Here is a 47,222-nt window from a genome sequence, read left to right as displayed (position 1 = left end):
ATCTTGGCCGACACGCCGTAGACACGCGCCGCATGGGCTTTGGAGAAAGCGCCTTCTATCACCGACAGCGCCATCTCCTCTCGACGCAGCGGTGTGAGACGGGCATTCTTATGGATGTTCATTCGGACCCTCCGGTGAGTGCTGAAGCTTGGTAACTCCAGTCTCCCCGGTCCGGTCCGAATGGACAACCTCCCGAAAGCTCACAGCTAGTCGTGCGGTTATATAGTTTCCGAGGATGGCCCGCTTGCATACCTGCCTGCCGGTAATCTCTAACCCTTGACTTAGGGCGATGGCTATCGGTTATGCGGCTTGAAAGCGAAGAGGTGGACCCTTCGTCGAGCGCCGGTACGATATGGAGTGCTGCTCCGGGCTAATACCCATCCAGACAGAGCGGAACCTTCTATCACGTCAGACGCTCGGACAGTTGCCAAACCCCGATTTCCTGGGAACTGAATTGTGCTCGCCACCGGGTCCATTTTGCCGGCGCGTCTGTGGTGCAGGCCCCGATCAGCCTGACCAATGGCACAGGAACGCTTCTATGACCGAGCACTGCGAATTTGTCAGCTGGCGAACAATTCCTTGTAGCCGCTCGTCACCATCCAGTTCGCACGGTCGAGATGACTACGAAGCGCCTTCCTGGCGCGCTCCGGTTCAAGTGCCGGATCAATGCCGAGGATCAGTTGGGCCATTTCCTCTTCGGGCGCCTCATCGGCTGAGGCGTCCAGGAGCCTCATATAGATGGTAAAGTGCGCCCTGTCGTAGGCGGTAAGACGGTCAGACCAAGGGACTTCGTCGAGCAGTGTTGAGCTTTGAGTCCTATCTGTTCCCGTTGATTGATTCATGTCTGCCGCGAACCTCGCATGTTGATCGCTGGATCCAAGGCAGAATATCCCAAAATGGGATAATCCGAAACGGGGATTAGTCGCTGAGCCGGTCTCTACCTGCCGGTTCACCTAAATGCCCAAATCTCTTCGATCTCCCCGCCACCAGCGGTTTCTGGCCCAGTTGATCTCACTGCGCAATGTCAAAGGGCTGACGCAGGCGCAGGTGGCTGAGAAGCTTGGTCGTCCGCAATCTTTCGTGGCGAAATATGAGGGTGGCGAACGGCGTCTCGATGTCATTGAGTTTCTCGACGTAACTGCGGCCCTCGATGCTGATCCGTGTGAGATTCTGTTGAGCCTGCGCACGTAGTGGGCGCCCGCGCCCATCACCGCGCGTGCCGTGTGCCGGTGGGTCGAGCCCCGCTTTTCTTGGCTCTGGCGTCTCGACCATTCCGCTGCGCCTCCTAGCGCGTCGTTAGACTCTCGCAATTCGCTCTGTTTTGTGCCTTTCTCAGCAGGTGGCGCCGCATCCTTCTAGGCCCGCCGCGGCGTCCCGCAACCCTTAGCCAGCTGTGAGCTTTCAGTAGGTTGTCCATCCGGCCCTTCGGATGCGGTGCGGCTCAGACGGCGGACCCGTTCCTGTCATGATTCGCCGCCGCACCCATTCCTGGGAAGCAGCCATTGGCGAGCGGAGGACAAAATGATGAGACAGCGAAGCGCTGGGCCATCCGCGCTGTGGTGATACGTCGATGCATGGCGGTTGCGCGACTTCGTTGCTTGAAGCGAAGCGACCGCACCGCCCATTTCGTCAACTGGCGAACAAATCCTTGTAGCCGCTCGTCACCACCCAGTTTGCACGGTCGAGATGACTGCGAAGAACGTTGCGTGCGCGCTCAGGTTCGCGTGCCGGATCAATGCCGAGGATCACTTTGGCCATTTCCTCTTCAGTGGCGTTGTCGGCCGAGGCGTCCAGGAGCCTCATATAGGTTGTAAAGTGGTCCTTGTCGTAGGCTGTAATGCGGTCCGACCAGGGGACCTCGTCGGCGAACGGCGTGTTCGATCTGGGCTGCAACATCGCTAATTCTATCTCCGGCCAATGGACCCGCGAAGCCCTGTGCCTGCTAAATGTGGATTACATATTATAGTTGATAAACTCAAGCCGCCTGATCCGCTGGCTTGCGTGCATGGATATGCGCAAGTTGGTCGGACGGAATGTGCAGAGGATCAGGCAAAGGAAGCGCCTGACGCAGGAGCAGCTTGCGGAGATTTCCGGGTTCAGTCAGCAGTACATCAGCGGCTTGGAGAAAGGCCGAAGAAATCCGACAATTATCACGATCTATGAACTGGCATTGGCCCTCGGCGTCAGCCACATGGATCTGGTTCGGCCCGACAAACAGGCATGATACACCCGCCCTCCAAGTAGCTGGCCGCCTGATGGCGCGCGCCGGGTGCTCGTGAACCCAGGCTTTTCTTAGGGTCCCCCGGCAGCCCCTGCCATTTGGCTCGCCCTGGCCCGGCGCACCCTATTGGACAGTCGGCCGCTGCGGTTTTTGTCAGCCTTTCCTGGGGCGGTCGGCATTGCCTTTTAGGCCCGCCGCGGCCTCCCGCAACCTTCGCTCTCGCTTCAGGTCCTTCTCTTGGTTACGATCCTTCGGATGCGGTTCGCCTCTTTCAGCGGGCCTAATCGCTTTCTGCCGCCCACCCCACGGGGACAGCCACGCGAGACTAGTATGGAGCGTTGCGGTTAGCGCACGAACAGCAAAGGAACTGAAAAAACAGGCAACTGTCGAAGCATGGCTGAACCAGCCATCGTGTCGGCATCTTGGAGCCGCGTGTTCGCCTTGAGGCCCTGCCGGTAGGATCCCTGCAGTTGAAGTCATTGTCGGCATTCTGACAACAATGGACATGAACCGCCGAACTATCAAGGCGACCAGGTTGTTGTCTAGCAATGGTTTTCCGAATCGGCACGGCACTTGCGTTACCAAAAACAAGTACGCCGCGGCACGGATCGCCCAAGAGGCTGAACGACCTGATCTGTTTGACCCTCGCAGCAGGGGTGGATGGCTAACACAAAGGAAACTTTGAAGGTGGACGTTTTCGAAAGTTCTCCAATACCTGTCAGGAAAACACGGACGCCATCTTTCTCGGTGGATCTAGCCTTGCTGGGAGTCGCATTCGTTTGGGGGGCGAGCTATCCGGTCGGGAAAGGCGCACTGTTCTACGCGCCGGTTTCGATACTTGTTCTTTATCGCTTCCTGATTACTACGATCATTACGGCAGTGGCTGCAAGACATGAGATCGCATTGGTCTCCTGGGGCGATTTCATCCGCGGCTTCGCATTGGGAACAATACTTTTTTGCATCTTTATTGCTGAAACTTACGGCGTTGCATCGACAAGCGCAATGAACACGGCCTTGATCATATCGCTTTGTGTGATTTTCACGCCGAGCATCGACTATGGGCTATCACGGCGACTTCCACCTACGGGCATTTTGGCAAGTGCTGCCATAGCGTGCATCGGTGTCGGCATTCTCACTGGCGGGATCAGCAGGTTCAGCCCGGGTGACGCGCTTGTCTTGGGGGCCGCGATTCTGCGAGCGGTTATGGTCGTTTCCACCAAACGCCTTCTGGCCGGCCGGCAGATTTCATCTGCAGCCCTGACGGCCATCCAAGGATCGACGGTGGCAACACTTACTTTCGTTTTGGCCGTCGCTCAGTTCGGAATTTCAGGCCTTGTTGTGAGGGCCACCCTTCAGTTTTGGGGCGCTGTTGCCTTCCTTGCACTCTTCTGCACCCTCGCTGCATTCTACATTCAAAATGCCGCAGTGAGAAAATCCACACCGACACGGGTTGGCTTCTTGATGGGAACAGAACCTTTTTTTGGTTTCGTTCTAGCGCACCTTCTTCTGAATGAGCCTTTGACAGTACCGAGCTTGATAGGCGCAGGCCTCGTCCTCGCTGCGACGTTTGCTGGCATCTGGTTTGAGAGCAGGACATCCAAATGAACCCCATCTTGGCTTCCACCAAACCCGCCATCGGCGGCATTTCGAGTTTTGAAGATCTGGAGGCTTTTCCGGACCGAACCGCACCAGTTGCAACCATGTTCAGCGGCGGTCTCGACAGCACCTATCTTCTCTACAAGCTGCAAAGCCTTGGCTTTGCGAACATTGAAGCTGTCGCAGCGGATGTCGGAACGCGCATCGATCAGCCTTTGTTGGAACGGACGGCAGCCATGTTCGGCGCGCGCTTTGTCTGCCTCGAAGGGCGGGATGCCTTTGTCGAACAAGGCGTGAAATCAGCCATTCGAGCCCACGCCAAGTACCTTGGCATCTATCCGTTGAGCAGTTCGTTGAGCCGTCCCATAATCGCATCTTTGGTTGTTAATCATGCTAGGTCAATCAACTCACGGCTGGTTCTTCATACAGCAAACCTTTCTCAAAACAGTCTTCCGCGCCTTAACAATAGCATTAAGCGCTCAGGATTTTCCGGCAACTTCGGCAGTCCGTATGAATGCTCTGTGATATCCCGACAACAGAAGACCTCCGACCTGTCCAAGTGTGGAGCGACTTTTGTGGCGGACCGCACGTGGAGCGCGGACGAAAACCTCTGGTGTCGGGAATTCGAGTCGGGGCCTTTGGAAGATCCCGAGAACTTTTCCATCCCCGAGGAGGCATTTGCTTGGACGCGCCACATTCCCGCAGAGCAGCCGGTAGAGATCAAACTCGGGTTTGCAGACGGAAGTCTCGTGTCAATTGATGACCGTGATGTTGCATTGGTCGACGCAATCCCGTTCCTGAATAACACGGTCGGCAAATTCGGGCACGGCCGCTTTGTCGGGCTTGAACACATCACAACCGGCCAAAAGGTTCTCGAAGTCCGCGAGGCCCCTGCCGCGGCCATTATCTTCGACGCGCTGCGTCACCTCGAAACCGCTTCTCTTGACGTGGCATCAATCGTTTTGAAGCAAGGGCTTGAGCAAGCCTGGTCCCAAGAGGCGGTTTCAGGTGCATGGGGCAGTACTATTCACCAGATGTGCGAACGGGCCATTGCATCCGCCCTCGAGGGCGTTAGCGGGAGCGTCAGCTACATAGTCGATCACACACGCTTTTTACCTCGGTCGATCCGAGCCAGGACGCCGAGATACATTAGGGACCGCGACCTTTGGGAATACCAAGCCGCAACCCACATAGCGTTGTCCAAAGCGTTCCGTCCTCGCCAAGTCACCAAAAGGGAGACACCCGTGGAAAACAACGCACCCCAGGCGCCGGCCAACCTCAGTCAACAATGCACTGACGGTCTGGTGACAAATGGATGGTGGTTTTCAAAAGGCGAGCGCGCCGAAGCCTGCTTTGGCATCGAAATTGATGCAGCCTGGAAGAACTTTGCTGACCATTGGAATCGACTTCTTCTCGATGAATACATGCGTGACGGCGGAACATATCGTTACCGGCGCTATAGCGCTTTTGAATATGACGCGACTGACGGAATCTTTAGGCTCCTACCCCACGCCCCCTACGAACAATCAAAAAGTGTCAATCATCTGAATGGCGGCTTCAAGCGCCACTTCGAGCCCCTTGAAAACTCCTTTATAGACCATCCCGTCTTAGAAAAGATTCTGACAGGTTTCTGCAGAATTCTATGTGAAGCCGCCCGACATGATCGTTGGAATATCAAGATCCATCCCTACCGGATTGTCGCGCGCGATGGTGTAAATGGCAAACCGGCACCCGAGGGCCTTCACCAGGACGGGGTGGACTTCATTGCTTGCTATATGATTGGGCGGGTCAACGTCACCGGCGGCATGAGCATGATCACCGACGCCTCAAAGGAGTTCCTCGGCGAGGTCGAAATGAACTCCCCGAATGATTTTGTGATCTGCAACGACCGCGAAACCTTTCACGATGTATCGTCGATTGTGGCCGAAAACCTGAAAATGCCGTACGCTTATCGCGACGTCCTTGTGATCGCCTTCGAGAAATTATAACGCCCAGCGCGCCGAGAGCATTTTCAACAAGGTTCAATACTGCTTGGTATCCTCTCGGGTGTTCCTGGTGCGGGAACAATGCAGGATTAATTTCTTGCATCTAAACACCTAGATAGCAGTTTCGCCTCTCTGGTATGATGGTTTTTGGCCTCGCGGATCTCGCGTAATACGAATGACCGTGGACACCCCCGATCTTCGCAAGAAAGTGAGAAATTATCCTCATGCTGTCCGACGAGGTGGTCTGCGGCTTCGGAGGCACCGGGAACTGGTTTGGTAGCCAGACATTTGGGATGGAACCGGACATGCTCTCGATCGCCGGGGGGCTTTCATCCGGTCACCTGCCCATTGGCGGCGTCATTATCTCGACAAGATTTATCAATGCGCCGCTGACGAGGCCCACAAGGTCGGCGTGTTCGGTCACGGTTTCACCTACTCCGGTCATCCGGTGATAGCGGCCGTCGCCGCCGAGGCGATCAGGATCTACAGCGAGATCGATTTCGTGACCCAGGCGCGTCGTCTCGGCGATCACTTGCATGGAGCCCTCGCGGACGCGCTCGGCGACCATCCGCTTGTCGGTGAAGCCCGCGGCCGCGGCTTCATCGCGGGGGTTCAGATCGTCGAGGATCGTGCGCCCGTCGCGTCTTCGCGCCCGAGCTGAGGATCGGCGATGTCGAGCGGCGGTGCCGCGAGCACGGCGTCATGATCCGCAATATGGGAGACGTGCTTGGAATCTGTCCGCCCTATATAATCACCGAAAGCGAGATCGACCCCTTGGTTGACGGCATTCGTTCTGCACTCGACGGCGCCGCTGCTGCGAATTCCCGGGTCGGTCGGGTGGCATGAGTTCCAGCATTAAGACCGACTGCTTCACTTCAGTGGATATTATCGAGCAAACGCTCACCCGAGGGGTGCACTTCATCCGTGTCCGGTACAAAACGTCACCCATGTCTCAGGTCGGGCACGCCGCTCGCCAACGACACCGAGTTCGGCCTCGCGGCCTACTTCTACACCGGCGATCTCGGTCGCGCCTTCCGCGTGATGGAAGGACTGAAGTACCGGCGTCAATGAAGGCCTGATCACCACGCCGGAGGTGCCGTTCCGCGGCGTCAAGGAATCGGGCCTCGGCAAGGAAGGCGGCCTCCAGGGCATCGTGGATTATCTCGACACCAAACATGTCTGCATCGGCGGTCTCGGCGTCTAGTGGTTCCCGCCTGACATAGGAGTCCAATCAGAGATTCCCTTTCTGGCCTGCGCGTGCGAGTCTGGCGCATGCGCACAGGAAGATCGTTCACCGTTTCGTCGGCCGATCGCGTCCGTCTGACGGCGCTGATCAGGGATCGCAACGCCCCGCAAAAGCATGTCTGGCGCGCCGAGATAGTGCTTTTGCCCGCCGACGGCGTCGGCACCGGCGAGGTCATGCGCCGCATCGGCAAGTCGAAGACCGACGTCTGGCGCTGGCAGGAGCGCTTTGCCGCGGAAGGCTGTGACGGGCTGCTGCGCGACAAGACGCGACAGTGGCGCATTCCGCCGCTCGGTCCCGATGTCGGCGAGCGCGTCGTGGCACTGACGCTTGCCGATCCGCCGGGCGAGAGGACCCACTGGACCGCCGACATGATGGCGCAAGCCGCCGCAATCAGCGCCAGCGCCGTCAGGCGCATCTGGAAGGCGCATGGTCTCGCACCCCACCGCTGGCGCCAGGTTCAAGCTCTCCAATGATCCGAAGTTCGTCGACAAGTTGCGCGCCGTCGTCGGCCTCTATCTCGATGCGCCGGCCCATGCCATCGTTCTGTCGGTCGATGAAAAGAGCCAGATCCGGCGCTCGACCGCACCCACCCGGCCTGCCGATGAAGAAGGGGCGGCTCGGTACGATGAGGCACGACTACAAGCGCAACGGCACCACCACCCTGTTCGCCGCCCTCAACGTCCACTATTGTCCCGTTGACGAGAATATCATCTTAGTTGCTTGTAAAAATTTGTTCTCCACTTCCGTCTCCATCGTATCTCAGTCAACGCGATGGAGCAGGAAATGACTACAAACATTGTGAAACTGGAAGAAGGCAGGGCAATCGGCTCTAATCGTGACGTGCCGCTGTCAGATCATGAGGCGGAAGCCCTAGGGCATCTTGCGGTGGCGCTGAGTGGCATTTCGACGACCATTCGGTCCGCCGCCTACAAACACGCGCTAAACTCTAGTCACGCGATGAAGCCCCTAAAGGAGACGGAGGACGCGCTTACCGACTACGACGCCTTGGCGAGGGCGGCGGGCCGAAAGCAGCCGAAAGCGGCGGAGGAGGACGACAGGAAGGGGGACGCCCTAGCGAGAGAGGCCGCCGCACAGGTCAGCAGGGTCGATCAGACCCGATCTTCCCGCTGGAGCAGACCGCGAAGGGTACCGGTGGCATCAACGGACTACGTTCGGCAGGTGGTCATGGCAGATAGTCAGCTTGGAGCAGTGTCGGCACTGGTAAACGCGCGGCGAGTGGCTCCAGAACGCTTCCATGCTTCTGTTCCCAGTGTAGATAATAATCCGGATGCTCCGCTTCTGACCTCTTTTTCGGACTATCTGAGCAGGGTGTGCGGACTGGAGTCAAAGTCCCGCGAAGGCGTTCTCCTGGGCAGCCGCCGCTTTCTGGATTGGTTCCATCACCACCATTCCCGGCCAAGCCCTCGGCGCGTTGACGGCTGAGCATGTCCTTGCCGCTGTCGAACATCGGCTGTCACTATCGGCGACCTCCGGTACCCGCACCGGCAGCAACTTCTCACATCGTATTGGGCTGGCCACCACGACCAGAATCTCGCGCGCGTCGTCCCCAGGACGCCCCACTGGCGTTTGGCTCATCTAACCCTCGAACTCGGCTACGGCCCGTCGACGGTCTTCTTCACATGGGTCGGATTCGACGAAATGGACGAGGTCACAGGCGACGGCCATGCTGAACTGCTCGACGACGGCTCCATCGACATCACCTTCTATCACAACGGCGACGAGGCAATCCTCAAGGCCAAACGGGACACTTCTTCAACGGCCTGCTAGGAGATCCGTGTTCGCCTTGCGCTGACAAAGAAGCTCACACATGACGTCCGGGAGACGATGCTGGCAAATGGTCTGGCTGAAGCATTCCACCCACAATACCAAAGCCCGTCCCGATCCAAAGCGCTTCTAAGCACTCCACCTCAGGCGCAAGGCCGGTTGGCCAGTGCATCTTCTTGGTCCGCCGGAAGAGAACCCCGCCCGACAATAGCTTCATGAGGTCTTGCGCTGCAGTGTCGACCGTAAAAAAGGGCGCGCGAGGCGCCCTTCATTTAAACCGGCAGTCGGGAAGCAGACTTCACTCTGATATTCAAAAGCGGTAGGTGACACCTGCGCCTATCAGCCAGGGATCGAGCTCCGCCTTCCCCGTCAGCTTCGCGCCGGTCACCGTGACGTCGAAGTCCGGCTTCAGGAAAAGCTTCTTCACGTCGAAGTTGAGGCCCCAGTGCTGGTCCACCATGTAGTCGAATCCGACCTGCAGCGCCGTGCCGAACGTGTTCTTCACCTTGAGAGCATCAGCGCTGCCAGTGTCCTGGTTGTAGAAGATCGTGTAGTTCACGCCGGCGCCGACATAAGGCTTGAACGCGCCGAGATCGGTAAAATGGTACTGCAACGTGAGTGTCGGCGGCAGCAGCCAAACTTTGCCGATGTTGCCCAACCCTCCGATCGTCCCTTGGCCCGCGATGTTGGCATAAGTGGTACCGAGTATGAGTTCGGCGGCGATGTTGTCGGTGAAGAAATACGAGATATCGAGTTCCGGCGTCACCGTGTCCGAATACGAAAGACCGGAGCCGGGAAGCGTATCAACGTAGCCCAGATCTTTCGTAACGACGCCCAACGCCCGCAGGCGGACCTGCCAAGGGATTGGCGCTTCGGTGACCGAGGCTCCCGTCTCCGCCAGGACGGTCTCTGCTTGCGCAGGCTCCGCGGCGACGGCCTGCTGTCCCACCATGATCAGGGCCACCGCCGCTGCTGTTGCCCGCGCTACGCCCATTCGCGTTCTCGCCATGAGATTCACTCCTTGATGTTCAGAAAGGATGCACTGCACTATTTCGTCTCCTGCTCGAATGAATTGTTGATGGACCTCAAATGCCCCTCTTGCGTTGCAACGCGTTCCGCCGTCTCCGGAGGGTGATCGTTGAAGCCGATTGCGCTGCGGAGAAAATTGGTGCCTAGACTGATGAATGCGGCTTGCTCCCGATTGTCCTCGCCGCAGCCGTGCCCGCCTGCGCTGGCCTCGTAGAAGTAAGCGGGATAGCCAAGAGCCTGCAGTTTTGCGGCCATCTTGCGCGCATGGCCCGGATGGACGCGGTCGTCGCGTTTCGTGGTGGCGATCAGGATAGGCGGATAGGGCTGTCCCGGCGCTGCGGCGTGATAGGCGGAGATTTCCTTCAGGAAAGCCCAATCGTGAACCTTGTCCGGATCGCCATATTCGTCGATCCAGCTCGCGCCCGCCAAGAGCTTGGTGTAGCGACGCATGTCGATAAGCGGTGCTGTGCAGAACAGAGCCCCGAAATGCTCAGGATAGCGGGTCAGCATGTTTGCGATCAGCAGGCCCCTCGGCGGCAATCCGCCTCGGCAGGGTGATGCCCCTTCGCACGAGGTCGGAGGCAACGGCGGCGAAATCGTCGTGGGCGAGACGCTTGCCCTCCCTGCGCCCGGCTTCGTGCCAGCGGGTGCCGAACTCGCCGCCGCCGCGGATGTTCGCCTCGACACACGTGCCGCCGCGCTCGAGCCACAGCTTGCCCAGCGGGGAGTTGTAGTAGGGCAGGAATGATACGCCGAACCCGCCATAAGCGGAAAGGTGAATCGGAGCATCTCCGTTCCCGTTCGCCGGACCAACCTGCGTATAGGGGATCAGCTCATGATCGATAGAGACTGCCTCGTGGCGCGTGACCACCAGTCCGGATGCATCGAAATTCTCCGGGCTGCGCTTCAGGATTGCTGAAGCGCTGAGAGACGGCGCGGCATTCAGATCGAACAGCAAGAGCTGCGGCGGCGTGATCGGATCCTGAGCACAGATCAGGACCTCTCCATTGGTCTCGTGAACTGCCGCATCGAATGACCAGACGTCGACAGTACCTTCGGCGGGCAGGGTGTTCAGGACTCGGCGCGTCCATTCCTGGTGGCCGGGAGTGAACATCTCGAAACGCGGTGCGAGATTGACGAGGTAAGAGATAATGAGCTTCCCGTCATTCCAGAAGAATGACTGCATGGAGCGCCTTTCCCCTGGTTGAAACAGGGTCTCAAAAAGGCGTCCGCCGGCGAGGAAAGTGGAAAGCGAGATGACGATCAGCGCGTCGGCGGGATGGGTGGTGCCTCCCACCGTCCAGGGCTTGCGCGGCCTTACCGCCAGCCAGTCGCCGAAGACCCGCCACGACGCGTCGCGAGGAAGATCGATCTGCCTCCTCGGCCCGCTCCTATCGCCGATCCAGCTGATCTTCTCGAAGAAGGCCGGCTGCTCGATGAACCAAAGGCGCTCGCTGCGGCCGGTGCGGTCCGAATGACCAGACACTTGGAAGCTTTCGAACCCGGCCTCGAAGATTGCCGGCGTGGTGAGGGGATCCGCGTCACGCTTCCACAGTCGAACTGTGCGCGCATAGCCGGAGCGGGTGGCCATGCCATTACCAAGCGCACTGGAAAGCAGAAGCGTGTCAGGGTCCAGCCAATTAACGTAGCCTTTGGCCTCGGGGAGGTTGAAGCCGTCGGCGACAAAGCTCAGAGAAATCAGGTCGAATTCGCGATGCACGACCGCGTCGCTGCCGCCGCGCGACAGGCGCAGAACGGCTCTTTCCCGTCTCTCCGGCTCGATGGACGCGCCGTCCCAGATCCAGTCCTCTCCGTCGCTAGCCGCGAGAGCATCCAGATCGAGCAGTAGCTCCCATTGGGGATCCGCCTTCATGTAGGCGGCAAGGGTGGTCCGGCGCCACAGTCCGCGTGGATTACCGTCATCTCGCCAGTAATTGTAGAGGTACTGACTACGGCGCGCGATCAGGGGAAGATTGTCGCGATTGTCGAAAATGGCTGTCAGAGCCGCGCGGTCGCGCTCGAACTGCGTTCCACCGAAGTGCTTCAGAGTCCTTGCCGATTGGCCGGCGGCCCAGGCAAGTGCCCGCTCGCCCTCTACATCTTCAAGCCAGACATAGGGATCGTCGTCGGGAGCATCAAGCGTTGGACGGACATCAAATGCGTTCATGTCCGGACAGCCTTCAGAAAGAAGGGATAGAGGCTTCCGTCGGCTCGGGAACGCTCAGTGTCGGTAGCGGCGCCCACATGTTCGAAAAGCGTGATCATTGATGAGTTCTTCCAGTCGGTGCGGCATCGCAGTGCTTTTGCGCATAGGGCCGCAACCTTCGTGCCAACTGGGAAAATCGTTTCGGAACAATGCGATCGCTCTGGAAGCGTTGTGTCACATGTCCGACATCGTCGAGAATCCGACAACGAGTGCTCCTCCTAATCACCGGATCAACCTCCGGCGCCAGTCGTGGACACTGTGCAGAACTCGAGAAGTGAAGCTCATTGGAGTGAACCTGGTTGACGCCCAACATCTTCGCTCTGGAGCGCTTCACGCACACGGATTCATGGCAGACACCATGATGCGATCGATGCTGTTAGAGACCAAGCTGGCTGCGCCTGTGAGTTTCAGCCGCCAGCTGGAAGCAGCGGAGTTCTGAGGAGAAGGGTGGGGGGCCCAAGCCCTGCCGCAATCTTGGCCTGCACCGTCCCCTTGATTGTTGTGGGTCAACGTCTGCCTGCCCGCTGAATTTGGCACGCCTTACACCTACGTCACGACCAAGACCTTCCTGTTGCACTTCGGCCTCGACACACTGCGGGATTTGCCCGATTTCGAGGCGATTGAGGTTGCCGCGCTGCTCAGCAAGGAGAAGCTGCTGGCGGGCGATACTCCCATCGGGCTGGTGAGTGGTGGAGGAGGTGAGGAGCGACACTCCAAGGCCAGGACGGGCTAGCGCAGCAGATACATGGAAGTAATCGCTTGATATGAGCGGTTGAGAGTCGAATCAGGGAACTATGCGATCACTATCGATAAGAGGTGGCAATATCGATCGTGATTGTATCGGGCCACTCTACGGCGAAGGAGGCGGCAACTTGTGTCTCCGACCCGAAACGATTACCTTGCGGCCATTATGAGCAAGCATTTGGCATCCGTCTTGACGACGTGAACGCGCCCTGCAGCGTACAGCTGGACGACGCGGCGCTGGCCGATTGCTTTGCGGATCTCGATTTGGCCAAGCAGCATCCCGCTCATGTCAGCGCCTTTCTCGGCGAGGTCCCTCTCGCCCAGCAAGTCGAGTTCGCAACCGCGCACCACATTCGCGGTCGACGAGATGAAGGCTTTTGCCGCCAAGTTCTCTGCCTGGTCCGGCGAAAGCTATCCGCTCGCCGCATAATGGCTGGACATGATAGCCGACGCCCGTCCCGAATGGCGGCGGCTTTTTCGTATTATATCGACCTGATCGACAAGATGCGGCGGAACAGGGGTCCACGTGCGATGCGGCCAAAGCGGATCCAGCTCTCGAGCGCGACTACGGGGTAGGTGTGGTCGCTGGAGCCGCGGCCGACCTCGACCTCGCGCCAGCCGGTCTTGCCGCGCAGGGTGACCAGCAGCCCTTGCCGTCAAAAATCTCGATCCAGCTGGCGCCATCGCTGTTGTCGTCGCGCATGACGTCGAGACCGACGATCTCGGAGCGCCGCAGGCCGCCGCCACAGCCCAGGAGCAAAATAGCGCGGTCGCGCAGGCCCTGAGGTCGTGGCCGAGCGTGGCGATCATCGCCAGCAGATCGTCGCCAGGACCGCCTCTTTCTGCCGCGGTGGCTTTGCGTGCTTGCGGCGAATGCCGGCAAGAACCTTATAGATATGCCGCTCCGCGCGGTCCAACGGCCGGCCGCGCTGGGTAAAGTTCCAGGCGAGGCCGGAAAGCCGCCGCTCGATGGTCGCAAACTAAAGGGCAGGGGCGCCACGCTTCGGATCGCCGGCGGCGGTGCCCGAGGCACAGGCGCTGATATTGAGCCTGATCACCTTCGAGCCCGGAGGCAGGGGATCGAAGCCAGCGCGCCGGCACCAGGAGGAAAAATGCCGCCAATCCTTGGGGTAGGCGTCGCGCGTGTTCTCCGAGGTGGCGTTGTAGCCCCTCGCGGTCTCGACCAGTTCCTGGACATGCGCCGGGACTCTTTGAGCCGGGTCTCCATCTCCTTGTAGAGCTTGTCAAGCTCGCCATCGACTGGCTTCAGGTCGTCGATTGAACATTGCGTCATCATAGGCTTTGTGCCTTGTTGTAGCAGGCATCGTCCGTTCGCGCGGCGGACACAGACATCACCGTCGCTGAGCCGAGAACGACGGTAAAAGAAAATGCACTCACTGACTTCATAACCAATCTCTTTTGCGGGTGATTTAGAAACGGACGCCGAGCTTGGCGCTGAACCCGTGTGTCTGGGCATCCGAGGCGATCTGTCCCTGATAGGCGATGCCGAACGTCGCGTTCTCGGTGATGTTTACGTCAAGCCCAGCTTCGAGCAGAGCTGCGTTCTTTGCGATCGGCACGCCCTTGATGGCGAAGGAGGAACCGCCAGCAAAGGCAAGAGCGGTATCCGGCCTGACGTCGCCGAAGGCGTGGCGCCAGCCAAGACCGCCGCGCGCGGTAGCAGTCACGGTGCCGAGGGTCAGTACCGTCGACGCACGCAGACCTAGCGTGGTAAACGCCGTGTCGCTCGAGCGATCCCCGCTCGACAAGGCGGCTGCGCCGCCATTCTCGGTGAAGCCATCGGCGTCAAAATTCACATAAGCGAGATTAGCGTAGGGCTCGAAGGAAGCCGAAGCCGTATTGATACGGTAGCCGAGCTCGCCAAAGGCCTGGAACGTGCCGGCGTCGTAATCGGCCGAAAGGCTGTCGGCGAAGCCTGGAAAGACCACGGACCTGCCGGTCTCGATGCTGTGCCAGGTATAGGCAAGGCCGGAACGAAAACCGAGATTGCCGTTCTGCGTGCCGGCAAAAAGACCGAGATGGTAATTCTCGCTCGAGCCCGACGACGCGCGATCGTCCGCCTCCAAGGAGGTATGGCTGTAGCCGCTGATGAGGCCGAGCCGCCAGCTTTCGCCGACAGCCGCGTCACCGCCAGCCAGAAAGCCGCCTGTCGAGTGATCGAGACCGGCGGCATTGCCGTCGCTGTCGAGATGACCCCAGGCGCCGAAGCCACGGCCCCATACGGCGAAATTCTCACTCGTTGCCGGGGCCAGTTCCAGACCACCCAGCCCATAAGTCATCACCGGAACGCTGGAGGCACCGACGCCGTCGAACGCCGCACGGATCCGTTCGCTCGCGGCATCGCGTACAGAATGACTGTCCTCGATGAGGCCGCTATGAATGGAAGCATGAACCTCGCCTGATAGCATATCGAAAGCGTTGCGGGCTTCCGGCGCCGTCAGGAACAGGATGTTGTCCTGGATCGGATTACCGCTTCCAAGCGCCTGAGCCGCTGCGGCGACCGAGCGTTGATTGAAGGTGCTGGCTACATCGGCAAACGCCGTCGATGTGCGGCTGATATCGAGATAGACATTGTTGGCATCGTAGACGAGCTGGAAATCGACGAAGGGCGTCGCGTCTGTCGCCAGAGCCCCCGTCAGCCCGCCATAGGTGCCGCTTACGCCGCCTGCTGCGGAGAGCAGAGTATATCGGGCATCGACCGATAGCGTTCCCTGCCGCAGCAGCTCGATCTGCGCGCCGCTGTCGATCGCCGCTGCTCCGCCAACATCGATGAGATCGGACGACCTTGCGAGGTCGACCTGATAGATCGATCCGGACTGCTGCGCGAAATCGCCCGTGACAGTCAGTGTGGTGACGATCCTGCTCGGATCGGTCGCACTGCCAGGAGCGACCGTGCCGCCCTCGGAAATGGTGACCGCACCGTAGGTGCCGCCGCCTGCGACGACACCGCCGCTGTTTGCGATAGCCGTGCCCCCGATCTGCCCGTCATTCCCGAGAAAGCCGGACGTGGTCGCATCATGGGAAAGCACACCTGTATCGGCAAGCAGCAATCCCGCGCCGGAACCGACCGTCGTCATGCCGGAAAAATTGTTCTTTCCGCTCAGCGTTTGCACGCCACCGGCAACGAATAGTTTGCCGCCCATATTATTGTTATCAACGTCGAGGTCGTTGATGCTGCCGGCGAACGTGTCGTTCGAATCCGTTAGCACCAGGGTACGCTTGCCCAGTTCGACCGTTCCGCTGCCACTCAGGCTACGAATACGGGCATCGTTGTAGGCGTCGGAGATTCCCCAATAGTCGCTGCCATTTCCATGTTCGGAGATATCGAACGTGCCGTCTGCAACGACTTTCGCTGACCGTTGGATGTTGCCGAGCCCCGCAAGCGAGAGATAGGCATCCTGAGCAATATTCGTCTCGCCGGTGTAGGTGTTGACATTCGTCATCCGGACCACCGTCTTTGTATCAAGCGTCAGCGATCCGGAGCCGGAGACGACACCCGCTATGCCGAACCCGCCCTCATTCCCCATGCTCGTCGTGATCCTGCTCAGACCGGTCCCTTCGGGTGCGGATGAATCGGTAGAGAAGTTGCTGGCAGTGACGAAATGTGACGTATAAGCGGTATACTTCTTCTCCAGATCGAAAATGACCGATCTGTTTTTGAAGAAGTCAAGACCGGCAACAAAACTGGTCTGGTCATTGGGTTGTTCCGTCGTGCCGCTGGTGTAGGTGAAGTCGATATTGTCCAGCCTTACCGGATCGCCATCCGTTCCTGCGATTGTAACGCTCGGGATGTTGCCCGATGCGCTTACGATCTCGCGTTGCTCATTTCTCCGAACATTTTTAAGTTTGACGCCCGCATCCTGAAATTGCTTCAGCATCGCATCACTGATCTCCAGACTGCCACCGCCCGGTGTGCCGGTGTCGAGCAATACCGCGGTCTTGTTGGGGTCGGTGATTGGTGGGGCTCCATCCTTAACCGTGTACTGCAGATTGTAGCTGCCTTCGTATTCGGTCGAGGCATTGGCGCCAGAGCCAGGAAAATTCTGATAAGAATCCTGATCTTTTTCCTCGGGTTCTCCCCATGGCATGGCATTAGTATATTGGGCCCGGAGGCTTGGATTGAGGTTGACAATCGTGCAGGGGGAACAGCCAGGCGTTTGGTCGCTCTCGGAATCCGGATTCACATTGGCGGAGACCACGTAGCCAGACCTGGTGACACTGCCCATCATGCCCCAGACACTTGTCTTGCCAAGAAAATCGCCGGCCCCGAATGTACCTGCGAAATCGCCGCCTTCGTCTGCCATCTTGCCAGCGGTCATTTTCGCCCGCTGCTCCTTATCGGCGTGATAAGGTTCTTGGAGATCCTGACCATACATATCTTTAAGTCCATCCGTCACGGATCCCGGCGTGCACTTAAGATTGTTGTCCTTGCAATACGCATGGGTATAGACAAAATCGAGAATGCGAGCAGCCCGGTATTTCTTATCGCTTACAGACGGCCCGTCGATTGTTATCTTTTGATCTGGATCGACATATGTAAATTTATCAATTTCCACGTTCTGAAGCTTATTACCATACGTTCCGTCCCCGTACGTATATACGTAAGGCGTGTCGGCAATCGGGCGGACCCCGGTCACCTCTGACCCGATCTGCGTGTTGAGCTGGTCCGAGCCCGTGTCGAATACGTATCGCTGCGCGTTGCCATTGTTGATCTTGGCCCAGATGCCCAGGCGGTCATGGCCTTCCCCGACATACTCCAGCGGGATCGAAATCGGGTCGTCGGCCAACGCTTCTCCAGTTGGAAATGCTACCAGACCCACCCCGAGAGACACAGCCGGCAGGAATACCGTCGTCATCGCGGTGGTTGCCGCCAGAAAGTTCTTTGTCCTGAAACAAGCCTGCATACCTGGTCCTCGAAAAAGTCTCGCAAACTGATTGTTCATTGGAACGGCCTCCTGAATTGTTTAACGAGACCCTTTATGGCGGCCCTGGCTGACAACAGCCTGAAAGCTGCAAGCGGCCTGCGAGAATGGGGCGATCCTGAATGACGACAGGTGCTGTCAACAATGGATGAGTGCTCGGCCTGAAAGCTGAGCACGCTTTATGCTCAGGCTGCTGACAAGGCCAAAGCAGCGTAAGTGCGGAGTGAAATCCAAGGTCCACATGGGTCGTCGCGCTTCCCGTGCGCCTGGGAAGGCGCCGGCCCGGCCAAGCTTTCCCAGATCGTCCGGATGGCGCACAAGATACCGGTTCAGGTCGATCGAGATGGAGGCCGAGGCGTATGCCAAGGCGGTCGACTGCCTGACGAAAGATCAGAATGCGTCGCTGGCGCTCTACGATTTCCGCCGGCAGCGAGCTCAGCTCCTGCCGGGCATCCGTGTTTACTGGCGACGAGACACAAGATGTGCCCAAATTGCCACCAGACCGTCACCTGCGATGAGTTTCGGCAACTGATTTTGTCCTTTCAATCGTCGCCACTTCCTGGCCGCGGCCAACATGGGCCACTCGAAGGCAGCAGACTGGCGGCTATATGGACGGGCTGTGAGCCCGCACCGGAGACATTGGCGAAATCTACGATCTCTATAGCAACGTCAAGGAGAAGCGCGAGGTGTTGCAGATGTGGTCAAATCACATCGAATGGCTGATCAAGCAGGCTGCGGATGACGCTCTGGCGGCGTAGCTGCTGGCATGGGCGGAAGATGCGGCGCAACAATCGTCAGAGCCTCATCGAATTGGAGATCATGCTTGACCAGCAAATGCGCGGCCAATGCTTCGATGGCTGACCAGTGATCGAGTACTAGCCGGGCCGTGCGATCTTCGATCCGCCTCCAACGGGGGCGGCGCGGCATCAGGAACCGCAACTCACCATAGATTCGCTTGGCATCCGCGTAGTCGCTGCTCCCCTCATTCCCATCGGACGCATTCATCGCCATATCGCGCGGGTCCAGATAGCCTTCGAATGCGGATTCTGCAAAAGGACCTGCCAGACACGCAACTATCTCTTGGATCGCTTCATCGCGTTGGAAATGTCGATCCATATCGTTCTCGAAAATCGGCTTTAGCTCCGAGGTGAATCCTTGCGCTGAATAGAAAACCGTGCCTTCGACAAAACCACCGCACTCTCCGTCACCGGCGTCGGGGTAAATACTAACACTTGAGAAAGCAGGGAGTTCACGGTCGTCGTCGAACATCTGACGGTGCAAAACGATGGCGGCCACCGCGTGCCCGGCTTCGTGATGCGCCACAGACGGGAGAAGATATTGGGAGGCTACATTCATGCGGTGCGGCTCTCAGATCTAGTTTCCATCCAAGCCCTGATATCGGATTCAAGCCATGCGACTCGGCCGGGGGAGATGCGACGCCGCTTAGGGAACAGGCCTGCCTTCAGAGTCGCGCGGTCGCGCTCGAACTGCGTTCCACTGAAGTGCTTCAGGGTCTTTGCCGACTGGCCGGCGGCCCAGGCAAGTGCCCGCTCGCCTTCCACATCTTCAAGCCAAAGATAGAGATCGTCGTCGGGAGCATCCAGCGTTGGACGGACATCAAATGCGTTCATGTCCGGACAGCCTTCAGAAAGAAGGGATAGAGGCTTCCGTTTGATCGGGAACGCTTAGTGTTGGTAGCGGCGCCCACATGTTCGAAAAGCGTGATCATTGATGAGTTCTTCCAGTCGGTGCGGCATCGCAGTGCTTTTGCGCATAGGACCGCAATTGTCGTGCCAACTGGGAAAATCGTTTCGGAACAACGTGATCGCTCTGGCAGCGTTGTGTCAGATGTCCGACATCGTCGAGAATCCGACAACGAGTGCTCCTCCTAATCACCGGATCAACCTCCGGCGCCAGTCGGTGACACCGCATTCCTCTGTCTTTCCAGGAGACGGCGTGGACATCAATGCCGTTCCTCACCGAACCCGCCTCCTAGCCCTTCGCCCATACGTCACGGCCGCCCCCCGGTTTGGCTTCAACCTGAAGGATTACGGCGTCCTCTTCGCAGAGAAGATCGGGTTGTTCGTGGCGCGCGCAGCGGAGCCCAAGGAGCTTTTCTGGGTTGCGGATACTGGCATGTCGATATTACGACCGTGTGTCCTTCGACAAGCTTGGTGGCTTCTTCAACCAGAATCTCGCCGCGGAGATCGAATCGTTATCTGCGCCGCAAAGTGCGGCCGGTGAGCGGCGTGGCCCTGCGTTCCAGTTGGCCACGGTCCTCGCTGGGACGAGCAAGTAAATGGCTTGCGCAGCAACGGTGCGATCACACCTGGAGCACGGCGTCATCAGGAAAGCGCCATCCTTGTGCGCCCACGACACCCTGGTCGCCATCGGCCGCATCGCGGGGGGGCACTGTGGGCGATAACCATTCATTGATCTGGGCGATTGAGGGTTCTGCCGGGGCGCTATTGCTGCTCGGTAGGGCTGCGGGCTGGCGAGTCTACCAAGGCGAGCAACGACAGGCGAGACGGCAGACATTACGTGACGGAACTTGATATTGCAGTGCAGCAAGCGTAGAGCACCGCGCGCTTATCGGAGTGTCGTCCATGGCCCTTACCAATGCTGGTAACGAGGCAGAACCTGTCGAACAATCGAGCCATTCTGAGGTCGAGCAGCACAGCACCAAGGCGCTGATGTCGGGCGCACTAGGTGTCGTTTATGGCGATATAGGCACCAGCCCGATCTATGCATTTCGCGAGGCGTTGCATGCATCAGCGGGTGGTAACGTCGCCAGCCGTGGCGACATCCTCGGCGTACTCTCGCTGATCATCTGGTCCCTGACGATCACCGTGACGATCAAATACATCATGTTCGTGCTCCGCGCCGACAATCGAGGCGAGGGCGGAGTGCTGTCGCTTATGGCGCTGGCGCGCAACAGTTTCCCGACCTGCTCTGCGGTGATCCTCGGCATCGGCATCGGCATCGGCATCGTCGGCGCGGCGCTTTTTTTTGGCGACGCCGTCATTACGCCGGCAATCTCGGTACTGTCGGCGGTCGAAGGTATGAATGTCGTCACGCCGACGTTCCAGCCCTATGTGGTGCCGCTGACACTGGCCATCCTGGCGATCGTGTTTGCGGTACAGCGGTTTGGCACCGGCGGCGTAGGATTGGTGTTCGGACCCGTTACCGCGCTGTGGTTCCTGGCCATCGGCCTTTCCGGGCTCAACCACATCATGGACGACCCGGAAATCCTGCTGGCAATCAGCCCGCATTACATCGTGTCGTTCCTGGTCAACTCGCCTGACGTCGCCTTCGTTACGGTTGGTGCAGTCTTCCTCGCCGTCACCGGAGCCGAGGCGCTCTACGCCGACCTCGGCCATTTCGGCCGCAAGCCGATCGTGCTCGCCTGGCTGGCGATCGTGTTCCCTTGTCTGTTGCTCAATTATGTCGGGCAAGGCGCCTTCGTGCTGGCAAATGGCGGCGTTGTCGGTCATCCGTTCTTCGAGATGAACCAGGGCTGGACGCTTATTCCGATGGTCGTGCTTGCCACGGCGGCGACCGTGATCGCCTGCCAGGCGGTGATCTCCGGCGCCTTTTCGCTGACCAGGCAAGCGGTACAGCTCAACATGCTGCCGCGTTTCGTCATCCAGCACACGTCGGAAAAACAGTCGGGCCAGATCTATCTGCCGCGCATCAACCTGATGCTGGCGCTGGTGGTGATGCTGCTGGTGGTCGGCTTCGGCGAATCCAGCCGGCTGGCCTCGGCCTACGGTATTTCGGTGACCGGCAATATGCTGGTGACGAACATACTGCTTTTTGTTGTGATGACGCGCATCTGGAAATGGCCGCTCGGCGTCGCGATAGCCTTAATGGCGGTGTTCGTCTTCATCGATACCGGCTTCTTTGCAGCTAACATCGTCAAGGTATTCGAAGGCGGCTGGGCCTCGCTTGCCATTGCCGCAGTGATCGTGATGACCATGTGGACTTGGATAAGAGGCAGCAGGTATCTATTTGACAAGACGCGCAGGAACCAGATTCCGCTCGATTTCCTTGCGGGCAATCTGTTGAAGAAGAAACCGCAGCTGGTGTCCGGTACGGCCGTGTTCCTGACCAGCGATCCCGCCAGTGCGCCGACCGCGTTGATGCACAGCCTGAAGCACTACAAGGCGCTGCACGAACAGAACGTCATCCTCTCTGTGGTGACGGCGCAGCAGCCCGTGGTGCCCGACAGCGAGCGGATCAAGATGGAAACGATCAATGAGCTGTTCATGCGGGTGACACTGACCTTCGGCTACATGGAACAGCCTAACATCCCGCGTGCGCTGGCGATCTGCCGCAAGCAGGGTTGGAAGTTCGACATCATGACGACGTCCTTCTTCCTGTCGCGTCGCTCGCTCAAGGCGTCACCCAACTCCGGCATGCCGGTGTGGCAGGACAAGCTGTTCATCGGCTTGGCGCGCACGGCCGCCGACGCGACGGAGTATTTCCAGATCCCGACCGGACGTGTGGTCGAGATCGGAACGCAAGTGGCCGTTTAGGTATGCCCGGTTAAGCAGAATCAATTGGCATTTCGCGAGCCGGTGAATGCCTGACCGGGCGGAGGCCACGATGCTTGCGCCAAACTGGGGTCCGGTTCCAGGCCTGAAGCTTCCGGCCCCGAAAGCCGTCCTTTACGCCTGCGATCATTTCCGTTCCGCATTGTCTTGCCGACCCACCAGTCGAGATGCGCTGAAACGACCTCGCCGGGCAGCAACTTATCATTTGAACCTAATCGATGTGCCGCAAGTCCGACCTTCATTCTTCAGTTCACAGGCTAGCGTTGCCAAAATCGGCGTGCCGCCTAACCGGCGCCGCACCGTGACCTGTCAGGATGCTATGCAGGCGCGAGGCAGAAGCTGGCTCGAGGCCGCCGGCCTGGTGCTGGTCCGGCAGCGGCCGGGCTCGGCCAAAGGCTTCATGTTCCTCTGGAGGATGAGACGGGTGCGGCAAACGTCGTCGTCTGGGTCAAGATCTCTCGAGAAATTCCGGCGCGTGCTTCTTGCTTCGGCCATGCTCGGCGTCCGCGGACGCATCCGACGGAAGAGGAGGTGGTGCACCTCGTCGCCCACGAGCTGACCGATCTGTCGGCCGGGCTGGCCAGCGTGGGAAACCGCAAGACGCCGTTTCCGTTGCCGCACGGCCGAGGGACGAGGCTCATCACGGCGGATCGGGCATCGATCCGCGCGGCATGCCGAAGGGGCGCGACATCGTCGATGCAGTATGACCATATCGACCCTATCAAGTTCAAGACGCGTAACTTCCGGTAGCGCTTCCGGAGGCCACTTCAGCAGCATGTTGTGCACACTTTTGTCGGACCCTGTTAACTGCCGATTGGCAGCAGGTCACCCCGTGCCGGATCCCAAATGTCGTCGCTCTCAAGCGCAACGACTGCCCGCACCCTTTTTAAGTCAGCGAGCACCTCCACCGCCGGACGCCGCCCCGTTTCCTGAGCCGCGGCGTAACGGGTGTATTTGTGACTGTCCGGCTCAAACCACTTCAACGATTCCAAAGTAGCCATGGCATCGCCCTTGCGGCTGCGCGTGATGCGAATGATCGTGATCCCATCCTAAGCGCTCGCGTCGAATGGAGACACGCTGCCAACGCTTCATCTGCTCTACCCCATCTTTGTTCCAAGGCGGTCGGATCATCTCAATGAGCCCTGCCTCGGGGTGGCCAAAGCATGCATATTTATCGTTCGGCCCCGCATCGAATTATCATCTGCGATGTGGGACTCGATCTTGGGTTGGCGACGGCTTCGCTCCGGGAGTAGACGTCGGACCACTGATAAGTGCCGGACCTTCTCCACAATTTCTCGGCGGACTCATCGTGAACGCTCGATTGGACGTAAATGCGGTTCGCGGAAACGCAGGTCTGGCCGGCATTGCGGAACTTCGCCTGGACCGCACCGTCAACAGCACCGTCAATGTCGGCATCATCGAAGATGATGAAAGGTGCATTGCCGCCGGTTTCAAGGCTGACCTTCTTGATCTGGTCAGAGCACTGACGCATCAGCAGCCGTCCGACCTCGTTCGAACCGGTAAAGCTGATCTTTGGAATTGGTGCAGAGTTCACGGCCCACGCGATCACCTTCGGACGCATAGATCAGGTTGACCACGCCATCGGGAAAGCCGGCCTGATGGCGAGAGCAAACATTGCACCTAGCCACGCCACGATAAGATCGAGCGCGGCTTCGTTGCGTGCGGGTCTGTGGTCAGTGGAGGGCGGAGGAAAAGCGCTCGGCGTGCTCGCCCTCGCGATACCACTGGTTCGCGCCGGCAAGCGCCAGTTTCTGAGGCAAATCGCCGAACAGCTGGTAGAGCCTTACTCTCAGGGCTTGGCATCTATGTCGCCTACGACCGCCACATGCAGCCCGTCGCGTGCGAAAGCGGCTTTGTGGAAGGCGCTTAGATCGGAGGGCGTTACGCTAGTCAGCCTCCCTTGGGCGGTCTCGAATACGGATGCGTGCGTAGATTCCGCGCCGCCAGGCCAGCTCGGCGATCGCATGAGGTTCGCGCTCATTGGCAATGATTTCGGAGAGAAGCTGGGCGCGTATGCGGTCGAAAAGTGCTGGTGTAGCCGGATGCGGGTCCCGCCGCCGAGAATGTCGGCCAGCAGTCGAGCGCCGCGGCCCCGCACCAGGGACCGCCCATGAATGACTCATGCGAGGCGTCTCAAGGCTGTCCGCGATCCAGCGCCAGATCTCCGCCTCGCCCGAGACGCGCAGAGCTGGCCGGTTGTGCAGGAGCCGTCGGCAATATCCGCCTTCCTCGTTCGGATGGGTAACGCTTGCGATACGGAGTCTTGACTTTGGCAGTCGCTCTGTGACATTACCTATATAAAGTTCGAAAGAAGGCGATATGGATCATGCATAGGTCACAGAGACCCGAATGAAGGCAACGTATAAACGCACCTATTCGCGCTACGCGATGGAAGCGCTTGGCCTTTTCGGTAAGACCATCCGGCTTGGCCGGATGCAGCACCGGTTAACCGCACAGGAGTTAGCCGAGAGAATCGGTGTTTCACGCAGCACCCTGCAGCGCATCGAGAAGGGCGATCCCAAAGTCGAAATCGGACTGATGTTCGAAGCTGCTGCCATTGTCGGTGTGAAGCTGTTCGATGCCGACGGCAATGGCATCACAGCCCTCACAGGCCGCATGGACGATCGCATCGCGCTGCTGCCGAAGCACGTCTACAAGGCCGGCAAGCAGATCGTCGATGAGTTCTAAGGTCCCCAAGTACGACGAAGCCTATGTCTGGGTCTGGCTGCCGGGCGAGACCGCGCCGGTTGTCGCCGGGCGGCTATATGCCCATGACGGACTCGTCAGCTTCAACTATGGCAGGAGCTTTCGTGAACTGGGAAGCGCGATCCCGCTTTATCTCCCGGAACTGCCCCTGAAGGCAGGCGAATTGCCTTTGCTTCCTGGCCTAACCATGCCGGGATGCATCCGCGATGCTGCCCCTGATGCCTGGGGACGACGGGTTATCCTAAACCGCAAATTCGGTGTGAAGGGCGATGAAATCGCGCGGCTCGATATTTCAGAACTGACGTTCTTGCTGGAATCAGGCTCGGACCGCATCGGCGCGCTCGATTTTCAGTTTTCGCCAATGCATTACGAGCCGCGCGCACTGGCCAATGCCACTCTCGAAGAGCTTGTCCAATCGGCGGAGCGGGTAGAGAAAGGTATTCCGCTCACCCCCGAATTAGATCAGGCGCTGCATCACGGCAGCTCGATCGGCGGCGCAAGGCCAAAGGCGCTGATCGAGGGTGACGCCGTCAAGCATGTCGCGAAATTTTCCTCGTCTGCCGACCTTTACAGCGTCGTCAAAGGAGAATTCATAGCCATGCGGCTTGCCGCCTTGTGCGGCATCAGAGCGGCATCCGTCTCGCTCGTTCGCGCCGCAGGCAACGACGTGTTGCTCGTCGAGCGATTCGACCGGATCAAGGTCACGGGCGGCTGGCAACGCAAATCCATGGTCTCAGCGCTGACGATGCTCGCGCTCGATGAGATGATGGCGCGTTACGCCAGCTACCAGGATTTGGCGGAGATCATTCGCCACCGATTCACCGCGCCGTCGGAAACTCTGCGCGAGTTGTTCAGCCGCATTGTCTTCAACATACTTTGCGGCAACACCGACGATCATGCCCGCAACCATGCGGCATTCTGGGACGGCGCTAAGCTCACCCTCACGCCTGCGTACGATATTTGTCCGCAGGCCCGCAGTGGCCAGGAGGCCAGCCAGGCCATGCTCATCAGCGGCAATAACCGCATGAGCCGGATAGCGTCCTGCCTTGAAGCGGCGCATCACTTCCTGCTCAGCGCGCCGGAAGCTCTTGCGATTGTTGAAGGCCAGCTCCGATGCATTGCGGAGAATTGGCCGCGTGTCAGCGAGGAAGCTACGCTATCCGGCACAGATCGCAATCTGTTCTGGGGCCGACAGTTCCTCAATCCCTACGCTTTTACGGCGCTGGAAGGAAGCGCCGACGTTCTCCGCGCTCTGGCTGACGAACTACGCAACAGTGTTCACGCCTGATCCGGCGCTGGATTTCGGACAAGCTCGGCAAGCGCAAGACGCCCACAATATCGACAACCCTTGCCGTGCCAGGACGAAGATTGAACAAACGGCTCTTCAACAGTGACAACGTGCACTGCGGAGAGATGTGGAGCTGACACCGCAAAAGCCCAAGACGCGCGACTTCCCGCGATACAACTCCACATAACTGAGCGTCTACAAGCGGTGCAGCCAGCCAAACATCCAGCCATCAAAGCGATGATCGTCTGATCTTTTGCCGATGACATCACGTCGGGGAAGCCTTGTTCGAGCGCTTGCCGCTTCATATCGATACCGGCCTGGGCGTAGCGCATCGTTAGTTCAGCCCGAGTGGCCTGGCCATCGACTGATGGTGGCGATGTCAACACCCGCCTTGACGAGGTGGATGGCCGTCGTGTCCCGCAAAGGGCGATGATGGATGCTTTTTTCCGCCATGGTGGTTCCTTCGCCCGCAGCCATGTGTGCGCAGCAAGTATGGAACACCGAACCGGGTGAGCAGTGTGGGGCGGTCGTTGCTTTGCTCGGCGGGACAGGGCGATACCAGACGAAGGTCACAATCGAAGATTCAGGATCCCTGAACTCGTGCATCCGTATTGAACATCAGCGAAAACAGAGCGTAATCCCGCTGTCCAGAAGGCGTGCGGCGGACGATACGCGCCAGGACGCTCTTGATTTCCGGGCTCATCGAGATATTCGACAGGTGCCACCCACGCGCCCTCTTGAAGGGAAGTGTCACCACCAGTTGCAGCGTATCCTAATATTCGGGGTGCTCCGAAATCAGGAACCGCGCAAAGGCATCCATCGCCGCCAGCCTTGCATTGCGGGTCGCAACTGCCACGCTCGACCTCAAGTGATGTGAGAAAGCTGCCCATCCTGTCGGTATTGATGTCGGAGACCGCTTCTTTCAAGAATATCTTCCCGCTCTCCCGCGGCATGAGCCCGTGGCATGCTTCGGCCCAATGCTGTGGATTGATGTTTCTTCATGCCACAACCTCGCTGACGAGACCGCCGAAAGCCCCTTCAAAGCGGTCGGTGGCGATCTCTCGCAGCTTTGGAAGGTAGTGCATTGATTTTTCGTGGAATGGGGACCCTGTTTAAAGGGTGATTTTCGTCCAAACGGGACCCTTTAACGATGGGGTCATCAAGATGCCTCCGGCTTGATCGGAGGCATTTGTGTTTTGGATGTTGGTTTTAGAGACGATTGCAAAGATACGTCGGCTGTCGCTGGTCCAGGGGAAGTCGATCAAGGCGATCTGCCGTGAGCTGAAGATCTCGCGCAAGGTGGTGCGCAAGGTCCTGCGTTCTGAGCAGACGGAGTTCCGCTACGAGCGCAAGCACCAGCCCTATCCCCGCATGGGAGCTCGGCGTGAGACGCGGGACCGGCTGCTGTCGGCGAATGCGGCCAAGCCGCAGCGGGAGCGGCTGCCGGTCGCTTCGACGGCTTCCACTGCATTCCCCCGTCGGTGTCGAAGACCTGCACGGTGCGCTTCGACAACAACAAATACTCGGTGCTGTCGAGTGCCGTCGGTCGGCCCGTCGAGATCCATGCTTATGTCGATCGGATCGCATCCGCCAGAGGATGGCGTGGTCGTGGGAGAACACGTTCGCTCCTTTGGCCGCAACGAGGTCGTCTACGATCCCTGGCACACGGCGCGCGCCGTTCCTTAGCTGGGTCGTGCGGTCGGCAATGGAGAAGGTGCGGCGCAGCTCAAGGCGGTTGATGACGTCGACCGGCAGATGGTGTTGATCCTCACCTGGGTGCTGACCGACGGATTGAGCGCGGTCGAGGCCGCCTGTCAGGAAGCCATCGAGCACGGTGCATCGTCGGCGCCGGTGATCCTCAACATCCTGGCCCGCAGCCGCGATCCGGCGCCGGGCACGATCCTTTCCATTCCCCAAGCGCTGAAGCTAGCTCACGAGTGTCGCCGACTGCACCCGCTATGACAGTCTCAGGAGGACAAACAGCCATGGAACGCACCGAGGTACTGGAACTGATGGGAGCGCTGAAGCTCTACGGAATGCGCAGAGCCTATGACGAGATCATGGGCGCGTCGCCATCAAGCGACGGCACGAGCCGCCCAGGATTGTCGGTGATCTCTTGCAGGCCGAGATATCGGAGAAGCAGGCCCGCTCCATCAAATACCAGTTCGCTGTCGCCAAGTTGCCGCTGGCCAAGGACATCGACGACTTCGACTTCGCCGACACGCCGGTCACCCCCTGATGCGCGATCTCGCCCGGCCGCGCCTTCGTCGCCGATCAGCGCAACATCGTCCTGGTCGGCCGCCTTCACGGGTCACCCAACTCGCGCGGAAGGTCGACCGCATTGCGACGGGCGCGTGTCGACTTCCCAACAATGTCAGACAGGAGACGCAACGCTATCGGAGCGATCGCATTGCCCGAAACGATTTTCCCAGTTGGCACGACAATTGCGGTCCTATGCGCAAAAGCAAACTAGACCTGAGAGCCGCACCGCATGAATGTAGCCTCCCAATATCTGCCGCTTGTGGCGCATCACGAAGCCGGGCACGCGGTGGCCGCCATCGTTTTGCACCGTCAGACGTTCGACGACGACCGTGAACTCCCTGCTTTCTCAAGTGTTAGTATTTACCCCGACGCCGGTGACGGAGAGTGCGGTGGTGTTGTCGAAGGCGCGGGTTTTTATTCAGCGCAAGGATTCACCTCGAAGCGAAAGCCGATTTTCGAGGACGATATGGATCGATGTTTGGAACGCGATGATGCGATCCGGGAGATAGTTGCGTGTCTGGCAGGTCCTTTTGCAGACTCCGCATTCGAAGGCTATCTGGACCCGCGCGATATGGCGATGAATGCGTCCGATGGGAATGAGGGGAGCTGCGACTACGCGGATGCCAAGCGAATCTATGGTGAGTTGCGGTTCCTGATGCCGCGCCGCCCCGATTGGGGGCGGATCGAAGATTGCACGGCCCGGCTAGTACTCGATCACTGGTCGGCCATCGAAGCATTGGCCGCGCATTTGCTGGTCAAGCATGATCTCCAATTCGATGAGGCTCTGACGATTGTTGCGCCGCATCTTCCGCCCATGCCAGCAGCTACGCCGCCAGAGCGTCATCCGCAGCCTGCTTGATCAGCCATTCGATGTGATTTGACCACATCTGCAACACCTCGCGCTTCTCCTTGACTTTGCTATAGAGATTGTAGATTTCGCCAATGTCTGTCAAGGACGCCGCCTTGTGATTCAGTATGTGCTCGATGACGTGTGGCAATACCTGCCGCCTGCCGAGATTTGTCGCGAGCGTCCTGCGCAGATCGTGAAGGGTCCAGTTCTCCAAAGCCACCCCGTCAGTATTGACCTTGCCGTCTAGAGCCTTCTTGCCCTTCGCGTAGCCTGAGAAGTGGCTTCTTTCGTTGCCCCTCGCAGGGAAAAAAACGTGTCATTGGTCTTCGGTACCGTCTGGGGGACCGACACCGCCAGTGTGGGCAGCGGAATAAGCGTAGGCTCTTCGTTCTTCGTGCGGTCACCCGATAGTTCCATGTTCCGGCTTCAAGGTTGAGGACCAACGCATCGCGGCAACTTCCGTACGCCTCTGTCCGGTCAGAATGAGCAGCTTGACGATGGAGCCGAACGAATAGCCGATATCGCCCGGTTCGGGCTCACAGCCCGTTCATATAGCCGCCAGTTCGGCATCGTTCACCACTCGCTTGCGCTTGACGATCGGGGCCGGATCCGGATTTTCCAATCCCTCGCGGGGAAACCGCGGATGAGCCGTTGCGGCGGTTTGCGACACCAGTTGAAAAATGCCCGCATACACCAGAAGGCCGTGTTAGCCGCTTGCGGGTGACCCCCGGCGACGATCTTCTTGGTGACGTTAGCAATGTCGGTGTCGATCACATGGTGGATAGAGCGACTCCCGAGGGCAGGCACAAGATACCGGTTCAGGCTGGCCTCGACCAGTGCGGTGTTTTGAGGGTCGTTACTCGGCGGCCTGGAGGTGACCGCCATCGCCGTCCTCGGTATCGTCAGCGCTGATATGCGCCTGATCGGCAAGGAAGGCTGGCAGTTCCGATGGAGCTATGCTGGAATTTGGGTGACGAGGCTGATCAAGCGGCGCTCTGCGGCTTCGTTTCGATGACCTGGATTCCGTCCAGGAACCTGGCACCTGCGATGAGTTTCGGCAACTGATTTTGTCCTTTCAATCGTCGCCACTTCCTGGCCGCGGCCAACAGCTTGAAGACCATCAGCTGGGCGGTTTTCGAGGATAGCGAGCCCTTGGTACGCACCGTGCGATAGCGAACGGTTGCAAAGACGCTTTCGATGGGATTGGACGTTCGCAGATGATCCCAGTGTTGGGCGGGGAAATCGTAGAGCGCCAGCGACGCAATATGATCTTTCGTCAGGCAGTCGACCGCCTTGGCATACGCCTCGGCCTCCATCTCGATCGCATGCGCAAGCAATTTGCGCGCGCCGCTGCGAAGTACATCCGTCAGGGTATCATCGATTTCGTCGGGCTGACGAAGGCGAACAATGTGTTGATAGTCTCGTTCATGGCGTATCACTCTCCTTGAGAGGTACTGGCAGGCTTCATCACCCGCCTCGATACGCCGCTCTCCTCAAGCCGCCATCATCCAGTTTCCGCCATGGCTCCCCCTGATTGATCCGCTTCACCTGTGCAACTGCACAGGCTGCCCTAGCGGGGAGATTGGCCTCCAATGGCGAAAGCTTGCCGCAGGAGACCCTCCGATGACCGTGCCTATGGCGCCGCCGCTACGACAACTTGCCGACAAGCAGCGTGCGATCCACTGCCGCGCTACTGCGCCTTCAAGGGACGTCTGGATCGCGACGCAGGAGCCGATGACTGTTACGGGATCAATTCCAGGTCGCGCTGGCCGTCGCTGTGCCAGTTCGACGGTCTGGTGGCAATTTGGGCACATCTTCTGTCGCCGACAGTGGCGATGGCTGACGCTTCAACGAAACGGGGTCTTCGACGTCTGCTGCCTACGCCGATGCTTTGCGAAGTGGCATAATGTTTCGACGCACGCAGGCGCGGGCAGGGGATGTCAGTCATGAATCTCCTGACTGGCGCGGATCAGGCCGATTGGCGGGATGAAAGATCATACGACTACACCGCTGGCCTGACGCTGCGGGAGTGGGCTTGGGAGTTCTTACGCCGCAATCCAGCGTTCCAGCGCGATCTGACCGCTGCGCGCCAGCATTGCAAGACTTGGTCTCTCCAATCCTTTCTCGATATGGTCGCGTCGGCCGGCGACCTGTCACGCTGGGGTGTTCTGTTTCGCGGAGTCTTGTGGCCGCGCTTCGGTCGTATTCTGGTGTCCGCTCTGGTGCGTCCATGTGCTGCCGGTCATTGCGGAACGGTTGCCTGCCTCGTCGCCGACACCGCCGTTCGAACTCTCGGCATTGCCCTGTCGTGCAATCGTCCTGCTGGCGCCCGACAAGAGCCAGCATGTTCTTCTTCGCAATGCGGACCACGCGCTGCAGCTCGCCGTCTCGGGCGCGAATATCCTCCACCCTGTTTGCCTGCATACGCAAGCCATCTGGCCCGCGGTGCTTTTAAAGCATCGACTGAGGGGACTGGAGTGCCTCAATGCTCTCAGTCTAGGGCAACAGTTGCCCCCCCGCTTGTTTGCGCCGGAAAAGCGCGGCGTTCGTTTGTCCTTCGTTCTTCGTGCGCTCGACGGTTCGCTCGCCGGAGCACCTCATCGCGAGCTCGCCGAAGTTCTCATCGGTCAACGGCGCGTCCATGCCGACTGGGCGGATCCTCGCGATCATCTGCGCGACCGCATCCGTCGGGCCGTCTCGCGTGGCCGCGCGCTCATGAATGGTGGCTACAGAGATTTCCTAATTTGAAAAGCGACAGTCCGCGCTGTGCGTCGGTGGATGAACGTTCGCTCGCAGCTGTACCCGTCACCAACAGTTCGCCCGCCGACAGGACTGCATGGCGCCTTGCAAGTGCGCTCTGGTCTAGCTTGTCGATGCCGAAAATGAGATGGGCGAGGGTGCCAAGGCGGTGGTTCATTAGGGCCGGCCTCGACCTGGACGCACATCATTGGTCGGAAAGCGGCGTGCACCGCAATGTCGCCATAGCAGCCAAGATCCTTTGAGTCCGGACCTGCAGTCCTGTTGGACCGGCGGGTGCAACAATATGGAGGGATTTGAGGCCTCACACCGTTCCCTGGTCGACAGCTCGGTCAGACATAGCACCCACCGCTTGATTATGGAAATGGTGTGCCTGGAGTGCAGCGAGTAGCGGCTTGCTGCGCACTGTCCTAAGAATAGCAGTCATGACCCGTCTGGGGTTCTGCAACACGACGATTCAACCGCTTGGGCATTGTCGCATATCCCACAATGTAGAATGCGCAACAGGGCAAAAGCTGATCCATCGGCGGTTTATCAATGCTTTTTGGCTTGGCACGGCACATGCAACGCAATCGGCAAAAGGCGCACGAACTGAGTGGCCCATCGGCCCTAGGAGCGCTGATTTATGCCCTCCCAAGGCATGTCCGGCCCGGCAGCGAGCTCAGTCTCCTGCCGGGCATCCGTGTTTCAGGTCAACGGCGTTTGGAACTTCCAATTAGGTGGCGGCATTGACCGCAGGCCGCCCCCCGGTGGGGCGGAGAGACAGTGCAGCAGGTTTCAAATCCCGCCCATGCAAAGATATTTCATTTCCAGATAGTCCTCGAGGCCATGACGGGAACCCTCCCGCCCGATGCCGGATTGTTTGATCCCGCCAAACGGTGCCGCCTCCGAGGACATGCGTCCCGTGTTGATGCCAACCATGCCATATTCCAGAGCCTCTGCCACACGCCAGACCCGCTTCAGGTTTGAGGCATAGAAGTATGCGGCGAGGCCGTAGATCGTGTCATTGGCCTCGCGCACGACCTGATCCGCATCGTTGAAGCGAATGATCGGCGCGAGCGGCCCGAATGTCTCCTCTTGCGCGACTGCCATGACGCTGGAAATCTCGGTGAGGACCGTGGGTTCGAAAAACGTGCCATTCTTGCCGATACGCTGGCCCCCGCATCGTATTGTGCCGCCTTTCGCAATGGCATCTGCGATGTGAGACTCGATCTTGGCCAGAGCATGCTTGTCGATGAGCGGTCCGATGTCCACTCCGGCATCGAATCCGTCGCCAACCGACAAGTGCCGGATTCTTTCCACGAATTTCTTGACGAACTCATCGTGAACGCTCGATTGGACGTAAATGCGGTTCGCGGAAACGCAGGTCTGGCCGGCATTGCGGAACTTCGCCTGGACCGCACCGTCAACAGCACCGTCAATGTCGGCATCATCGAAGATGATGAAAGGTGCATTGCCGCCGAGTTCAAGGCTGACCTTCTTGATCTGGTCAGAGCACTGACGCATCAGCAGCCGTCCGACCTCCGTCGAACCGGTGAAGCTGATCTTTCGAATCTTGGAATTGGTGCAGAGTTCACGGCCCACGCGATCACCTTCGGACGCATAGATCAGGTTGACCACGCCATCGGGAAAGCCGGCCTGATGGGCGAGGGCGAACATTGCGCCAGCCACAAGCGGCGTCTGTTCAGCGGGCTTGAGCACGATTGTGCAGCCCGCAGCCAAGGCCGGCGAGATTTTGCGCGCCACCATGGAGGCCGGGAAATTCCATGGCGTGATCGTGCCAACAACGCCGATGGGCTGCTTGATCACTAGCATTCGGCGGTCTGTCGAGGGTGCCGAGATCGTCTCCCCATAGACGCGATTGGCCTCTTCGGCATACCATTGCAGATACGCCGCCGCATGCGATACCTCTGAAATGGCTTCGGCAAGCGGCTTGCCCATTTCCGCAGTCAGAATCGCGGCGAGATCGCCTGCATGGTCGATGATCAGCTGATGCCATCGCCAAAGAACGTCGCTACGTTCTCGGGCCGTCAACGCGGCCCATCCCGACTGCGCAACATAGGCCTTGTCTACCGCAGCACGTGTCTCCTCCACGCCCATATCGGGAAGCTCTGCCAAAACTTCGCCGGTCGACGGATTGACGACCTCGAACGTCTTATTGCCAACTGGTCTGCCGAGTGCCGGCAGGCGGTCGATGGCTCCAAACAGGTGCGGGGATTTCAGGCGACGGATCATCGGCAGGCACAGGGGCAATACCGGATTCCTCCTCAACGCAGCGAACATCCAGGTCGACGGGCCGTCAGTGTGTATTCTGCACCAGTGGGTTCGTCGTAGGGCCTCGGCAAAGCAGCTGGTAGACCACGCTAGCCCGATGAAAAGACAGCAGTTTCGTTAGTTTGAGTGCCCGCGGTTCATCAATTGATGGATTAAGCAGTCGGATGTTTGCTTCATCCACCATGCCTGCTGGTGGCGTGCGACTGAATTCTGCAAAAAGGCGGCATACATGCTGAGGAGCGCCATTTCGGCGAGAGGCCGCCGGACCGCCAATGCCGCGCAAGGTCGGCGAAAACGACTCCGCGCGTCTGCATGATCTGCTTGGCCCACGGGCCTCCAACGCTCTTCCCACGAGAAGCCCCGATGAAGAAGGAAGGTGTGATGAGTTTCTTTACTCATCCTTGCCGCCCAGCGGCGGGCCGACCACCAAAATGGCGGGCTCGGCCGAAAGCAGCTTTTTGGCCGCCGCCTTGACCTGTTTGAGCGTCACCCGACCGATGCTGCGGGCGCGACGCTGGTTGTAGTCGACGTCGGCCTTGTGAATCTGCAAATCCAGGAGCCGGTCTGCAATCGAGCGGGTCGAGCCCAGTTGGTCGATGGCATAGGCGCCGATCAGGTGCTTCTTCGCCGCCTTGAGCTCGGCCCCGGTCGGTCCTTGCTGCGCCATCTGCTTTACCACATCTCGCACGATGCTCAGTGTTTGGGCAGCGCAGTCCGAGCGTGTCTCTGTCGTAACCAGAAGCGAGTCAAGGGTTAGTTCAGAGCTGACGTGATAGGCAAGGCCGCGTTTTTGACGTACCTCCTCGTAAAGGCGGGAAGTCAAGTATGAGCCGCCAAGGATGTCGTTCAGCAGCACGGCCGCGTAGAAATCCGGCGCGCTAGGCTTCACGCCAGGCCAGGCCAACGTCAGCGAAGTCTGCGGCAGGTCGTAGTTCTCCTCCACCAGTTGACCGAGTTTCGGCGCGACATCGTAGACGGGGACGAGGGTTTGTTGCTCAGGCAAATCACCAAACAGCTGGTCAAGCCTTTCCCTCAACGTGTTCGCGTCAATGTCACCCACCACGGCAATATGGAGCCCGTCGCGAGCGAAAATGGCCTGGTGGAAGGCGCGGAGGTCGGACGGCGTGATGCCGGGGAGGCTCTCTTTTGTGCCTTCTCCCGGCCTTGAACAAGGATGCGCGCCATAGATCGCGCGCAGCCATTTGCGCTGAGCGATGGCGTTAGGGTCTCGCTCGCTGCCGACGATGCGGGAGACAATCTCGGCGCGGACGCGATCGATCGGCCCCTGCTCGAAGCGCGGCGCGTTCAGCGCGAGCCGAAGCAGGCCGAACGCCGCGTCCTGCTTTTTGGAAAGCATGCACATCGATCCGTAGATGTCGTCGCTTTGCGCGTCCAAACTCATTTCGGCGCCGGCATGGTCGAGCTTCACCTGGAAGGCACCGCTGTCGTAATGGCCAGCGCCTTCGATGAACAGGCCGGCCATCAGTTTGGCCATCCCCTCCTTCCCGACCGGGTCCTGCTTGGTGCCGCCCTTGAAGGCAAAGCCGATGTTGACGATTTCCACTGTGTGGTCCTCCACCAGCCAGGCGATGATGCCCTTTTCGGACTTCACCTCCTGGATGTTCATCGCAGCATGGGGCCGAGCGCCGAGCGTCATCTCTTGATTCTCCGTCTTGGGCAAGAGATAGCCCGTGGTCGAACGGTCGAACGCGAGATAGCGGGCGGCAACTGCTTTGATTTGCTCGGGGGTAACCTTGCGGATGCGATTCGGCCGTTCCTCGACATCCTTCACGGTACCGCCGGTGGCCAGCGTCGAGCCGTAGATGCTGGCGAGCCAGTCCAGGTTGTCTTCCGCAAAGATCATATTGAGCAAATAGTGGTCCTTGGCCTTGCCTAGTTCCTCGTTGCTGACACCATCCTCGGCAATGCGGGCAACTTCGGCAGCGGCCGCCGCTTCGAGATCAGCCAGCTTGGCATCGCCGCGCGGTGCGCCATAGATGGCGAACTTGGTGTCGTCGAGCACAGTGCCCTGGAAATAGACGCGGGCGCTGGAAGCGATACCTTGCTGGACAGCGAGCGCCTGGTAGAGCCGGCCGCGGTTACCGCCGCCGAGAATTTCGGCCAGCAGGTCGAGCGCTTCGGCCTCGCCCGGCTTGGCGGTGTGGTAGGACGGCACCACCCACTGCGTCGAAAAACTGGGCACGCTGACGCGGGCGTCTGAGAGCGTGACGGTGCGCCTGGTGTTCTGCTCGGGCTCAACCGGCCGGATGCGCGGCGGCAGGTCAGGTCCGCGCGCCACCTTGCCATAGGTCTTTTCGGCCAGCGCCCGCACCGTGTCCGGTTCGACATCGCCGGCCACGATCAGCACGGAGTTGTTGGGCCAGTAGTACTTTTCATAGAAGACGGTGGCGTCGACGCGGTTCAGCTGCTCGATCTCCTGCATCCAGCCGATGATCGGGATGCGATAGGGGTGGTTCTGCCACAGCGTCGCGTCGATCTCCTCATGGAGAACGTCCTGCGGGTTGGTGTCGGTGCTTGAGCGGCGCTCCTCGATGACCACATCGCGCTCGGTCTTGACGACATCGTCGGTCAGGATGAGGTTTCGCATTCGGTCGGCCTCGAAGCTCATCATCAGCTCGAGCGCCGACGGCGCCACTGTCTGATAGAAGGCGGTGTAGTCGGAGGAGGTGAAGGCGTTGTTGGAGCCGCCGATCTCGAACACTGCGCGGTCGAATTCGCCGCCCGCATGGTTGGTCGTCGCCTTGAACATCAGATGCTCGAAGAAATGGGCGATGCCGGATTTGCCCGGCGGCTCGTCGGCGCTGCCGATCTTGTACCACACCATGTGGGTGACGATCGGCGCCCGGTGGTTGGGAATGACGACCACCTCCATGCCGTTGTCGAGCACGAAATCCCTCGCCTTGCCGTCCTCCCATGCGACGGGGATCGGAGCCGGCCCCGCGCCGACCAACTCGGACGCAACGGACGTCCTGCGAAGCCCATGAGTGCGGGGCTTGCTTGGTAGTTCTGGTAGGGAGAGTGGGGTTATGGGCTGCGTTCCTGGCAAAGTGATCTGTTCCTCATTTTGAAGGATCTATGTCTCCCGAACGCCTATTGGGAGAAAGTGGATCGGCACGCGACGCCGAGCCACATGAGCCGTCAGCGTGTTGCTGGGCCTGACGCGAGCCTCATCTTTGGATGCGTCCGGGAAACTTTCGGCATGGTGAGGCCATGGGAAGTCTGCTCGTTATCCATTGGGTGTTTGCGGATACCTGAGCATGCCCCGTGCCAAGTAAGAAAGCCCCGATTCGCAAGGTTTGATCCAACCTTGATACTTGCGATATCCGACATTGTCGGGCATCCGACAGAAAGCGCCTTTCGCCGGCGCGCCGGCTATGACGCTCGCCTCCTCCGGCGTGACGACGATCCTTTGGCGGGCGCCGCGCACACCGATCTGCCCGCCTATCAGCACCGCGACATCGAAGGACAGCGCGATCGTGACTGGATGGGTCTTACGCAAACATGCAGCAGTGCCACCGCGATCAGGACTTCATCCGCCCCACAAAGACCCGAGCGCGAGGGACGACGTGTAAGGCTAATGATGCCGCGCATAAAGAGGTAAGGTCCCTCGTCGTACCGGCGAGCCCCTTCGCTGGGTCTCGCGAGGGTCTGGTTTGCGAACGTCGACCGACAGCATCACGGCATGGGCGGCCCCATCGGTAGGCAAGCATTGACCGTGCCATCAGCGTTGAGGCAGCGCAGAGCCCAATTTCCCGGTGCCAGCCGGTACGTTGGAGCTTCAACTGTGGCCAGCCAAGCGGGCCGAGGCCGTGAAACTCCTGATACCCTGGACCGTCCGGATTGCAACGCACGACGCCTTGGTCTCGCGCCAACGTCCATTGACGCTCAGCGAAGCATCATGCGGACGAGCTGGGAAAGCTTGGCCGGGCCGGCGCCTTCCCAGGCGCATGGGACGCGCGACGACCCATGTGGACCTTGGATTTCACTACGCACTTACGCTGCTTTGGCCTTGTCAGCAGCCTGAGCATAAAGCGTGCTCAGCTTTCAGGGCGAGCCTCTTTCATGTTGATAGCATCTGTCGTCATTCAGGATCGCCCCATTTTCGCATGCCGCTTGCAGCTTTCAGACTGTTGTCAGCCAGGGCCGCCATAAAGGGTCTCGTTTAACGCATTCGGGAGGCTTCATCACTCGACCACATTAATTTCGGGCGGTTCGCCGGCGCTCCGAATGGCACTTAACACCAGATCCTCTCCAAACCCGTGATGATCCAAGAGGAAAACGAAAAATCCCTAAATCATAAAAAAGCACCGATACGGTCGGCTCCAGGCTGATGAAATTGCGGTCTCACTGGCCACGCACGATACTTGCGATGGCGATGGCCATTGCAAAGGCCGGTCAAGCACCCAAGACGCTGACAAGCACGCCTCCGACCAAAGCTCGATCGTTGGCAGCCTTTCTAGCCGTATACTTGGGGCATTTTGGGACGGCGATCCGGACGCCGATTAAAACCTGCCGGTCGTCTAAATGGAATGGTTGGTCCGGGTCCTTACTGGACCCCGCCAACCCGATCGGGCCGGCGCACAGGGGCACCCAGACAATTGGACACGTCGCCTTTGCGCGGCGGCTTGCACTTTCTCGGATGGCCTTTTTTCTCCCCGGGCGAAATCGAGCGAGCGGTGAGGCGGAGCCTTCGATTTTGCCGATCATGTCGTGTCGCTTCGATCGAACTGCTCAGACGATGATAGCGGCATTGATTGCCGCGGCCGAAATGCGTTGTGTGAAGTACGATTTCTACGCCGTATACATACTGCCGTACAGTTCGCCCTGTCAGCAGCCTTGCCAGCAATCCGCCCTGTGTCCAACTGTCGTCGAATTCACCGGTGTCATTGAGGAATTCGTATGATCGCCTCGAAACCATCATTGCGACCGCGGGCGGGCGACGCAAGCTCTAGACTGCCACCGATCCGCTGGATAACCATGTTAGCGATATGTAGACCAAGGCCTGAGCCCGCAGCAGGAGTAGCACCACGACTAAATCGCTTTGTAAGCCCTTCGAGGTCGGGGAGGGGCACCACCGGTCCGGCGTTTGCAATAGCGATGGTTCCATCAGTTTGGACGGAAACTGTTGTCGGAACAGTGGGCAGTCCATGTATCAGCGCATTCTCGATCAGGTTACGAAGGAGGATCCCAAACGCATCGACATCCACTTTGCGCATCAAAGTGGTGCAGCCGTCGACGTTAAGATGCAGGCGTCCGGCATATTGCGGCTTTTTCCTCAGGTCGTCGATTTCCAGCCGAACCGATCGGACAAGATCGATCGCGTGATCCGCCATGCCAACCCCCGATTCGGCTTGAGCGAGCTGAAGCACTTTTTCGACAAGGCGGCCAAGGCTCGACAGCGCTTGCTCGATGCCGCGCGCACGCATTTTGGCCGACCCATTGGGAAGCTCGGCCACTAATCTCTGCATCTGAGCGATTGAACCTGCGATCGGCGTGCGCAGTTCATGCGCACTGTTTGCGGCGAACTCGCGTTCGGCCTCGAGAGCCGCCCGCAGACGATCGAGAAGCCGATTGACGGATGCCGCGATTGGAGCCAACTCTGCCGGGAAATCGCCCAAGTCCATTGGTGACAGATTGCCGCCGTCGCGCGATCCGATCTGCTGTCGCAGTACCTCGATTGGCCGCAGCGAGCGCCGGATCACGATCCACCAAACAGCTAAGCTAAAGGGCAGGAGCACGAGTGTCGGAAGGAAGACAAAAAGTGCGCCCTTCGCGATTGTGGTACGGCGGCCATCAAGCGGTTCGGCCAACTGATGATACACGCCGTCTTGGATCTCCTCTGTGTAGACGCGGTAATCAGCGTTTCCCCAAAAGCCGTTACTCAGGGGAGCATCAGGGAAGGGCTGCTGACCCTCTTCCGGTTCGGAAATAAGCACTACCCCGTACTTATTAATAACCTGCTCACGATAGGTCCAGTACTTTTTATAAGTTGGCAAGTGGTTATTGTATTGATCAACGTGTTTTCCATTCAAGACCTTGATCAGCTCTGGTTCTCTGTACTCTGCGCTCGCCTGGAGCAAGTCATCCGAACTTTCGTTTACATTATTGCAAAAAATGAACGCAGCAATGGTTGGGGCGGCGATCCAAACCAGGAGCGTTGCCCCGCCTAACCACGATATCAGCTTTCTCGTCATGCTGTTCGAGTTCGTCATGTGACCACGAGCCTGTATCCGGAGCCACGCACGGTTGCTATTCTATCCCCGCCGATCTTCTTGCGGAGCCGGCTGACATAAACCTCCACTGTGTTGCTCTCGAACTCCGAATTGAATGAATAAAGCGCGTGCTCGATCCTCCCCTTTGAAACGACCGAACCGGGCCGGCGTAGAAGGCAGTCGAGCACCGCCCATTCGCGTCCAGACAGGTGGACCTCCTGCCCGTCGCGGAAGAGGCGTCGCTCGGCTGCCTGTATGGAAAGCGTCCCAACCGAAAATTGCGGCTCCGGAAAATGCCCTTGGCGACGTGCCACTGCACGGATGCGTGCCGAGAGTTCCCCCAGATCGAACGGCTTGACCAAATAGTCGTCGGCGCCAGCGTTGAGCCCCTCGATGCGGTGCGAAATCCGATCGCGGGCTGTCAGAATGATGACCGGCGTTGTATCAAGCCCCTTGATCAGCTCCCGCAGATAGTCGATGCCATTGCCGTCCGGCAGGTGAACGTCGAGCAAAATAACGTCGTAGCCGGCCACAGCTGCATGACCGCGCGCTCCGGACAGGCCCTCGGCCCAGTCGACCGCGTGGCCACCAGCCACCAAATGATCGTGCACAGCACTTCTAAGGTCGTCGTCGTCTTCAATGAGCAGTATTCGCATCAGGCTGCCGAGCTCCGGTATGAGGGCAAGGCTCCTGCCTTATTGATCGAAGCTGACAGTAGGCTGAACCGGCGCCAGCGAATATCTGGGGGCTTTCAGGCTGCTGTCAGCTACAATTGCAAGAAAGGGGTCGTTAACAAAGCCAAACGAAGAGGCCTTATGAAACCCCTCCTGATCTCGGCACTTTTGCTCAATGTGACCACCGGCGGCTGTACACTGGTTGGCGGGCAATTCGACGTGGCGGTCAACGAATGGCAGCCGCGCCACGCGTCAATGTCCAGGCTTGAAACTGACAGGTGTCTTAAATACGAGGGCACCGTAGCGGGTGCCTCCAGTTATCGAACAGTGCCTAGCAGGTCAGAAGTGCACTTTGACCATAGGGGTCGTCCGTATTTTCGGCGCTCGCGAACAGAGTCGACGGTCAATCGATGCGCCACTGCCAGAGTCTGGAACGGTCAAGTGTTTGTTATCCCCCGTCCGGGCCATATTCTCTGCCGAGGACCAAGAAGGCCCTATTTTCGGTGCCCACGAACAGAGCCAACGGTCAATCGATGCGCCACTGCCAGGGTCTGGAACGGTCAAGTGTTTGTGATCCCCTGTCCCGGCCGTGTTCTCTGCCGAACTCGCCCTTGTAGTCGGCACACCAAAGATCGTTAGGGCGACAGCCGTTTGAAAGTGGTGTCCCCGTCGCCCTGTTGCGCCTGCGCTTGCGGCGCTCGACCATGCCGGCGGTCGAGCACGGCATGCACGGTCGAGATCGCGGGCCGGTGCACATCCGGATACAGCCGGGCCAGCCGCTCGCGTATCTTCGGCGCACCCCATGTCGGCTTGTCTTGCTTGAGGCGCACAATCAGCTTCTCGATTTGAAACGGAAGCTGATTGGCGTGGCGATAGGGCCGCCGCGATCGGTCCGTCAGCCCCTCCAGGCCGCTGTCGTTGTAGCGCGTGAGGATCTTGTAGCCGGTCTTGCGCGAGATATCGAACTCCCGGCAAAGCACCGCCATCTTCTCGCCGTCCAGCAGCCGGGCGACGAACTTCAGCCGCTCTTCCATGACGTTACACTCCTTCCAAGGCACCTTGCTCTCCTTGCAAAGGGCCGAAAGTGTAACCCATCTATCCGGAATGAACTGTCACCCATCTTTCGGGAAGGGCAGTCATGGCCAAGGCAACTGGAAGCCGAATTTTCTTTTAGAGTATGAATCAGCGCCGTCTGCCGAAAAGCGCGTCCACGATCTTCCCTTTTGAAACGACCGTGCAGGGCTGGGGCAGACGGTAGTCGAGCACCGCCCATCCGCGTCAAGTCAGGTAGACCTCCTGCCCGTCGCGGAAGAGGCGTCGCTCGGCTGCCTGTATGGAAAGCGTCCCAACCGAAAATTGCGGCTCCGGAAAATGCCCATGGCGACGTGCCACTGCATGGATACGCGCTGAGAGTTCCCCCAGATCGAACGGCTTGACCAAATAGTCGTCGGCTCCAGCGTTGAAGCCCTCGATGCGATGCGAAATCCGATCGCAGGCTGTCAGAATGATGACCGGTGCCGATTCAAGTTCCTTGATCAGCTCCCGCAGATAGTCGATCCCATTGCCGTCCGGCAGGTGAACGTCGAGCAAAATAAGGTCGTAGCCGACCACAGCTGCATAATCGCGCGCTTCGGACAGGTTCTTGGCCCAGTCGACCGCGTGGCCACCAGCCACCAAATGATCGTGCATAGCACTTCCAAGGTCCTTATCGTCTTCAGTGAGCAGTATTCGCATCATGCTGCCGAGCTCCGGTATGAGGGCAAGGCTCCCATCTTATTGGTCGAAGCTGACAATAGGCTGAACCGGCGGCAGCGAATTATTTGGGGAGCTTTCAGGCTGCTGTCAGCTACAACTTGCAAGAAAGGGGTCGTTAACAAAGCCAAACGAAGAGCCCCTATGAAACCCGTCCTGACCTCGGCACTTTTGCTCAATGTGACCCCCGGCGGCTGCATCAGCAAATTGATTTGGGAAACAGGCGCGCCGGTTCTAATGACCGACGCAGGCCGAGGTCTGGAACAGCTGGACCAGCGAACGGCGTCTTCGGTTTTTCAGGCAACAGCCACATGGAAGAATATGATTGGCTCGACCATGCGCCGAGCTTTGTCGAACGGATTGGTCGCGGGCGCACTACCACAGATTATGGCAGGTTTACGCCCTGGCCTTGACACCCGGGGTGATCGTCACCGGCGGAGCCGCGGCGTACTGATCGGATATCTAACGTCGCTGAGTCTCTCGTCGGTGCAGTGGATCTCTCGGCTTAGCCATCATGCAAAAAACGACGGTTCCGCGACACCACTTTTCAGGTCCGTGACACAGGCTTTGTGAGCCGATCTGTTGTTCTTACCCCAGGCTAATGGCTGAACAGCTCTGTCGCCGGCTCGATGCGCCAGATGGCGCGATGTTTTGAACCCTTTCACGAGGCGACGGCAGCAGCCGACCGGCTCTCCTATCGCGGCTCCCGCGATCCACACACCCAGCAAGGGAATCTACCATGGTAATGAAGGCACCGGTTGCCGACGCTAGGAATGGGTCGGTAGTAGATCGGCTGGTCGGCATCGACCTCGCTCGGGGCCTGGCTGTCTTCGGGATGTATGCCGCCCATCTCGGTCCCGACCCCGGCGAAGGAGGACTAGTCGGGTTTCTGATGGAACTAACCCATGGGCGGCCGTCGGCCCTGTTTGCCGTATTGGCCGGTTTTTCAATCCTCCTGATTACAGGTCGCAAGGCGCCGAAGTCGGGGATAGCCGGTAGACAGGCCATCGCCAGAGTCGCAATTCGTGCCCTTGTTTTGCTCGCGCTTGGCTCAATCCTGGGCTGCCTCGGTACCCAGGTCGAAGTCATCCTAGAATACTACGGAATTTGCTTCTTGTTGGTATTGCCGCTCCATCGGCTCAGCGCATATCAGCTGGGCTTGATCGCTGCCGCTACGGCATTAGTTCTCCCGCAAGTCCGTTCCTCCCTTCTGTCGGTTGCCCCCAACCTCCTCGACCCGGTCTTCAACCTCATGGTCAACGGCTACTATCCCGCGGTGACCTGGGTTCCTTTCCTCATCGCTGGCATGGCCATCGCGCGCCTTAATCTTAATACGCTAGCAGCGCATTGGCGCCTTGGTCTGGCGGGGGTCGCGCTGGCCGTGTTGGGCCATGGGGGATCCTTGCTCGCGCTGAGTTCCCGCGCTTTGACTGAAACCTCCTTGTGGTGGTCTGACGTTGACGGCGCTTTTGAGCCTTCCAAGTCGTCATTTATAGTCAAGTCGTCATGGATAGCCGCACCTCATAGCGAAACGACGCTTTCGATCGTGGGCAGCACCGGTTGCGCAATGATCATCTTGGCGGCTTGCATGCTCGCTGTGGATGCGCTCCCGCGTCTGCGAAAGCTGGTCTGGCCAATAATCGCAGTCGGCTCGATGTCTTTGACGGCCTATGTGCTGCACATTGCGGGAATAGCCTATCTTATGAAGATAAACATTTTCAAAGACGAGAGCCTGTCCACGCTCTTTGGCTTCGTTGTGGTTATCAGCACTTTTGCGGTGCTTTGGCTGCGCGTCTTCCAGCGAGGACCGATGGAAGTGCTGATGGGTAGGGTCGCAGATCTCGCGCGTCACATCCGCTGAGCACCGCCGCGCCCCGGCCTCCCGATCACATTACGGACAAGGTGGGGCTTTGTCCAAAGCTTGTTCGCGGCAGGGGAGGGTACTTCCTCCCACCCTGCCGCCTTGTTGATGGAAGCTAAAACGGTCGCGCAGGCGCTAGAGTTGCATCGGCATAATCAGCTTAAACTCGCGAAGTTAAACCCGCGGTTGGTCTATCTCGGCCCGCCTCACCTGAAAGGCTAAGGTATCCGTTTCGGTCAAGGGTTTTAGGGGCCATTTTCGCTGCGCCTTGAGGAGAGCGTTTGCTAGGATGAGGAGCTTTCGCAACAAGATGATGACCTTTGCGGGTTTGCCTGCCGCCTTTAGCGCCTGGTATTTTGCCTTGAGGTCGGGGTTGAAGCGCAGGGCGAAGGGCCGGGCATGTAGAGGGCCTGGCGAACATTGGCCCGGCCGCCCAGGCGCGGCCGCTCCATTTTGCCGAGGCCGGCGAGGCTTGCGGCCTTTGGTTCCGAGTTCCGGCATGTCGATGGTGAGTGTGCAGGCGGTGGCATCCGATGCGCCATATGCTGGTCAGGATTTCGCGGCGCTGGACAGCGTCGGGATCGGCTTTCATGAGGGTAAGCATCGTCTGATCGATATCGCTGAGTTCACGTGGATCTGCTTCCAGCCACTCGTTGTTGTGGCGCCTGAGCAAGGCAAGCGGTCAAGGTCTGGCTCTGGTGCTGGCTGCGGTGCGATCCCCGCACGGGCCAGGTGCCGATCGTGTCGACGATCCACCTCGCCGCGACCAGAGAGCTGCTACTCTCTTCCGCTGTTCATTCTGGCCTCTTCGCAATGAATGTCATAAAATCACCTGTCGCAATTAATGGTTTTTGATTTGGCTCCAGCAGCTGGCAGATATCGCCGAGAGTTCCGCAGAGAGCGTCGAAAGTTTTGGCCGCCTTCTTCCGCAGCCGCGCCTTGAGTTTTGAGCAGACCTGTCTTGATCGGGTTGAGATCGGGCGAGCATGGCGGCAGGATCAGGAGCCAGTGCCCTTTGGCCAACCAGTGGGCGGCGCGTACCTTGCCGACAATCTGGGGTTCCGAACCCGACAGTTGGTTTTCAACCCGACAGTGGCCCGCCTCAGAGCAGGCTACCGCCCTTCGGAGCAGGCAGAAGCTAATCGAGGTTCGCGGGTTCCGGTTTGAATGTGCAGGTCGCTGCGCGCCTGATCTTTCGGTCTGGCGGCACATGACAAAAACCCTCATTTTGGCCGACGATACCCGGTCAGGAGCGGGTATCGCAGTCGAGAAGCGACCCGAGCACGTCCACAAGATGTGCCGAGTTTGCAAGGTGTGTCATTGTTTCTGTCAACGTTCGAGCGACAGCGCACGACGAAACGTCTGGCATACGCCTCGTCTGGCACGCGCCTCGCATATGTTGCAGTTGCTGCTGGAGATCAGGCGATCGAGTGGGCCTTGCAATTTTCCGATTTTGATGCGCCTAAAGTCTCGTGTACAAATCAGGCTGGCGTGAATGGCCTGCCTAAGTTGCGACTTATTACAAAGGAATGGATATGGCGACTGGAACGGTGAAGTGGTTCAACAGCACGAAGGGTTTTGGTTTTATTCAGCCTGACAACGGCGGTCAGGATGTCTTTGTCCACATTTCCGCTGTTGAACGAGCGGGCCTGTCGACCCTTAATGAGGGCCAGAAGATCAACTACGAGGTGGAACAGGATCGCCGCACGGGAAAGTCCTCTGCAGGCAGCCTCAGCAAGGCTGGCTAACGGTCCGGGAAAGCCTTGGCAAGGTTCGTCATCGCCGGAACGCATTGACGGCTCGAAACCCGGGCCGGAGCATGCAAGTTAATGCCGCGGCAGGGATTGCTGGAGCCATCATGAATTACTCTGGAAATGAGGCTCTTGGACGGGAAAGGCGGGGCTCATCCCCGCCCTTTGATTCCGCGCAGATTGGGCCAACGGCTGCTGCGCGTCCGAACGACTGTTGATACGGATTTAGGCTGCGACCTTCTTGCGGGTCCGTTTCGCCGGCGCCGTGGCTGGGGCTTCCGGCTCTTTCGGTTTGCGGCCGAGTCCCATGGTCTTGGCCAAGGCGGAGCGCGCAGCGGCGTAATTCGGCGCCACCATGGGATAATCCGACGGCAGACCCCATTTGGCGCGATATTCGTCTGGGGTCAGACCATAGTGCGTCGCCAGATGGCGCTTTAGCGATTTGAATTTCTTGCCGTCTTCAAGGCTAATGATGTAGTCCG

The 47,222-nt window shown here is 59.1% G+C and carries 34 protein-coding genes and 13 pseudogenes (1 of these 47 only partly in view); 22 read left to right on the top strand and 25 right to left on the bottom strand.

From position 1 onward, the window contains the following. Together EN786_RS32795 and EN786_RS32790 are read right to left on the bottom strand one after the other, a co-directional pair. Nucleotides 1-122, bottom strand: a 122-nt coding sequence (locus EN786_RS32795; RefSeq protein WP_245474027.1) for a leucine zipper domain-containing protein, incomplete at its 3' end; no start/stop codon positions are given. 438 nt (nt 123-560) lie between these two features. After that, nucleotides 561-842 (bottom strand): DUF2285 domain-containing protein, encoded by a 282-nt coding sequence (locus tag EN786_RS32790; protein ID WP_063169301.1) that lies wholly within the window; start codon nt 840-842, stop codon nt 561-563. A gap of 115 nt (nt 843-957) precedes the next feature. On the opposite strand from EN786_RS32790, the gene EN786_RS32785 reads away from it, so the two are divergent. Then, on the top strand, nt 958-1,191 hold the full coding sequence (locus EN786_RS32785; protein WP_082826573.1) for a helix-turn-helix transcriptional regulator: 234 nt from the start codon (nt 958-960) through the stop codon (nt 1,189-1,191). A 438-nt stretch (nt 1,192-1,629) separates the two neighbouring features. Here EN786_RS32785 and EN786_RS32780 read toward each other — a convergent pair whose 3' ends face one another. After that, nucleotides 1,630-1,896, bottom strand: a complete 267-nt coding sequence (locus EN786_RS32780) for a DUF2285 domain-containing protein (protein ID WP_063169299.1) — start codon at nt 1,894-1,896, stop codon at nt 1,630-1,632. A 109-nt stretch (nt 1,897-2,005) separates the two neighbouring features. On the opposite strand from EN786_RS32780, the gene EN786_RS32775 reads away from it, so the two are divergent. The 9 genes and pseudogenes from EN786_RS32775 (at nt 2,006) to EN786_RS32740 (ending at nt 8,836) form a co-directional block, all read left to right on the top strand. Further along, entirely contained in the window at nt 2,006-2,224 is a 219-nt protein-coding gene (locus tag EN786_RS32775; RefSeq protein WP_029354714.1) for a helix-turn-helix transcriptional regulator, read from the top strand. A gap of 657 nt (nt 2,225-2,881) precedes the next feature. After that, on the top strand, nt 2,882-3,826 hold the full coding sequence (locus tag EN786_RS32770) for a DMT family transporter (protein WP_082826572.1): 945 nt from the start codon (nt 2,882-2,884) through the stop codon (nt 3,824-3,826). Next, nucleotides 3,823-5,805: an argininosuccinate synthase-related protein gene (locus tag EN786_RS32765; RefSeq protein ID WP_063169298.1), complete on the top strand. Its 1,983-nt coding sequence runs from the start codon at nt 3,823-3,825 to the stop codon at nt 5,803-5,805. The genes EN786_RS32770 and EN786_RS32765 overlap by 4 nt, the downstream gene beginning before the upstream one ends. Before the next feature lie 221 nt (nt 5,806-6,026). Then, on the top strand, nt 6,027-6,254 hold the full coding sequence (locus EN786_RS39375; protein ID WP_263485461.1) for an aminotransferase class III-fold pyridoxal phosphate-dependent enzyme: 228 nt from the start codon (nt 6,027-6,029) through the stop codon (nt 6,252-6,254). Then, nucleotides 6,215-6,463, top strand: coding sequence for an aminotransferase class III-fold pyridoxal phosphate-dependent enzyme (locus EN786_RS39370; RefSeq protein WP_063169297.1), 249 nt, complete (start codon nt 6,215-6,217; stop codon nt 6,461-6,463). The genes EN786_RS39375 and EN786_RS39370 overlap by 40 nt, the downstream gene beginning before the upstream one ends. Nucleotides 6,464-6,771: 308 nt before the next feature. Beyond that, nucleotides 6,772-7,006 (top strand): annotated as a pseudogene (locus tag EN786_RS32755) (aldehyde dehydrogenase family protein); the annotation flags it as partial. A 68-nt stretch (nt 7,007-7,074) separates the two neighbouring features. Next, a pseudogene (locus EN786_RS32750) lies at nt 7,075-7,730 on the top strand (IS630 family transposase); the annotation flags it as partial. 101 nt (nt 7,731-7,831) lie between these two features. Next, the gene (locus EN786_RS38980; protein ID WP_063169296.1) at nt 7,832-8,491 is read left to right on the top strand and encodes a hypothetical protein; all 660 of its coding nucleotides are present in this window, start codon (nt 7,832-7,834) and stop codon (nt 8,489-8,491) included. A gap of 144 nt (nt 8,492-8,635) precedes the next feature. Next, a complete protein-coding gene (locus EN786_RS32740) occupies nt 8,636-8,836 on the top strand; it encodes a hypothetical protein (protein WP_244514237.1) in 201 nt (66 codons plus the stop codon). A gap of 307 nt (nt 8,837-9,143) precedes the next feature. Here the strand turns inward: EN786_RS32740 and EN786_RS32735 are convergent, their stop codons facing one another. Then, nucleotides 9,144-9,842, bottom strand: coding sequence for an OmpW family protein (locus EN786_RS32735; RefSeq protein ID WP_063169295.1), 699 nt, complete (start codon nt 9,840-9,842; stop codon nt 9,144-9,146). Between the two features lie 38 nt (nt 9,843-9,880). Beyond that, a pseudogene (locus tag EN786_RS32730) lies at nt 9,881-12,029 on the bottom strand (prolyl oligopeptidase family serine peptidase). 217 nt (nt 12,030-12,246) lie between these two features. Here EN786_RS32730 and EN786_RS32725 point away from each other — a divergent pair. Both EN786_RS32725 and EN786_RS32720 read left to right on the top strand, forming a co-directional pair. After that, nucleotides 12,247-12,507: a hypothetical protein gene (locus EN786_RS32725; protein ID WP_095769041.1), complete on the top strand. Its 261-nt coding sequence runs from the start codon at nt 12,247-12,249 to the stop codon at nt 12,505-12,507. A gap of 93 nt (nt 12,508-12,600) precedes the next feature. Then, nucleotides 12,601-12,801: pseudogene (locus tag EN786_RS32720) on the top strand (SMC-Scp complex subunit ScpB); the annotation flags it as partial. Nucleotides 12,802-12,962: 161 nt separating this feature from the next. On the opposite strand, the gene EN786_RS37995 reads toward EN786_RS32720, so the two are convergent. From EN786_RS37995 to EN786_RS32695, 5 genes and pseudogenes are all read right to left on the bottom strand, one after another. Next, on the bottom strand, nt 12,963-13,199 hold the full coding sequence (locus tag EN786_RS37995; RefSeq protein ID WP_063169293.1) for a hypothetical protein: 237 nt from the start codon (nt 13,197-13,199) through the stop codon (nt 12,963-12,965). A gap of 116 nt (nt 13,200-13,315) precedes the next feature. After that, nucleotides 13,316-13,999: pseudogene (locus EN786_RS38975) on the bottom strand (integrase); the annotation flags it as partial. A gap of 243 nt (nt 14,000-14,242) precedes the next feature. After that, nucleotides 14,243-17,776, bottom strand: a complete 3,534-nt coding sequence (locus EN786_RS32705; protein ID WP_082826570.1) for an autotransporter domain-containing protein — start codon at nt 17,774-17,776, stop codon at nt 14,243-14,245. Between the two features lie 702 nt (nt 17,777-18,478). Then, nucleotides 18,479-19,111 (bottom strand): hypothetical protein, encoded by a 633-nt coding sequence (locus EN786_RS32700; RefSeq protein WP_063169290.1) that lies wholly within the window; start codon nt 19,109-19,111, stop codon nt 18,479-18,481. Beyond that, on the bottom strand, nt 19,108-19,386 hold the full coding sequence (locus tag EN786_RS32695) for an AlpA family phage regulatory protein (RefSeq protein ID WP_063169289.1): 279 nt from the start codon (nt 19,384-19,386) through the stop codon (nt 19,108-19,110). The genes EN786_RS32700 and EN786_RS32695 overlap by 4 nt, the downstream gene beginning before the upstream one ends. Nucleotides 19,387-20,361: 975 nt before the next feature. Here EN786_RS32695 and EN786_RS32690 point away from each other — a divergent pair. Both EN786_RS32690 and EN786_RS32685 read left to right on the top strand, forming a co-directional pair. Then, a complete protein-coding gene (locus EN786_RS32690) occupies nt 20,362-22,293 on the top strand; it encodes a potassium transporter Kup (protein WP_126080677.1) in 1,932 nt (643 codons plus the stop codon). Nucleotides 22,294-22,600: 307 nt separating this feature from the next. After that, a pseudogene (locus EN786_RS32685) lies at nt 22,601-23,061 on the top strand (OB-fold nucleic acid binding domain-containing protein); the annotation flags it as partial. A 53-nt stretch (nt 23,062-23,114) separates the two neighbouring features. On the opposite strand, the gene EN786_RS38335 reads toward EN786_RS32685, so the two are convergent. Continuing rightward, nucleotides 23,115-23,312, bottom strand: coding sequence for a hypothetical protein (locus tag EN786_RS38335; RefSeq protein ID WP_063169285.1), 198 nt, complete (start codon nt 23,310-23,312; stop codon nt 23,115-23,117). A gap of 261 nt (nt 23,313-23,573) precedes the next feature. After that, nucleotides 23,574-24,070: pseudogene (locus EN786_RS37990) on the bottom strand (aldehyde dehydrogenase family protein); the annotation flags it as partial. Nucleotides 24,071-24,681: 611 nt separating this feature from the next. Between EN786_RS37990 and EN786_RS32665 the strand changes: the two are divergent. Continuing rightward, the gene (locus tag EN786_RS32665; protein WP_063169282.1) at nt 24,682-25,020 is read left to right on the top strand and encodes a helix-turn-helix transcriptional regulator; all 339 of its coding nucleotides are present in this window, start codon (nt 24,682-24,684) and stop codon (nt 25,018-25,020) included. Further along, the gene (locus tag EN786_RS32660; RefSeq protein WP_063169281.1) at nt 25,010-26,326 is read left to right on the top strand and encodes a HipA domain-containing protein; all 1,317 of its coding nucleotides are present in this window, start codon (nt 25,010-25,012) and stop codon (nt 26,324-26,326) included. The genes EN786_RS32665 and EN786_RS32660 overlap by 11 nt, the downstream gene beginning before the upstream one ends. Nucleotides 26,327-26,895: 569 nt before the next feature. Here the strand turns inward: EN786_RS32660 and EN786_RS32655 are convergent. Continuing rightward, nucleotides 26,896-27,252 (bottom strand): hypothetical protein, encoded by a 357-nt coding sequence (locus EN786_RS32655; RefSeq protein WP_126080678.1) that lies wholly within the window; start codon nt 27,250-27,252, stop codon nt 26,896-26,898. Between the two features lie 516 nt (nt 27,253-27,768). Between EN786_RS32655 and EN786_RS38970 the strand changes: the two are divergent. From EN786_RS38970 to EN786_RS32640, 3 genes and pseudogenes are all read left to right on the top strand, one after another. Continuing rightward, nucleotides 27,769-28,301 (top strand): annotated as a pseudogene (locus EN786_RS38970) (IS21 family transposase); the annotation flags it as partial. A 10-nt stretch (nt 28,302-28,311) separates the two neighbouring features. Then, nucleotides 28,312-28,625: pseudogene (locus EN786_RS38965) on the top strand (ATP-binding protein); the annotation flags it as partial. A gap of 192 nt (nt 28,626-28,817) precedes the next feature. After that, entirely contained in the window at nt 28,818-29,447 is a 630-nt protein-coding gene (locus EN786_RS32640; RefSeq protein ID WP_126080679.1) for a hypothetical protein, read from the top strand. Here EN786_RS32640 and EN786_RS32635 read toward each other — a convergent pair. Next, complete coding sequence (locus EN786_RS32635) at nt 29,413-29,658, bottom strand: tyrosine-type recombinase/integrase (RefSeq protein ID WP_126080680.1); 246 nt, start codon at nt 29,656-29,658, stop codon at nt 29,413-29,415. The genes EN786_RS32640 and EN786_RS32635 overlap by 35 nt on opposite strands. Before the next feature lie 763 nt (nt 29,659-30,421). After that, complete coding sequence (locus EN786_RS32630) at nt 30,422-30,877, bottom strand: transposase (RefSeq protein ID WP_256748481.1); 456 nt, start codon at nt 30,875-30,877, stop codon at nt 30,422-30,424. A 793-nt stretch (nt 30,878-31,670) separates the two neighbouring features. Here EN786_RS32630 and EN786_RS32625 point away from each other — a divergent pair. Beyond that, nucleotides 31,671-32,186: a DUF2285 domain-containing protein gene (locus EN786_RS32625; RefSeq protein WP_224570032.1), complete on the top strand. Its 516-nt coding sequence runs from the start codon at nt 31,671-31,673 to the stop codon at nt 32,184-32,186. 786 nt (nt 32,187-32,972) lie between these two features. Here the strand turns inward: EN786_RS32625 and EN786_RS32620 are convergent. The 8 genes and pseudogenes from EN786_RS32620 to EN786_RS32585 all read right to left on the bottom strand — a co-directional run bounded on the left by EN786_RS32620 (nt 32,973) and on the right by EN786_RS32585 (nt 43,113). Further along, a complete protein-coding gene (locus tag EN786_RS32620; protein ID WP_095486045.1) occupies nt 32,973-34,448 on the bottom strand; it encodes an NAD-dependent succinate-semialdehyde dehydrogenase in 1,476 nt (491 codons plus the stop codon). Between the two features lie 412 nt (nt 34,449-34,860). Then, a pseudogene (locus tag EN786_RS39565) lies at nt 34,861-35,586 on the bottom strand (pitrilysin family protein); the annotation flags it as partial. A 549-nt stretch (nt 35,587-36,135) separates the two neighbouring features. Beyond that, nucleotides 36,136-37,440, bottom strand: a pseudogene (locus tag EN786_RS32610) (pitrilysin family protein); the annotation flags it as partial. Between the two features lie 276 nt (nt 37,441-37,716). Beyond that, nucleotides 37,717-37,989, bottom strand: a complete 273-nt coding sequence (locus EN786_RS32605; protein WP_024505391.1) for a hypothetical protein — start codon at nt 37,987-37,989, stop codon at nt 37,717-37,719. A 1,384-nt stretch (nt 37,990-39,373) separates the two neighbouring features. Then, on the bottom strand, nt 39,374-40,702 hold the full coding sequence (locus tag EN786_RS32600) for a HAMP domain-containing sensor histidine kinase (protein ID WP_126063917.1): 1,329 nt from the start codon (nt 40,700-40,702) through the stop codon (nt 39,374-39,376). Beyond that, on the bottom strand, nt 40,699-41,358 hold the full coding sequence (locus EN786_RS32595) for a response regulator transcription factor (RefSeq protein WP_024505389.1): 660 nt from the start codon (nt 41,356-41,358) through the stop codon (nt 40,699-40,701). The genes EN786_RS32600 and EN786_RS32595 overlap by 4 nt, the downstream gene beginning before the upstream one ends. Nucleotides 41,359-41,977: 619 nt before the next feature. Next, nucleotides 41,978-42,410: pseudogene (locus tag EN786_RS32590) on the bottom strand (helix-turn-helix domain-containing protein); the annotation flags it as partial. A 244-nt stretch (nt 42,411-42,654) separates the two neighbouring features. Further along, on the bottom strand, nt 42,655-43,113 hold the full coding sequence (locus EN786_RS32585; protein WP_224570033.1) for a response regulator transcription factor: 459 nt from the start codon (nt 43,111-43,113) through the stop codon (nt 42,655-42,657). Nucleotides 43,114-43,867: 754 nt separating this feature from the next. Here EN786_RS32585 and EN786_RS32580 point away from each other — a divergent pair. After that, a complete protein-coding gene (locus EN786_RS32580) occupies nt 43,868-44,989 on the top strand; it encodes a DUF418 domain-containing protein (protein ID WP_024505387.1) in 1,122 nt (373 codons plus the stop codon). A 794-nt stretch (nt 44,990-45,783) separates the two neighbouring features. On the opposite strand, the pseudogene EN786_RS38960 reads toward EN786_RS32580, so the two are convergent. Beyond that, nucleotides 45,784-46,000 (bottom strand): annotated as a pseudogene (locus EN786_RS38960) (transposase); the annotation flags it as partial. A 524-nt stretch (nt 46,001-46,524) separates the two neighbouring features. Between EN786_RS38960 and EN786_RS32575 the strand changes: the two are divergent. Beyond that, nucleotides 46,525-46,737: a cold-shock protein gene (locus EN786_RS32575; RefSeq protein ID WP_008874821.1), complete on the top strand. Its 213-nt coding sequence runs from the start codon at nt 46,525-46,527 to the stop codon at nt 46,735-46,737. 228 nt (nt 46,738-46,965) lie between these two features. Here EN786_RS32575 and EN786_RS32570 read toward each other — a convergent pair whose 3' ends face one another. Then, on the bottom strand, nt 46,966-47,222 hold the 3' portion of the coding sequence (locus tag EN786_RS32570; RefSeq protein WP_024505385.1) for a MucR family transcriptional regulator. 214 nt of this gene lie beyond the right edge of the window; the window shows 257 of its 471 coding nt (coding positions 215-471); its start codon lies off the right edge, out of view; it ends in the stop codon at nt 46,966-46,968.

The sequence above is a fragment of the Mesorhizobium sp. M4B.F.Ca.ET.143.01.1.1 genome (assembly GCF_004792275.1).
GTDB lineage: Bacteria > Pseudomonadota > Alphaproteobacteria > Rhizobiales > Rhizobiaceae > Mesorhizobium > Mesorhizobium abyssinicae.
The sequence above is the reverse complement of the archived record's forward strand: the minus strand, read 5'-3'. Positions and strand labels throughout refer to the sequence as shown.

What these genes read in the sequence shown, in the direction of transcription:
- EN786_RS38335 (WP_063169285.1), bottom strand. Translation starts at nt 23,312, where the DNA reads ATGGCTACTTTGGAATCGTTGAAGTGGTTTGAGCCGGACAGTCACAAA.
- EN786_RS39375 (WP_263485461.1), top strand. Translation starts at nt 6,027, where the DNA reads ATGCTGTCCGACGAGGTGGTCTGCGGCTTCGGAGGCACCGGGAACTGG.
- EN786_RS32785 (WP_082826573.1), top strand. Translation starts at nt 958, where the DNA reads ATGCCCAAATCTCTTCGATCTCCCCGCCACCAGCGGTTTCTGGCCCAG.
- EN786_RS32705 (WP_082826570.1), bottom strand. Translation starts at nt 17,776, where the DNA reads ATGAACAATCAGTTTGCGAGACTTTTTCGAGGACCAGGTATGCAGGCT.
- EN786_RS32700 (WP_063169290.1), bottom strand. Translation starts at nt 19,111, where the DNA reads ATGAATGTAGCCTCCCAATATCTTCTCCCGTCTGTGGCGCATCACGAA.
- EN786_RS32585 (WP_224570033.1), bottom strand. Translation starts at nt 43,113, where the DNA reads ATGATGCGAATACTGCTCACTGAAGACGATAAGGACCTTGGAAGTGCT.
- EN786_RS32665 (WP_063169282.1), top strand. Translation starts at nt 24,682, where the DNA reads ATGAAGGCAACGTATAAACGCACCTATTCGCGCTACGCGATGGAAGCG.
- EN786_RS32765 (WP_063169298.1), top strand. Translation starts at nt 3,823, where the DNA reads ATGAACCCCATCTTGGCTTCCACCAAACCCGCCATCGGCGGCATTTCG.
- EN786_RS32600 (WP_126063917.1), bottom strand. Translation starts at nt 40,702, where the DNA reads ATGACGAACTCGAACAGCATGACGAGAAAGCTGATATCGTGGTTAGGC.
- EN786_RS32690 (WP_126080677.1), top strand. Translation starts at nt 20,362, where the DNA reads ATGGCCCTTACCAATGCTGGTAACGAGGCAGAACCTGTCGAACAATCG.
- EN786_RS32575 (WP_008874821.1), top strand. Translation starts at nt 46,525, where the DNA reads ATGGCGACTGGAACGGTGAAGTGGTTCAACAGCACGAAGGGTTTTGGT.
- EN786_RS32790 (WP_063169301.1), bottom strand. Translation starts at nt 842, where the DNA reads ATGAATCAATCAACGGGAACAGATAGGACTCAAAGCTCAACACTGCTC.
- EN786_RS32695 (WP_063169289.1), bottom strand. Translation starts at nt 19,386, where the DNA reads ATGAACGCATTTGATGTCCGTCCAACGCTGGATGCTCCCGACGACGAT.
- EN786_RS32775 (WP_029354714.1), top strand. Translation starts at nt 2,006, where the DNA reads ATGGATATGCGCAAGTTGGTCGGACGGAATGTGCAGAGGATCAGGCAA.
- EN786_RS32725 (WP_095769041.1), top strand. Translation starts at nt 12,247, where the DNA reads ATGTCCGACATCGTCGAGAATCCGACAACGAGTGCTCCTCCTAATCAC.
- EN786_RS32660 (WP_063169281.1), top strand. Translation starts at nt 25,010, where the DNA reads ATGAGTTCTAAGGTCCCCAAGTACGACGAAGCCTATGTCTGGGTCTGG.
- EN786_RS32735 (WP_063169295.1), bottom strand. Translation starts at nt 9,842, where the DNA reads ATGGCGAGAACGCGAATGGGCGTAGCGCGGGCAACAGCAGCGGCGGTG.
- EN786_RS32595 (WP_024505389.1), bottom strand. Translation starts at nt 41,358, where the DNA reads ATGCGAATACTGCTCATTGAAGACGACGACGACCTTAGAAGTGCTGTG.
- EN786_RS32780 (WP_063169299.1), bottom strand. Translation starts at nt 1,896, where the DNA reads ATGTTGCAGCCCAGATCGAACACGCCGTTCGCCGACGAGGTCCCCTGG.
- EN786_RS32770 (WP_082826572.1), top strand. Translation starts at nt 2,882, where the DNA reads ATGGCTAACACAAAGGAAACTTTGAAGGTGGACGTTTTCGAAAGTTCT.
- EN786_RS32580 (WP_024505387.1), top strand. Translation starts at nt 43,868, where the DNA reads ATGGTAATGAAGGCACCGGTTGCCGACGCTAGGAATGGGTCGGTAGTA.
- EN786_RS32640 (WP_126080679.1), top strand. Translation starts at nt 28,818, where the DNA reads ATGAATGTAGCCTCCCAATATCTGCCGCTTGTGGCGCATCACGAAGCC.
- EN786_RS38980 (WP_063169296.1), top strand. Translation starts at nt 7,832, where the DNA reads ATGACTACAAACATTGTGAAACTGGAAGAAGGCAGGGCAATCGGCTCT.